This is a genomic window from Micromonospora sp. NPDC051300 (assembly GCF_044455315.1).
Classification (GTDB): domain Bacteria; phylum Actinomycetota; class Actinomycetes; order Mycobacteriales; family Micromonosporaceae; genus Micromonospora; species Micromonospora robiginosa.
On the sequence record NZ_JBITEP010000015.1, the window covers coordinates 4869 to 60997 of the forward strand.

Sequence of the window (56129 nt, forward strand, 5' to 3'; positions counted from 1 at the left end):
CCAGTTGTGGGGGGGGTGTGGTGGTGGGGGGGCGCCCCCGCTGCGGGGGGGGGGGGGGGGGGGGGGGGGGGGGGGGGGGGGGGGGGGGGGGGGGGGGGGGGGGGGGGGCCCCCCCCCCGCGCCGGTTCACGAGGCGTAGACCTCGAACTCGGAGAGCTGGCCGGCCGGCCAGCCGGTGTTGCCGGTGAACGTCAGCCGCACGAAGCGGCGGTCACCGGAGGGCACCGCTATCGACACGCTGTTGCCGGCGGCCGGGTCGAACGTGTAGCCTGCCGCCGACTTGAGCGTGGTGAACGACGAGCCGTCGGTGGATCCGAGCACGGCCACCGTCTGGGTGCGGGTCTGCCAGGCCGCCGACGGCGGCAGCTTGAGCACCACCCGGGCGACCGGGCGGGCGCTGCCCAGGTCGACGGTCACCGACTGCGGGAACGCGTTGTTGGCGCTCTCCCAGTAGGTGGTGGCGTTGCCGTCGACCGTGTTGCCGGCGCCGTAGACGTCGGCGTGGCTGGTCTCCGCGACCGGCCGGCCGGCGGCCAGGTTGCCGGTCGGCGGCGCGGTGGTCGGCGGCGGGGTGGTGGTGGGCGGCGGGGTGGTGGTGGGCGGCGGGGTGGTCGTGCCGCCGCCGTACACCTCCAGCTCGGAGAGCTGGGCCGCCGGCCAGCCGGTGTTGCCGGTGACGGTGACCCGGACGTACCGGCGGGCGCCGGACGGCAGCGCGATCGACACGCTGTTGCCGGACGCCGGGTCGAACACCCGGGCCGCCGACGAGGCGAGCGTGCTGAACGAGGAGCCGTCGGTGGAGCCGAGCACGGACAGCGTCTCGGTACGGCGTTCCCAGCCGGCCGGGAGCTTGAGCACCACCCGGTCGACCGTGCGGGACGCGCCCAGGTCGACGGTCAGCGACTGCGGGAACGCGTTGTTGGCGCTCTCCCAGTAGCTGCCCGCGTTGCCGTCGACCGCGTTGCCGGCCGCGTACGTCTGGTTGACGCTGGTGGCGGTCGCCGGCCGGCCCAGGGCCAGGTTCCCGCCGGTCGGCGGCGGGGTGGTCGGCGGCGCGGTGGTCGGCGGGGCCGTGGTCGGCGGCGCGGTGGTCGGGGGCACGCTTGTGGACGGCGGGCTGGACGGGCCGTTGCCCCACTGCGGCTCCGGCCACGGCCCGCAGTACGGGGTGGCCGTGTACCAGCCGGAGTTGCCGGTGCCCTGGGTGATCTGGAAGCCGCTGCCCACGCAGTTGTGCATCGGGTTGGCCTGGGCGATGTTGGTGGCCCGCACGTTCGTGAAGCTGACCTGGCTGGGCGCCTGCACCTGGAGCGCGTACGTGCCCGCGCCGTCGATCCGGACGTTGGTGAACGAGATGCCGCTGGTCTGCCCCTCGATCCAGTGCAGCGCCGCGTAGGAGCTGTCCAGGATGTCGGTGTCGGTCACGTTGATGGCCGCGCCCTGGATGGGCTCGTTGAGCGCGGAGAACCAGATCGCGCCCACGCCGAACTGCCAGTTGTAGTCGGAGTTGCCGTTGCGGATCAGCGTGTTGCGGGCCACCGTGATGGTGCCCGCGACCGCCGTCGACCCGGTGACGCCCGGATAGCGGTTCGCCACGTGGATGCCGCCGCCGTTGGTCACCGAGTCGGCGGTCACGTTGTCGGCGATGGTGATGTCCCGCCCGCCGTACGTGACCAGGTGGTTCGCCAGCACCGTCACACCGATGGTGTTGTGCGTGAACGAGTTGCCGACGTTCGGCACGCTCTGCGCCCACATGGCCAGCGCGTCGTCGCCGGTGTTGCGGACGAACGTGTTGGTCACCGTCGAGTTGGTGACCCCCCAGTGGAAGTTCACCCCGTCGGCGGTCTGGTCGAGGATGCGGCTGTTGCGGATGGTGAAGTTGTCCATCGGGCCGTCCATCCAGGCGCCGACCTTGGTGTGCTGCAACCAGAGGTTGTCCACCACCGAGTTCGTCATCGCGCCGCCGAGCGCGTTGACCTGGTCGTCGTCGATCCGCTCGCGGATGTCGCCGATGATGGCGAAGTCCCGCAGCGTGACGTTGCGGCTGGGCCCGCCGGCCTCGTGCGAGCGGATCTCACCGGAGTAACCGCCGCCCGGCACGTACTTGCCGTAGATGCCGGCGGCCCGCTTGCGGTCGGTGGGGTGCCGGCCGCCGAGCACCGAGTACCACGGCCCGGCGCCGCGCAGCGTCACGCCGTCGACCACCACGTGGTCCCAGAGCGTGAACGTGCCGGACGGGATCCAGACCGCCTTGCCCTGCGCCTTGCCGGCGTCCACCGCGGCCTGGAACTTCGCGGTGGAGTCGGTCGCGCCGGTCGGGTCCGCGCCGAAGTCGGTGACCACGTCCAGCACGCCGGACGGCTTGCTGATCGGCGCGGCGACCAGCTCGAAGTCGGCCAGGTCGATGGTGAACGTGGGCGACTGCGCGGTCGAGGAGACCTGGAGGCGGATCTTCGTCCCGGCCGGGTAGGTGGTGCCGAACATGGCCCGGGTCTCGTCGTAGAAGTGGTGCGGGTTGGTGTCGCCCGGGTTGTTGTTGAACGGGTAGCCGCCGTAGTACCAGCCGTACCGGGAGGTGACCGGGACGGCCTTGACCAGCGTGCCGTTCGCGCGCAGGTCGATGCTGGCGTCCCGGCCGGTGCCGGCGGCGCTGTCCGGCAGGCTGTAGCGGAACGTGACCGCGTTCGCCGGGGCGGCGAGCGTGAACTCGACGTACTCCCCGACCGCGTCGAGGGTGACCGCCTCCCGGCCGGACGCCTCGGACGGCAGCGTGCCGTAGTGCCGGTCGGGGCCGATCTTCGTGCCGGTGTGCGCGGCCTGCTCCGCCTCCTGCTCGCGGAAGGGCACGGTGGCGCCGCGGCCGGAGATGTCGAACGGGGACAGTCCGGCGGCGTGCGCCGGGGTGGCGGTGGAGGTCAACGCCACGACGGTGAGTGTCGAGGCGGCGAGCGCGGCGGCGACCAGGGCCGCCAGGCCGGTGCTGCGGTGGCGGTGCGGGGTGCTGTGCTCGGCCATGCGGGGTGTGCTCCCTTTCGTCGGTGGCCAGGTCCCCCGTTCGTGGCGGTGCTCCTGTCTCCTTTCCTCCCCAGGTGTTCCGGCGGCGGCCGGGACGGGCCGCCGGTCGTGGTGCGGCGCGGTGACGCCGGCGGCGGGACGGAGCCGCCGGCGCCGCCGCGGTTCAGCGCGATCCGGTACGCAGCCAGACCGCGGTGTCCGGGGGCAGCCGGTCGTCGTCGAGTGGGCCGCTGGCCAGCAGCAGCCGGTCGTGCGCGGGCAGCGGCACGGCCTCGCGGCCGAGGTTGACCAGGCAGGTGAACCCGGGTTCGCGGACGAACGCGAGCACCCCGTCCGACGCGGGCAGCCAGCGCAACGCGCCGTCGCCGAGCGCCGGTTCGGCCCGGCGCGCGGCGAGCGCCGCCCGGTACAGCTCCAGCATCGAGTGCGGGTCGCCGGTCTGGACGCCCACCGTGCGGTCCTTCCAGTCCGCCGGCTGCGGCAGCCACGGCGCGGCGGACGCGCCCTCGGGGCTGAACCCGAACGGCGGGTCGTCGCCCTGCCAGGGCAGCGGCACCCGGCAGCCGTCGCGGCCCGGGTCGACCCGCCCGGAGCGTTCCCACATCGGGTCCTGCCGCAACTCGTACGGGATGTCCTCGACCTCCCAGAGCCCCAGCTCCTCGCCCTGGTAGACGTAGGCCGCGCCGGGCAGCGCGAGACTGAGCAGCGCGGCGGCGCGGGCGCGGCGGGTGCCCAGTTCCAGGTCGGTGGGGATGCCCTCGCGCTTGGCGGCGAAGCTGAACGTGGTGTCCGCCCGGCCGTAGCGGGTGACGTGGCGGGTGACGTCGTGGTTGGACAGCACCCAGGTGGCCGGCGCGCCGACCGGGGCGTGCGCGGCGAGCGTGCCGTCGATGCTCTCCCGCAGCGCCGTGGCGTCCCAGGCGCAGCCGAGGAAGTCGAAGTTGAACGCGGTGTGCAGCTCGTCCGGGCGCAGGTAGTGGGCGAAGCGCTGCCGGTCCGGCAGCCAGACCTCGCCGACCAGCGCCCGCTCGCCCGGGTAGCTGTCGGCGATCCGCCGCCAGGCGCGGTAGACGTCGTGCACGCCGTCCTGGTCGCGGAACGGGTGCGGCCGGTCCGGGTGGACCTCGGGCAGCGTGCCGTCCTTGACCAGCAGGCCGGCCGAGTCGATCCGGATGCCGTCCACGCCCCGGTCGAACCAGAACCGCAGCACGTCCTCGAACTCGGCGCGCACCCGGGGGTGGTCCCAGTTGAAGTCGGGCTGCTGCGGGGCGAACAGGTGCAGGTACCAGTCGCCCGGGGTGCCGTCCGGGTCGGTGGTGCGGGTCCAGGTGGGCCCGCCGAACTCGCCGGTCCAGTCGGTGGGCGGGAGGTCGCCGCCGGGGCCGCGCCCGGCGCGGAACCAGAACAGCTCCCGCTCCGGCGCGTCCGGGCCGCCGGCCAGCGCGGCCCGGAACCACGGGTGCGCGTCCGAGCAGTGGTTGGGCACCACGTCGACGATGGTCCGGATGCCCAGCGCGTGCGCCTCGGTGATCAGCGCCTCGACCTCGGTGAGGGTGCCGAAGACCGGGTCGATGTCGCGGTAGTCGGACACGTCGTAGCCGGCGTCGGCCATCGGCGACGGATACCAGGGGCTGTACCAGATCGCGTCGACGCCGAGCGCGGCGAGGTGGTCCAGGCGGGACCGGATGCCGGCGACGTCGCCGACCCCGTCGCCGTTGCCGTCGGCGAAGCTGCGCGGGTAGACCTGGTAGATCACCGCTGAGCGCCACCACGGGCTGCTGTCGACGATGGACACGGGCACCTGCTTTCTGCGGGTCGGTTGTGATGCGGCGGGCGGCGGCAGCCGTCAACCCTTGAGGCCGCCGGTGGTCAGGCCGGACATGATGTTCCGTTGGAAGATCAGGAACAGCACGACGGTGGGGATCGCGGCGATGACCGAGGCGGCGATCACCACGTTCATCGGGGTGCCGCCGGCGAAGGTGTAGATGCCGACGCTGACCGTGCGCGTCTCGGGTGACGGCATGACCAGCTTCGGCCAGAGGAAGTCCTTCCAGACCGCGGTCACCGCGAAGATCGCGACCACGCCGAGGATCGGGCGGGACATCGGCAGCACGATCGACCAGAGCGTGCGCAGCGGCGACGCGCCGTCCATCACGGCGGCCGACATCAGGTCCTCCGGGATCGAGTCGAAGAACCGCTTGAGCAGGAAGATGTTGAACGCGTTGGCGACCAGCGGGAGCCAGATCGCGAACGGCGAGTCGAGCAGGTTGACGTGCACGATCGGCAGGTCGAGCACGGTCACGTACTGCGGGACGATCAGGACCATCGCCGGGATCATCAAGGTCGCCAGCATCAGGCCGAGGATCAGCTTGCCCAGCACCGGGCGCAGCTTCGACAACGCGTACGCGGCGGCGGTGTCGAACACCAACTGGAACAGCACCGCCCCCATGGCGTAGTAGAACGTGTTGAACAGCAGCTTCGCCAGGGCGAGGTTGGTCCACGCGTCGATGTAGTTCTGCGGCTGGGGATCGCGGGGGAACAGTGACGGCGGCGTCTGGGCGATCTCCTGGCCCGACTTCAGGGCGCCGGTGACCATCCAGTAGAGCGGGCCGAGGAAGACCAGCGTGAACGCCGCCACGACGACGGCGAGCACGGCCCAGTAGAGAACCCGGCCGCGTCCGCGCCGCAGTTGGGCCGGGGAGATGAGGGTACGGGTGGTGGAGTCGACGGCCATGTCCTAGTCCTGCTTCGCGGTCAGTCGCACGTAGACGGCGGAGAACCCGGCCAGCACCACCAGCATGATCACGCCGAGCGCGGCGGCTCCGTTGAGGTCGTTCTGGAAGAACCCGTGCTGATAGATCAGGTACGCCACCGAGGTCGCCGAGTCCTGGGTGCCGGCGCCGTTGGCGAGGATCAGCGGCTCGGTGAACACCTGCATGGTGGCGACGATCTGGAGCATCGCCAGCAGCGCCAGGATCAGCCGGGTCTGCGGGATCGTCACGTGCACGATCCGCCGCCACACCCCGGCGCCGTCGATCTCGGCGGCCTCGTACAGCTCGCCGGGGATGTTCTGCAACGCGGCCAGGTAGATCAGCACGGCGCCGCCCATGTTCATCCAGGTCGACGCCAGCACCATGGCTGGCATCGTCATGGTCGGCGACTGCATCCACTCCGACGTGGGCAGTCCGAGCGCGGTGAGCACCGCGTTGAACAGTCCCGCCTCGCTCGGGTCGTACGCGTAGAACTTGAACAGGAACAGCGCCGACGCCGGCGGCAGCATCACCGGCAGGTAGACCAGCACCCGTAGGTAGCCCTTGGCGTGGCGCAGCTCGTTGAGCAGGATCGCCACGAAGAACGGCACCGCGTAGCCGAGCACGAGCGCGAGGGCGGTGAAGACGAACGTGTTCTTCCAGGCGGTCCAGAAGCTCGGGTCGGCGATGATCCGGGTGTAGTTGTCCCAGCCGACCCAGGTGGTCTCGCCGCGCCGGGTGCGCTGGAAGCTCATCACCACGCCACGGACCATCGGGTACCAGGAGAAGACGGCGAAGCAGGCGACCGCGCCGATGAGGAACGTGTGCCCGGTCAGGTTGTCCCGTACCTTCCGGCCGAGCCCGGCCCGACGCGCGGCGAGCTGCCGCGGCGGCGGTGCGGGACGGCCGGGCCGGCGGGTGGCACCCGGGGCGGTGGTGAGCGCCAAGACGGCTCCTGCGGTAGGGGGTGGGGGCCGGTCGGGGCCGGCCCCCACCCGGTCGGGTCAGCTACCGGCGGCGAGGAGCTGGTTGACCTTGTCCTCGGCGGTCTTGAGCAGGGTGTCGATGTTCGCGTTCGGGTTGGTCAGCACCCCGGACATCGCGGCGTCGAGCACCGCGTAGATGGCCTGGGCGTTGCGCGGCTCCCCCTTGATCGGCACCGGGTTCGCCTCGAAGGCCGTGAAGTTGGTGGTGTCCACGTTGGCGTTGGCCTTGCGCAGCTCCAGCTCCTGCTTCTGCGCGTCGCTGCCGTTGGTGAACAGCAGCGGCTGGGGCAGCCCCACCGGGTAGTTCTGCGGCTTGGCCCGGACGTAGTCGAACTGGCCCTTGCCGGGCGTGAGCTTCTGGTAGGCGATCCACTTCAGACCGGCCTTGACCTGCTCCGGGCTCAGGCCCTTCTTGAAGAAGTAACCCTCGCCGCCGCCGAGCGTCGCCTTGGCCGGCCCGTCCTGGCCGGGCAGCGGGCCCATCGCCCAGTCCTGGTACTTGCCCTGGAACTGGCTGACGATCGCCTGGGTGGCGTCCGGCGCGCCGATGAACATGCCGACCTTGCCGGCCCCGGCGTTGGTGAGCAGGTCACCCCACTGGAGAAGCTGGCGGCTGCCCATGCTGTTGTCGCCGTAGCGCATGTCCTTGAGGTTCTGCAGGACCTGCTTGCCGGTCGGGTTGTTGAAGTCGGCCTTCTTGCCGTCGGCGGACAGCACCTGGCCGCCCTGCGAGTAGAGCAGCGAGGTGAAGTGCCAGCCGCCGGTGTTGCCGGCGCTGTACTCCGAGTACCCGGCGACGCCGCCGCCGAGCGCGGAGATCTTCTTGGCCGCGGTCCGCACCTCCGGCCACGTCTTCGGCGGGTTGGCCGCGTCGAGCCCGGCGCGCTGGAACAGCGCCTTGTTGTAGATCAGGCCCATCGAGTAGTTCTTCACCGGTACGCCGTAGAGCTTGCCGCCGTCGGTGAAGACCTCCTTGAGCGCCGGGTCGACGCTGTCCCAGGTCGGGATGGTGTCCTTGGTGGCGTACTCGGTGATGTCCATCGCCTGGCCGGAGTCCAGCACCTGCTGGAGGTCGGTCATGTAGCCGTAGAAGACGTCGGTGACGGTGCCGCCGGCGAGGCGGGCGGTGAAGTCCGGCGGGTTGTTGCACTGCTCGCCGACGCTGACGCTCTTCACCACGATGTTCGGGTTCTGCCGCTGGAACTCGGCGACGTCGTCGTTCCAGTTCTTCAGCAGTTCCTTCTGCGCGCCGACCGGCTGGCAGTCGACGGTGATGGTGACCTTGCCGCCGGCGTCGGCGGAATCGTCGCTCTTGGTGGAACACGCCGCGAGGCTGAGCCCGAGGCCGGCCGCGAGCGCCGCGGCCGCGACCTTCCGATACTGCGGTACGGACATCTGTCCATCCCTTCGGGAACGGGTGTATCGATGACTTTCACTGATGTGCGGAGACCGCTGGTGGGTGGAGTCAATGTAGCGACGCCGACTCTTCACAGCAAGGTTTCGACCTCGTGACGAAAGAACACGACTTTGCAACGGCTGATCGCGACGCCGCCGCCCTCCGGGCACACAGAAGGGCCGCCGACGCGGAAGCGGTCGGCGGCCCGGTGGAGCGGGAGGGTCAGGTGGCGCGGGGAGCGGGGGCTGTGGAGCCGCGTACCACCAGCTCCGGTTCGAAGAGCAGCTCGTCGCGCAGCACGCCGGCCCCCTCGATCTGGGTGACCAGCAGGTCGACCGCGGCCTGGCCCATCGTCTCGATCGGCTGGCGCACCGTGGTCAGCGGCGGGTCGGTGCAGGTCATGAACGCGGAGTCGTCGAAGCCCACCACCGACACGTCGGCCGGGACCGCGCGACCGAGCCGCCGGGCGGCCCGGATGGTGCCCAGCGCCAGCACGTCGCTGGCACAGACGATGCCTGTCACGCCGCGTTCGAGCAGCTTCGTCGCGGCGACCCGGGCGCCCTCCATGGAGAAGCTGGAGCGCTCCACGTGGCTGCGGTCCTCGCCCCAGCCGGCGGCCCGGACCATGGCGTCCAGCTTGCGCCGCGACGGCACGTGGTCCTCCGGACCGAGCACCATGCCGATCGTCTCATGCCCGAGCGAGCGCAGGTGCCCGTAGGCCTGCTCGACGGCGACCGCGTCGTCGGTGGACACCCGCGGGAAGCCCAGTTCCTCGACGCCGGCGTTGACCAGCACGACGGGCAGGCCCCTGTCGATCAGGCGCCGGTAGTGCTCGTGCGACGCGTCGGCCAGCGCGTACGAGCCGCCGGCGAAGATGACGCCGCTGACCTGATGGTCGAGCAGCATCTCCACGTAGCCGGACTCGGGCACGCCGCCGATGGTGCGGGCACAGAGCGCCGGGGTGAAACCCCGTTGGGCGAGGGAGCCGGTGACCACCTCGGCCAGCGCCGGGAAGATCGGGTTCTGCAGCTCCGGCAGGACCAGGCCGACCAGCCGGGCGCGCTCCCCGCGCAGCTTCGTCGGGCGCTCGTAGCCGAGCACGTCGAGTGCCGTCAGCACCGCCGTGCGGGTCGCCTCGGACACCCCGCCCCGGCCGTTGAGCACCCGGCTCACGGTCGCCTCGCTGACGCCCGCCTTGCGGGCCACCTCGGTCAAGCGCTTCGTCACGGCGGCAATCGTACGTCAGATTCTTGCAAGAAATGAACAGCGGATCGGTCCGGATTCGGTCATACCGGCCCGCCCGCTGCTCGAAAGATCTGGGCATATTGATGCTTGAATGACGACAGAGTTCAGGAATAACATGGCCGCCACCGTCCACTCCCCCGAGAAAGTGGGTGCTCCGATGCAGCGGAGCGTTCCCGGCCCGGCGGGCCGTCCGTCCGTACCGAAACTCCTCGCCGTCGTGGCCACGGCCGCCGCCCTTGTCGTCCCGCCCGGCGCCGCCACGGCGTCGCCCGCACCGGCCGGCCCCGCCGTGCTGACGACGACGCGGGCCGCGCTCGACCCGGCGCTGGTCGCCGGTCGCGGCGCCCGGGTCGACTACCTGGAGCAGGAGGCCGAGCACGCCCGGACCACCGGCACGGTCATCGGCCCCGACCGCTCCGCCTACACCCTGGCCGGCGAGGCGTCCGGCCGGCGCGCCGTGCGCCTGCTCCCCGGGCAGTACGTCGAGTTCACGCTGCCCCGCGCCACGAACGCGCTGACCGTGCGCTACAGCATCCCGGACGCGCCGGGCGGCGGCGGCATCACCGCGCCGCTGCGGGTGGCCGTCGGCCGGGCGCCCGCACGCACCATGACGCTCACCTCGCAGTACGCGTGGCTCTACAACCAGTACCCGTTCACCAACGACCCCGACGCCGACCTGCTGCACCCGGACTGGTGGATCACCGAGTGCTCCTGCGTGCCGGCGGCCACCACGCCCGCGCCGGTGATCGGCAAGCCGTTCCGGCCGCACCACTTCTACGACGAACAGCGGATGCTGCTCGGCCGGACCCACCGGGCCGGCGAGGTCGTCCGGCTGACCGCGCCCGCCGGCACGGCCGCCGCCTGGACCGTGATCGACCTGCTGGACACGCATCTGGTCGCGCCACCCCGGACGGTTCCCCGCGCGGTGAACGTGCTGGCCTTCGGCGCCGACCCGACCGGCCGGCGGGAGTCCGCCGACGCGTTCGACCGGGCCGTCGCCCACGCCCGGCGGGCACACCGCCCGCTCTACCTGCCGCCGGGTACCTACCAGGTCAACCGGCACATCATCGTGGACGACGTGACCATCGCCGGCGCCGGAAGCTGGTACACCGTGGTGAAGGGGCACGAGGTCGCCCTGGACACCCCCGCCCCCGACGGCTCCCGGCACACCGGGGTCGGCTTCTACGGCCGCGACGCGGCCGACGGCGGCAGCCGCGACGTGCACCTCTCCGGCTTCGCGATCGAGGGCGACGTCCGTGAGCGGATCGACACCGACCAGGTCAACGGCGTCGGCGGCGCGCTCAGCCACAGCACGATCGACGGTCTCTACCTGCACCACACGAAGGTCGGCATGTGGTTCGACGGCCCGATGACCGGGCTGCGCGTCACCAACACGGTGATCGCCGACCAGATCGCCGACGGGCTCAACTTCCACACCGGCGTCACGCACTCCTCGGTCACCGACACGGTGGTCCGCAACAGCGGCGACGACGCGCTGGCCATGTGGTCGGAGGGCACCGCGAACGCGTCCAACACGTTCGCGTACAACACGGTGCAGTCACCGGTGCTGGCCAACGGCATCGCGCTCTACGGCGGCGACGACCTGACCGTCGCGCACAACCTGATCGCCGATCCGGTGCGCGAGGGCAGTGCCATCCACCTGGGCGCCCGCTTCGGCGCGGAGCCGTTCGACGGCCGGATCCGGGTCACCGGCAACACCACGGTCCGGGCCGGCACCTACGACCTGAACTGGAACATCGGCCTCGGCGCGATCTGGTTCTACGCGCTGGACCGCAGCATCGACGCGGACATCCAGGTGACCGGCGACGCCTACCTGGACAGCACCTACAACGCGATCATGCTGGTCAGCGACTGGCCGGTGAAGGACAGCGTCCGCATCGACGGCGTCGCCTTCCGCGGCGTCCGGGTGGACGGGACCGGCACGTCGGTGGTCAGCGCGCGGGCCGCCGGCGGGGCGAGCTTCGCCGACGTCGACGCGCGCAACGTGGGCGCGGTCGGAGTGAACAACTGCGGCTCGTTCCACTTCACCCCGGACGGGTCGGAGTTCCGGCTGACCGATCTCGGCGGCAACGACGGCGGTTGGCTGGCCCCGTGGCTGCTGCCCAACACCATCACCTGCGACGACCGGCCGCCAGTGGTGCCGCCGCCCCCGCCCGCCCCCTGGTGACCTGAGGCGCGACCGGGAGTCCGGCCACGCTTGAGCGACCCCACCTCGGGGAGGTGTCGGCACCGATCCCGCCACCTCCCCGAGGTGGCGGGATCGGATCCGCCCTGGTGACGCCACCTCGGACGACAGGACCACGGGCAGATCCGGCTGCGTGCGCCACCTGATCGTGTTCCGTGTCCCCGATCACGCGTCCTGCTTCGGCACCTGCCGGCTCGGACAGCTCCGCCACGCCGGGGCGGGCGATGTCGGTCCGGAGCGGTCCGAGCGGGTGGAACGACGTGACCGCCACCGGCGGTGCCGGTGGCGGTCACGGTGCGAGCAAGGGTGTTTAAGAAGGGGCCCCGCCTATACCGCAGGCGTTAAGAAGGGGCCCTTCCTTACTTCTCAGGCCTCGGTGAGCTGGCCGCGGAGCTTGGTGAGCGCGCGGGCGAGCAGCCGCGACACGTGCATCTGGGAGACGCCGACCCGGGTGGCGATCTCGCTCTGGGTCAGGTTGCCGTAGAAGCGGAGCGTGAGGATCTTCTGCTCCCGCTCGTCGAGGGTGGCCAGCGCCGGGCCCAGCGAGGCGCGCAGGTCGGCCAGCTCGTACTCGTTGTCCTCGATGCCGAGGGTGTCGCCCAGCTCGGTGGCGCTGTCGCCGTCGCCGATCGGGGTGGAGAGCGAGACCGCGTTGTAGGCGCGGGCACCCTCCAGGCCCTCCAGCACCTCTTCCTCGGTGACGTCGAGGTGGGCGGCGATGTCGGCGACGGTGGGCGCCCGGTTGAGCGTCTGGGTCAGCGAGCTGTTCGCCTCGGAGATGCGCAGCCGCAGCTCCTGGAGGCGACGCGGCACCCGGATGTTCCAGGTGCGGTCGCGGAAGTGGCGCTTGATCTCGCCGAGGATGGTCGGGATGGCGAACCCGGCGAAGTCGACGCCGCGCGAGGCGTCGAACCGGTCCACCGCCTTGATCAGACCCAGCGCCGCGGTCTGCGCGAGGTCGCCGGCCGGCTCGCCGCGACCGCTGTAGCGGGCGGCCAGGTGGTTGGCCAGCGGCAGCCACGCCTCGATGACCTGGTTGCGCAGGGCGGCCCGCCGGGGGTGGTCCGCCGGCAGTTCGGCGAGCGCCGCGATCAGCTCGCTGGCACGGTTCTCCTCACCGGTCTGCGGCGCGCGGTGCACCTCGGTGACGGACGGTGCCATGGTCATCGTGGTCATGCTGCCCTTCCTGTCCTCGGAGAACGGGGTGGACTCCCACACCGGTCGTGCCAGCCACACTAGACCAAAGTTCACCGCCAAATCAACCGAACGGCCGATGGATGTTTAACCTCAAACCGGACAAAGTTTCGATCCGGGCCGGAGATCGCGGTCAGCGGGGCATCAGTGGCCGATAGTCGGCGGCGGTGAGCGGCAGCGCCGAGACGCTCCCGTCGGCACGCGGCACCTCCAACGGCTGCCCGTCGCGCCGGAACGCCACGCTGTCCACGTCCGGTCGCTGGGTGAGGCTGCACACGATCTGGCCGAAGGCGAGCACCTCGTCGCTGCGACCGGCCTCCTGCCCGGCCTGCCGCACGTCGACGGTGGCGACGCCGCCGGCAAGCGTCGCCCCGGCCACCACCACGGTGCCCGGCAACGCGGTGGCCAGTCCGCTGCGGCGCTCCGCGCTGTCCGGCCCGGCCAGCAGGTGTTGCAGGTGGGCGTCCACCCCCGGCAGGCCGTCCACCCGGCGGTTGACCACCGCCAGTCCCTCGTCCCGGACGAAACAGAACGGCTCGCCCACCCGCCCGTCCGGGTCCGCGGTCGAGGTGCCCGCGGGCGTCGGGAACCGGCCGGGCGGCTCCCGCACCAACCGTGGCTCGTCGTCGACCGGGACACCGCAGCCGGCCAGCAGGACGGCGGCGAGCAGCGCCGGGACCAGCCGTCGCGCCGTCACCGCACCGCCCCCGGCAGTTCCACCCGAAAGCGCGCGCCCGGGTTCCGGTCCCCCACGGTGGCCGTGCCGCCGTGCGCCGCCGCGTGCTGGGCCACCAGGGCGAGCCCCAGCCCGGTGCCGTCGGTGCCGGCGCGGGCGTGCGCCGCCCGGCCCCTGACGAACCGGTCGAAGATGGCCTCCCGGTCCGCCGCCGGCACGCCCGGACCCTCGTCGTCGATCGCCAGCACGCCCACCCCGTCCACCGCGTCGAGGCGGACGGCGACCGGGCCGCCGCCGTAGCGCTCCGCGTTCTCCAGCAGGTTCAGCAGGATCTGGGCCAACCGACGCCTGTCGACCCACCACTCGTGCGGGACCCCGTCGCCGACCCGCACCAGGCTCTCCGGCAGCGACCGCTCCCGGCAGGCGGCCCGCGCCAGCTCGGCCACGTCGACCGTCTCGCGGTGCGCGGGCTGCTCGGTGCGGGCGAGCTGGATCAGGTCGTCGACCAGGCGCTGGAAGCGGGCCACCTCGTCGGCGACCAGGCCCGCCGCGGTGGCGGTGCGCTCGTCCTGGTGCTCCTTGCGGCGGTTCAGCACGCTGGCGGCCGCCGCAAGCGTCTGCAGCGGGGAGCGCAGCTCGTGGCTGACGTCGGCGGCGAAGCGGCGGTCCCGGTCGATCCGCTGCACCAGCTTGTCCACCATCTCGTTGAACGAGGTGGACAGCCGGGTCAGGTCCGGGTCGGTGGTCGGGTCGAGCCGGGTCGCGAAGTCGCCGGCCGCGATCCGCTCGGCGGCGTCGGCCACCGCGGTGAGCGGTCGCAAGCTGTTGCGGGTGGCGTACCAGCCCAGTGCCGCGCCGGCGCCGGCCACCATGATCGCGACCGCGGTGAGCGCCAGCCCGACCACCTGGAACGTGTCCTCCGCCTCGCGCAGCGAGGTCAGCTCGTAGTAGCCCAGTTCGCCCGGGAGCGGCACCCCGACCAGCAGCGTCGGCTGCCCGTCGAGGCGGATCCGCTGCACGGCGGGCTGCCCCTCGGCGACCACCCGTTGCAGCTCCACCGGCACCGAGCTGGCGCCCACGTCGGCGGTGCGGGCGTACCAGCCGGTGCGCAGGTGCAGCAGCGGGCGCCGGGCGCTGCCGGTGTCCAGCGAGCGCAGCACGGCCACCACGTCCGGGGTGCCGGTGTCCAGGCCGGAACGGACCACGGCGGCGTCGTAGTAGGCGGCCCGGACGGCGGCGCGCTCACGCTCGTCGAGCAGCGAGCGGCGGGTCAGGTCGTACGAGAAGAGGGCCATCAGCGCGGCCAGCAGGAGCGCACCGACGGCGAACGCGGCGGTGACCCTGGCCCGCAGTCCCGGTCGGCTCATCGTTGCAGCTTGTAACCGAGGCCACGCAGGGTGACCAGGTGGCGGGGGTTGGCCGGGTCCGACTCGATCTTCTGCCGCAGCCGGCCCACGTGCACGTCGACCAGCCGCTCGTCGCCGGTCTCGTACCCCCACACCCGGCTCAGCAACTGCTGGCGGGACAGCACCCGGCCGGCGTGCTCGGCCAGCTCGCACAGCAGGCGGAACTCGGTGCGGGTCACCGGCACCGGTTCGCCCGAGCGCCGGACCTCGCCGGCCTCGGCGCTGATCTCCAGGTCGCCGAAGAACTGGGCGGGCGCGGGGCCGGCCACGGTGCGTACCCGTCGGCGCAGGGCCCGCAACCGGGCGGACAGCTCCTTGATCGCCACCGGCTTGACCACGTAGTCGTCGGCGCCGGCCTCCAGCGCGGCGACGATGTCGTGGGTGTCGTCGCGGGCGCTGATCACGACCACCGGGACGTCGTCGTCGCGGCGGAGCTGGCGGATGCAGTCGAAACCGTTCATTCCGGGCAGCATCAGGTCGACAAGCACGTAGTCGGCCGGGCTCTCCCGCTGCCGACGCAGCCCCTCCTCCGCGGTCGCCGCCCCGGCGGCGTCGTACCCCTCCTCCTCCAGGGCGAGCTGCAGCGCGAGCCGGATGCGGTCGTCGTCCTCGATCACCAGTACGGCCGTCATATGGGCATCATGACCGGCGCAGCACGGGTCGCCCAATCGCGTCGGCCGCTCACGGTTTTTGTCATCGAACCGTCATCCAACCGTCCGGTGACCTCCAAGGTCGGCGCAGAGAGTGGGAAGCGCCCCGGCCCCCGTCACGGAAGCGATCCGATGCCCCGCACCCTGCCGTCCTCCCCGCCGGACTCCACCGTGCCGCACGTGCGGGTGGAGATCACCGACGAGCTGGACCTCGCCGGGCTGTCCGAGGTCGCGCACGTGCTCGACCAGGTCCTCGCGCTGCGACCCCGCGAGGTGACGATCGACCTCGCCGAGTGCCGCCACGTGGACGCCGCCGCGATCGCCCTGCTGCTGGACGTGCACCGCCGGCTGAGCCGACGGGACGCGGCTCTCGTCCTCAGCAATCCCCACCCCCGGATCCGGCGCATCCTCACCACCGCCGGGGTGGACGCCTCCGTCCCCATCGTCGACTCGCCCCGACCGGCCGCGCGCGGCCGGGCCCGGGTCACGACCGACCGGCGCTGAGGAGGCGTGGTGACCATCGGCACACTCCTCGGGGCCCTCGTCGTCGGGCTCGCGATCGGCGGCGTCGGTCGCCTGGTGATCCCGGGGCGCTCGGCCGCCCCGGTCTGGCTGACCCTCGCGCTCGGGGTGGCCGCCGCCCTGCTCGGCGCGATCGTGACCGGACTGGTCGACCACCGGCCGGGGCGCTCACCGCTGCTGCCGCTGCTGGTGCAGTCCGGCTTCGCCGCCGTGGCGGTGATCCTGGCCGTGCTCGCCGCGGGGCGGTCGACGGCGGACCCGCGGGCGCCCCGCGACCGGGGTGCCCGGCGGAAGGAGGAGGTGTGACTGTCGTACCGGCGGAACACCTGATGATGCTCATCTGCGACGGCTGCGGCGACAGCGTCACCGGCCCCGGCACCACGCTGCCGGACGCCGAGGTGGTGTGGACGCTCGTGTTCGAGCACGACTGGGTCGGCTCGCCGTTCGCCTCCGGGCCGCACCACTGCCCCCGGTGCAGCGTCCGCGCGGCGGTCGCCGACGACGGCCTGGGCATGGACGACCTGGAGCAGGTCGGCGGCCCGCGGGCCGCGCCCGAGGACGCCTCCGCCGAGGCGGTACGGCAGGCGCTGGCCGACCGGTCGGTCCGGGACGACCGGGTGCTCGTCGACCTCGCCGGCCTGGAGGTGATCGACTCCGCCGGCCTCGGCCTGCTGGTCCGCGCGCACCAGGACGCACGACGCGACGGCAGGCGGCTCTGCCTGGTGGCGCCGTCCCGGTTCGTGCTCACCGTGCTGCACACCATGCGGCTCGACGGCGCCTTCGGCGTCGTCGACGACCGCGCCCCGACGTCGGGCGCCGCGCCCGGCGGTCGGTCCTGACCGACCAAGAAGGAGCCTCCGCCGTGATGATGCCCTGGCCGTACCCCGAGTTCCCGTACACCGGCGGGCCGGAGCCCGACGACGCGGACGTGCGGCTCTCGTCACTCGTCGCCCAGCGGCTGAGCGCCGACTGGACCACCCGGCGGCAGCAGATCACGGTGACCGTGCAGAACCGGGTGGTGATCCTGGCCGGGCTGGTGGCCGACCCGGAGACCCGGCGGGTCGCCGCCGAGCTGGCCTGGGACGTGCCGGGTGTGTTCGACGTGTGCAACGCGCTGCGGCTCTACGGCGGTCGCCGCACCCGGCGCTGACCTGGCCGGCGGCGGTTGCACGTATCGGCGTCCACCTCTACCCTCTGCGTGGGAGCGCTCCCCAGGGCGCCGCGTCGGGCTTTCCGGGCAGGTTCACGACGGGCACCGTCCGATCACCCCCTCCAGATGGGACCTTCCCACATGTTCTTGATCCCCCGTCCGTCCCGGCGGCACCTGCTCGTCGGCGGCGCGGTCGGCTCGCTCGCCCTGGCGGCGACCGCCGTCCTGCCGGTGACGAACGCGATGGCGGCGACCGGCTGCGCCGTCACCTACACCACCAACTCCTGGCAGGGCGGCTTCACCGCCAACCTGACAGTCAAGAACCTCGGCGACCCGGTGAGCAACTGGACGCTGGGCTTCACCTTCCCGGACGGCGGCCAGCGCGTGGTCCAGGGCTGGTCGGCCACCTGGCAGCAGAGCGGCTCCGCGGTGACCGGCCGCAGCCTCGACTACAACGGGTCGCTCGGCACCGGCGCCAGCACCACCGTCGGCTTCAACGGGTCGTGGACCGGGTCGAACCCGAGCCCGACCTCGTTCACGCTCAACGGCACGGTCTGCACCGGCGGCACCGGCACCCCGCCGCCGAGCACGCCCCCGCCCACCACCCCGCCGCCGACGACGCCGCCGCCGACCGGCACCACGCCGGTCGCGATCAACGGGCAGCTACGGGTCTGCGGGGTCAACCTCTGCAACCAGTACGGCCGCCCGATCCAGTTGCGCGGCATGAGCACCCACGGGTTGCAGTGGTTCGCCAACTGCTACACCGACACCTCGCTCGGCGCGCTTGCCGACGACTGGCGGGCCGACCTGCTGCGCATCTCGATGTACGTGCAGGAGAAGGGCTACGAGACCAACCCGACCGCGTTCACCAACCAGGTGAACACGCTCGTCGACAAGGCCGAGGCCCGCGGCATGTACGCGCTGATCGACTTCCACACGCTCACCCCCGGCGACCCGATGTACAACCTGGACCGGGCGAAGACGTTCTTCGCCGCCGTGGCGGCGCGCAACGCGGCCAAGAAGAACGTGATCTACGAGATCACCAACGAGCCCAACGGGGTGAGCTGGTCGACCATCCGCAGCTACGCCGAGCAGGTCATCCCGGTGATCCGGGCCGCCGACCCGGACGCCGTGGTCATCGTCGGCACCCGGGGCTGGTCCTCGCTGGGCGTCTCCGAGGGCGGCAACTCCGACGAGATCGTCAACAACCCGGTCCGGGCGGACAACATCATGTACACGTTCCACTTCTACGCCGCGTCGCACAAGGACAACTACCGCAACGAGGTGCAGCGGGCCGCCTCCCGGCTGCCGCTGTTCGTCACCGAGTTCGGCACGGTCACCTACACCGGTGACGGCGCGGTCGACGTGGCCAGCAGCAACGCCTGGCTCGACCTGCTCGACCGGCTGAAGATCAGCTACGCCAACTGGACGTTCTCCGACGCGGCCGAGGGCAGCGCGGCGCTGCGGCCGGGCACCTGCGCGGCCGGCACCTTCACCGGCCCGTCGGTGCTCACCGAGTCCGGCGCGTACATGCGGGACCGGATCCGCACGCCGGACACCTTCCCCACCTCCTGACCGGGCGGGGGGGGGGGGCCCCCCCCCCCCCGGGGGGGCGCCCCCCCCCCCCCCCCCCCGCGGCGGGGGGGGGGGGGGGGCGCCCCCCCCCCCCCCCCCCCCCGGGCCCCCCCCCCCGGCCCCGCCGGGGGGCCGGGGCGCCGCCCCCCCCCCCCGCCCGCCCCCCCCCCGGCCCCGCCCCCGCTCAGGACGCGATCAGGCCGGAGTGCCGCCACAGCGCCCGGCCCGGGCCGGCGATCAGCCCGAGGCCGTCCAGGTGCTCGGCGATCCGCTGGGCGGACCAGCGCAGGGTGGCCTGCCAGTGCGGATTACTGCGGGCCGCGGCCAGGCCGACCGCCGGGGCGATGCCGACCGCCGCGTACGCCCGCGGGTTGACCAGCCGCCGGCTGATCGAGTGCGCGGCCCGCCCGATCACCAGGCGCGCGTAGGACAGCGCGACCGGCCCGGCGGCCTCGACCTGGCGGGCCAGCTCGTCGCGGGCGAAGCGGACGTGCCGGGCCTCCTCCACCACGTGGATGCGGGACACCATGCGGATCAGCGGCTGCACCGTCTCGTCGGCCATCGCCTCACGCTGGAACGAGTCGAGGATCTCCTCGGCGATCAGGATGGACGCGTACATCTGCGGGCCGGTGGCGGTCGCCTTCAGCCAGCGCCCGAGCAGGTGGTCGACCGGGTCGGCGCGGTAGACCGGGCACCCCAACGCCTCGATCAGGCGACCGAACATGATGGAGTGCCGGCACTCGTCGGCGACCTCGGTGAGCGCGTACTGGGCGTGCCGGCTGGTCGGGTCCGCGTCGTAGTAGTGCCGGATCAACATCTGCATCAGAATCGTCTCGAACCACAGCCCGGCGCTCGCCGCGCCGGCCACCTCGTGCTTGGTCAGCTCGATGCGCTGGTCCTCGGTCATCGCCGCCCAGAGCGACGTGCCGTAGAGGCTGCTGCGCCGGGGCGGCATCCAGTAGGCGCCCGGCACCGGCGGCGCCGACCAGTCGAGGTCGACGAGCGGCTCGTAGCTGGTCCGCACCGAGGCGGTGAGGAGGCGGTCGGCGGCCGCCTCGCGGGGGAATCCGGCAGGCGTCCGCTCCATGACCCCTCCAGTTGACGTAACTTCCGGTAACTGTTACGAGTGGTAGCATGCGACGCACCTCCACCGATGTCAATGGCCCCGAGGACCCGCCCGAGCCGCGGCGCACCGGCCGTCGCGACCGCTGGGCCGGCCATCGCGAGCACCGCCGACAGGAGCTGATCGGCGCCGCCGTGCAGGCGCTGCTTCGACACGGCCCGGCCGTCGACATGGACCAGGTCGCGGCCACGGCCGGGGTGAGCAAACCGGTGCTCTACCGCTACTTCGCCGACAAGGCGCAACTCTGGCTGGCGGTCAGCGAGGTGGTCGCGGCCCGCGTGGTGGACGCCATCGCGCCCGCCGTGGCGCAGGTCCGCGAGGAGCGGGCGCTCGTCGAGGCGACCATCGACGCCTACCTGAGCGTGATCGAGTCCGAGCCCTCGCTCTACCGCTTCCTCGTGCACGAGGCCGGTCACCCCGGCATCCAGCAGGTGGTCACCGGCACCAGCCGGCAGGTCGCCACCGGGCTGGCCCGGGTGATCGGCGACCGGCTGCGGTCGCTCGGCCTCGACGCCGGCCCGGCCGAGCCGTGGGCGTGCGGGCTGGTGGGTTTCGTGCAGGCGGTCGGCGACTGGTGGGCCACGCACGGCCAGCCGAACCGCCGGGAGGCGCTCACCGACTACCTGACCACGCTGCTGTGGAGCGGCATCGAGGGGGTCCGGCGCGGCGCCGACCTGCCGCCGGAGCTGACCCGCGCGCACGAACGGATCGAGCGGTGAGCTGGCAGGGCCCGGCCGAGGTGGCCGGCACGCCGGTGCGGCTGCACGCCGTCGGCCGGTGGGAGCCGGTCGACGGCCGCTACCACTGGGCCGGACGGATCGAGCCGGATCCCCGGGTGGCGCGGTTGCTGCGCGCCGGCCGCCGCGACGTCGAGGTGCGCATCGGCGACCGGGTTGCCCGCGCCCGGCTCACCGAGGTCGACCCGTGGGGCGGCGTACGGATCACCGGCGTCGGCCCCCCGCCCTGGGTGTAAGGAGGGGCCCCTTGTTAACAGACGGGTGTTAACAAGGGGCCCCTCCTTACACTTGGATCATGATCGCCACCGTGCTGCTAGTGTTCGGGCGGGGGGTGGTGGGCGACGACGGCGGCTACCGGCTCACCGCCGAGAGCGCCGCCCGCACCCGCGCCGCCGTCACCTACGTCCGCGCGCACGCGACCGAGTTCCGGGCCGCGACCGACCCACGCGTGGTGTTCACCGGCGGCTGGCCGCACGGCCCGGCCGGCGCCCCGGACCCGCCCGCCGAGTACCGGGAGGGCGAGCTGATGCGTGCCCTCGCCCGCGACGCCGGCCTCGACGCGTACGCCCGGCTGGACGCCGAGAACCGCTCCCGCACCACGTTGCAGAACCTCGCGCTGACCGTCCAGGACGGACTGCTCGGCGGCGCCCGGTTCACCCCGGCGCACCCGCTCGGCCTGGTGTCCCACCCGTGGCACCTGCCCCGGATCCGGCTGCTCGCCGGGCGCGTCCTCGGGCTGCGCGGCGCGGCGCTGCTGGACGTGCCGGTGACCGGTCCGGAGCCGGTGCCGGCCCGGCGGGAGCGGGCGGCCCGGGTCGCCTGCCGGCTCGGCTACCTGGGGCTGCGTACCCCGGAGGCGCTGTTGCGGCGCGAGCGCGGGCTGACCCGCGCCGCGCACCGGGTGGAGCGCCTGCTCGGTCGGGGGTTCGCCGCCCGGCACCCGGGGTAGAACGGCCGTCGATCGACCCGGCGGGCCGTGCCGGCGGGCGAGCGAATCCCGGGAGGTTCCGTGATCGTGCTGGTGCCGGTGTTCCGGCCGGGTGACAAGCTGCCACCGCTCGTCACCGACCTCGCCGCCGCGCTGCCCGGCGCGTCAGTGCTCGTCGTCGACGACGGCAGCGGCCCGTCCGCCGCCGCGGTGCTGGACGCGGCCCGCGCCCGGGGCGCGACAGTGCTGCGCCGCCGGGTCAACCGGGGCAAGGGCGTGGTGCTGCGCACCGGCTTCCGGTACGCCACGACGCATCGCCCCGGCGACGGCGTGGTCTGTGTGGACGCCGACGGCCAGCACGAGGTGTCCGACGTGGTCCGGGTGGCCGAGCGGATGCGGGACAGCGGCGCCCAGGCGCTGGGCGTGCGCCGCTTCGACGGTGAGGTGCCGGCGCGCAGCCGGTTCGGCAACGCGGCGACCCGGGCGGCGTTCCGGCTGGCCACCGGCCGCGACGTGCGGGACACCCAGACCGGCCTGCGCGCCTACCCGGCCGGGCTGCTGGGCTGGCTCGCCACGATCCCCGGCGACCGGTTCGAGTACGAGATGAACGTGCTGCTGGAGTCGGCCCGGGCCGGGTTGCCGATCGAGCAGGTCGACATCGCCACCCGCTACCACGCCGGCAACTCGGGGTCACACTTCTCGGCGCTTACCGACTCGGTGCGGATCTACCGGCCGCTGGTCGGCTACGCCGCCGCCCGGGTGTTCTCCCCCGGGCGGCGGCGGGCCGGGTCAGGGATAGCTGACCACGTTGACCGGGACGGTGGCGGTGCCCTGCGCGGTGGCGCCGGTGTCGTTGATGACGTGGGTGATCGACCCGTTGCCGCCCAGTGACACGGTCAGCAGGTCGTGGAACCGCACACCGGAGCGGGTCGGCGCCTCGAAGGCGTGGTAGGCGGCGATGGTCGGGTCCACGTTGAAGTAGCAGTAGCTGCCCATCCCCCAGCCCTCGAACGAGGTGACGCTGTCGGCGACCTTGAACGCCGCGTACCCGACCCGTGAGCCGTTGGTCCAGGCGGCCGCGTTCGGCGGGTCGTACGGCAGTTCGTTCTGGAAGAAGATGGTCCTTCCGTTCTCGCCGTTCCAGATCACCTCGTGTTTCTGGTAGTGCTCGACGAAGAGGCCGAGCGCGGTGACGTTGTCGCCGTTGACGATCAGGCCGGTGTCGGCGGTGTTCACGGTCCAGCCGATGCCGGTGCCGTGGTCGCCGCGCCAGGCCCAGATGTGGTCGATCAGCGCGTCGTCCTGATTGACCACCAGGCTGGTGGTGGCCTTGCCGGCGTGCGCGCCGCCGATGCGGAAGAACACGTCCTGGATCGAGGTGGGGTCGGCGGTGTGGCGCGCGGCCGAGCCGGCCGGGCCGACCTGGAGCAGCACCGGCGAGTTCACCGCGCCGGCGTCGAACAGCAGCCCGGCCAGGCGGACGCCGTCGACGTCGGCGACGGTCATCGGCACCACGCCGTTCTGCGGCACCAGCGTCGGGTAGCCGATGCCGAGCACCACCGTGCCGGCCCGGTTGACCGCGATGGTCTGGTCGACGGCGTACACGCCGGGGGTGAACAGCAGGTTCAGGCCCTGGGCCAGGGCGGCGTTGATGGTGGCGGCCGAGTCGCCGGGCTTGGCGACGTAGAACTGGCTCAGCGGGATCGAGGTGCCCGCCGTCGCGCCGGCCAGCCAGGACGCCCCGCTGGCGTTGGTCCGGGTGGACGGCACGAACACCTGGTAGGCGCCGGCGGCGTCGAGGTAGAGGTAGGGCACGTCCCGGCTGACCGGGGTCTGCGCCAGCGTGGTGTACGGCGGGTTGGGGAAGCTGGTGGCGGGCGCGCCGACCACCCCGGAGTTGGTCATGTTCCACACCGCGTTGAGGTATCCGCCCACGTTGCTGTCCCGGGTGTACCACTGCTGCTGCGAGTACGGCTGGACGACGCCTGTCACCCGGCTGTCCGCGATGTAGCCGCCGCTGGCCCAGCCGTAGCCGTTCGGGGCCAGGTTGAGGTCGCCCTGGATGTCCATCCGGCGGAACGGCGCGGCCTGCGACACCGCCCAGCGGGTGAACCCGGCGGACGGGTAGACACGCATGTTCGACGCCGAGCGCCAGAAGTTCTGGGTGGCGTTGCCGTTGAACCAGCCGGCGTCCACCGTGACGTCGCCGTGGATCCGCACGTCGCCGGGGTTCCGGCCGAGCCCCATGATGGAGGTGTAGAAGCCGATCTGCGCGTTGATGCCGGAGTAGTCGCCCGGCTTGAACATCAGCGCGTACCGCTGGGTGCCGAACTGGTTGGACTCCTGGGTGCGGAAGACGGTGTCGAGCTGGCCCTGGATGGTGGCGGCGGACATGGACGGGTCGAAGGTGAGCACGTTGGGCCCGAGCGACCCGCCGCCCGGGATCGTGCCGCCGCCTGCGGTGTTGACCGCGACCTCCCACAGTGAGTAGCCGTAGCCGGTGGCCCGCGCGGTGCCGTACACCCGCAGGTAGCGGCCGGAACCGGTGACCGTCACCGTGTCGGTGCCGCCGTCGCCGGTGGTGGTGCCGTACACGGTGGTCCAGGTGGCGCCGTCGGTCGAGGTCTGGATCTGGTACGCCCGCGCGTACGCGGCCTCCCAGCTCAGCACCACCCGGCACACGGTGCGCACGCTGCCCAGGTCGATCCGAAGCCACTGCGGGTCGGCGGCGGCGCTTGCCCAGCGGGTGCCCGGGTCGCCGTCGACAGCGGCGGAGGCTGGGGTGCCGGCGTTCTCGGTGGACGAGGCGGTGGCCGGCCGGCCCTGCGCCGCGTTGGTCGCGGTGTCGCAGCCGCTGCCGCCGCCGGTCGTGCCGTATACCTGGAACTCCCAGAGCGAGTAGCCGTACGCGGTGGCCCGCGCGGTGCCGTACACCCGCACGTAGCGGCCGGTGCCGCTGACCGTCAGGTCGTCGGTGCCGCCGTCGCCGCTGGTGGTGCTGAACACGGTGGTCCAGGTGGCGCCGTCGGTCGAGGTCTGCACCTGGTACGCCCGGGCGTACGCGCCCTCCCAGGCGAGGCTGACCCGGGAGACGGTGGCGGTGGCGCCGAGGTCGACCTGGATCCACTGGGGATCGGCGAACGCGCTCGACCAGCGGGTGCCGGCGTTGCCGTCGGTGGCGTTCGACGCCGGGGTGCCGGCGTTCTCGGTGGAGGAGGCGGTGGTGGGCCGGCCCTGGGACAGCAGCGGGTCGGCGGCCCGGGCGGGTCCGGGCGGGGCGACCAGCGCGACGGTGGCGAGCAGGGCGGTGAGCGCGGCGAGCAGCGGCCGGGGTCGTCGGGACGGGAGAGGTGACATGGGCATCTCCGGGACGGGTGGAGTGCGGGTGGGGTGTGGAGCGTCTGGACCATCCCCGCACGCAGTGGCGCATGTCAATTCCCGAGAGCCCCTGGGGATCCTTTTTTCGCGCCTTGTGAAAAGTCCGGAACTAAGCGTCCGCGCCGGCGCGGTGACGCACCTCGGCCACCATCTCGTCGACCGAGCCGGCCGGGTCGGTGATCGGGAACTGCACCGCCCGCACCACGCCCGACGGGTCGACCAGCAGGGTGAGCCGCTTGAACCGGACCGCCCCGCCGGCGCGGAAGGTCGGCAGCAGCAGACCGGCGGCGAGCCGGGCGTCCTCGTCGGCGAGCAGCGGGTACGGCAGCCGGGCGTGCGCGGCGAACGCGGCCAACTGGTCGGGTCGCTGGGTGCTGACGCCGCGCACCTCCGCCCCGGCGGCCTGGAACGACGCGTACCGGTCGGCGTACGTGCGGGACTCCAGCGTGCACCCGACCGCGCCCGGGATGTCCGCCCAGTCGGGCGGCAGGCCGGGCGCGCCGGGCGCGAAGGCGCCCGGAAACAGGTAGAGCACGGTCCAGCGGCCGGGCACGGCCGGCGGCTCGGTCACGCCGTCGTGCCGGGTCAGCGCCAGGCGGGGCAGCCGCCGGCCGACCAGCCGGTGCGCGCGGCGCGCCTCGGCCGAGCCGGCGCCCGCGGTCCCGGTCAGCGCGCCGTCGCCCATCACGTGCCGGGTGCCCCAGTCCTGGAGCGCGACGAGCACCGGCAGCAGACCCTCGCCCTTGGCGGTCAGCAGGTAGTCGTGGCGTGGCGGGTGCCGCGAGTAGGGCTCGCGCCGGAGCACACCCTGGGCCACCAGGCCGCCGAGCCGCTCGGTGAGCGCGCGGCGGCTCACCCCCAGCTCGCGCTGCACGGCGTCGAAGCGGGTCGTGCCGCCGGCGATCTCACGGACGATCAGCATCGCCCACCAGTCACCGAGCACGCCCAGCGCCTGCGCGATGCCGCAATCCGCGTCCCCGAGTTCGGCCCGCTTCACGTACCACCCCCACGACGACTATAGTCCGTTCCAGATTGGAACTCACTGGCTCGGATCGGGGGTTGACGGCATGTCCGTCGAACAGCGGGCCGGGGTGTTCTGGCGCTGGTGGGCCGCGGGCACCACCAGCTACCTGGGATCGGCGGTCGGCGCGGTGGCGCTGCCGCTCACCGCGCTGACCGTGCTGGACGCCACGGCGTTCGAGATGGGACTGGTCGCCGCCGCCGGCTACGTCGCCTGGTTGGTGATCGGCCTGCCGGCCGGCGTGGTCGTACAGCGGCTCCCGCTGCGCGGCGCGCAGGTCGGCGCGGACCTGGCTCGGGCCGTGGCGGTGGCGTCGGTGCCGCTCGCCTGGTGGTGGGACCGGCTCACCGTGGCGCACCTCGTCGTCGTGGCGCTCGTGGTCAGCTTCGCCGACGTGCTCTTCGACGTCGCCAACGCCACGTTCCTGCCCACCGTGGTCCCCCGCGCCGACCTGCACGCGCGCAACAGCCTCACCTCCGCCACCCACGCCGCCACCCAGCTCGGCGGCCCGTCCCTGGGCGGCGTGGCGGTACAGGCCCTCGGCGCCGTGCCCGCCCTCCTGGTCGACGCGGTCAGCTACCTCGTCTCGGCGACGCTGCTCCGCTCACTGCCGGCCCGACGCGCCGACGCGCCCGACCGGTGGCCCCCGGTGCGGTCGATGATCGCCGAGGGCTGGCGGTACGTCACCCGACACCCGCTGCTGGGACCGACCATGTGGACCGCCACCGCGGTGAACTTCGTCTGCGGCGCCCAACTCGCCGTCTATCCGCTCTACCTGGTCCGCGAGCTGCACGCGCCGCCCGCGCTGGTCGGCGTCCTGCTCGCGGTCGAGGGCGTCGGGTCGCTCGTCGGCGCGGCGCTGACCCCGTGGATCACCGGCCGATGGGGCACGGCGCGCTCGCTGGTGGTCGCGTGCGGGGTGGCGGTCGGTGGCGCCGCCCTGGTACCGGTCGGCGAGGGCGTTCCCGCCTACCTGGCCTTCGCCGCCGGCAACGTGCTCTTCGCCGGCGGTGTGGTGGTGCTCAGCGTGACCACCCGCACCTACCGGCAGACCGCCAGCCCGCCCGACCTGCTCTCCCGCGTGATGGCCACGGTCCGCTTCGTCTCGTGGGGCGCCATCCCGGTCGGTGGGCTGCTCGCCGGCGCACTCGCCGGTCCCGCCGGCGGACGGGCCACCCTGTTCTGCTTCGCCGCGGCCACCGCGCTGGCCCCGCTGACCCTGCTGCTCTCCCCGATCCGACGTCTGCGCGACCTGACCGACCTCCGCGTCGACGCGCCGCCCGCCCCGGAACCGGTCGCCGCACCCTGAGCGGTCAGTCCGGCAGCACCGCCGCCGCCACCCGGCGGACCCGGTCGGGGTGGGTCAGCACGTCGACGTTGTCCACGTACTGGTCCACCGCGCCGACCGGCGGCCGGTCGCGCAGCACCGGATCGGTGATCGCCGCGCGCAGCGCCGCGACGAACCGTCCGGCGTCGAGCACCAGGAACGGTCGGTGGTGGAACGGCCGCGCCGTCGGGTCCACGGACGCGGCCAGCCCCGAGTCGTTCGTCCAGCCGGCCACCGTCTCCAGCGCCCGCACCAGGCCGGCCTGCCGGGCCGCCCAGTCACCGCCGCCGAGCGCCACGGCCAGCGCGTCCACCACCGGCCCGGCCGCCGGCAGGCCGGCGAAGACCGAACCCAACCACTTCGGGTACGGCGGCCAGCGGCGGTGCAGCAGCAGGCCGAGGCGCATCAGGTCGCCGGCCAGCTCGGCGGTGACCACCCGGCTGCCCACCTCGTCGCCGACCTCGGCGCAGCGACCGGCCAGGTGCTCGGCCTGCGACACCCGCTGCCAGCACGCCGCCAGCACGTGCCGCCACACGTCGTCCGGGTACCACGCCAGCCGGGCCCGCACGTCGGCGAGCGCGCCGTTCAGCCCGTCGTGGAACACCGCGCCACCGGTCAGCTCCGCCAGCCGCTGCGTCGGCGTCGCCAGCCAGTCCGCCGTCGACAGGCCGGCACGCGGGTCGACGCCCAGCCGGTCCCGCAGCCACGACCCCAGCTCGTCGACGCGTACCCCGTGCCGGTCGCCGTCCGCCGCGACCACGCCGAGCCGGACCGCCGGACCGCCGGCGAACCGGGCCGGCCAGCCGAGGAAATCCGCCGGCAGCTCCGCGTCGAGCACGGCCCGCACCGCCGGGGCCCGCGCCGCGTCCGCCACGAAGACCTGGGTACGCGGCCCCCAGTCGTGGTCGGTGGAGCGGGGCGTGTCCAGCCCGAGCAGCTCGGAGCCGCCGTCGAGCAGCCCGGCGGAGTACGGCAGGCCGGGCAGCCGGCGGGCCAGCAGCGGGGCCACCACCTCGTCGTGGAACCGGCGGGCCAGCACCAGGCCGGGTACGAACGTCACCCCGCCAGTGTGCCCACCCGCCGTCCCCCATCTCGTCCCAGGGGTGTGCCAGGCTGGTCGGCGTGGCACACCGACCCCCGATCCTGCTGATCGACTCCCCCAGCCTCTACTTCCGCGCCTACTTCGGCATCCCGGAGTCGGCCGCGAGGACCGACGACGGTCAGCCGGTCAACGCGGTGCGCGGCTTCCTCGACATGCTCGCCCAGTTGGTGCGCACCCGGCGGCCGGACCGGATGATCTGCGCGATGGACCACGACTGGCGGCCGGCGTGGCGGGTGGAGCTGCTGCCGTCGTACAAGGCGCACCGGGTCGCGCCGGAGGGCGGCGAGGTCGTGCCGGACACGCTCTCCCCGCAGGTCCCGATGATCCTGGAGGTCCTCGACGCGCTCGGCATCCCGGTGGTCGGCGCCACCGGCTACGAGGCCGACGACGTGCTCGGCACGCTCTCGGTGACCCAGCCCGGCCCGGTCGAGGTGGTCTCCGGCGACCGCGACCTGTTCCAGCTCGTCGACGACGCCCACCCGACCCGCCTGCTCTACGTCGGCCGGGGCGTCGCCAAGCTGGACGACTGCGACGACGCGGCGGTCCGGGCCCGCTACGGCGTCCCCGCCGACCGCTACGCCGACTTCGCCGCGCTGCGCGGCGACCCGAGCGACGGCCTGCCCGGCGTGCCCGGCGTGGGCGAGAAGACCGCGGCGCGGCTGATCGACCGCTACGGCGGGCTCGACGGCATCCTGGCCGCGCTGGACGACCCCGGCTCCGGCTTCGCGCCCGGGCTGCGCGGCAAGCTCGACGGCGCCCGCGACTACCTGGCCGTGGCGCCGAAGGTGGTCCGGGTCGCCACCGACGTCCCGCTGCCCGAGCTGGACGCGACGCTGCCGACGTCCCCCGCCGACCCGGACCGGTTGCTGGAGCTGGCGCAGCGCTGGAACCTGGCCGGCTCCTGCCGTCGCCTGGTGGACGCCCTGGCCACCCCGCACCCCTGACCTCGTCCGCTCTCCCCCGGCCGGCGGCCACTTTGTGACGCAGATCACTCTCCTTGCTCGTGCTCAGCCCTGGCGCGCTGGGGTGCGCGGCCTCGCAAGTAGGCACTCACCCACCCTGAGGCCCCCGGGGGGCGCCCGGACGAGCACACACGTACTCCCCCCAAGCAGGCGGCCTCGCCGAGGGCAGAGACGTCCTGTCGGCATGATCCACAGTAGATTTCGAGGGGATCGCCGGAGGCTCGGACCGTGGCTACGGTGGCTCGCATGCCAACTCTGATATCGCCCACCACCAGCCTGTATGCCGCCTTCCAGGACTGCCGCGAAGACTGGGGACCCGGTCTGCACGAGGACGGCTTCGGCATCGGCCCCGAGGACGACCTAGACTCGCCCGACGGCTTCGCCGACTGGGTGCGGCGGTGTGTCCGACTCGACCACGGGGCCGGGGCGCCATGCCCCGACGAGCGGCACGCCTCCTGCCGGTGGATCGTCGAGGACGGGCAGGTGCTCGGGGGCATCGCGATGCGGCACTGGCAGGACGACGACCTGGGCCAGATCGGCTACGGCGTACGTCCCTCCGCGCGCCGCCGCGGCCTGGCGAGCTGGGCCCTGGGCGAGATGCTCCGCGAGGCCCGCACCGTGCTGGGCCTGCACCGGGTGCTCATTCCCTGCCTGGAGGACAACGTCGCCTCGGCGCGCACCATCGAGAGCCAGGGCGGTGTGTCCCAGGGAATCCTCGACACCGGGCACGTCCGGGTGCGCCGCTACTGGATCACGCTCAGCCGCTGACCTGCCCACCAGCCGTCGGAGGCCACCGATCCGGGTAGCCGGCAGGCCCAGGATTCATCCGGACCGGGGCGGATCAGCGGCGGGGGTCGGTCTTGCGGCGGGACGGGAACTGGGCGCCGGGCTGGGCCAGCGTCGAGCGGGCGCGCAGGCCGACCGGGTCCGGCGCGGGCTGCTCCGGCACGGAACGGGCGCGCAGGCCCACCGGGTCCGGCGCCGGCTCGGCCTCGGCCGGCGGGGCCGCGCCGTCGAGTCGGGCGGCCACGTAGGCGGCCCCGGCCCGGTCGTCGTCGGAGGGCGCGGCGAGCAGCGCGTAGACCAGGCCGACCACGCCGAACACCACGGCCAGCACGATCGGCACCAGCAGTCCGCTGACCTCGGTGCCGCTGGCCCCGCCGCGGGTCTCGTGCAGGTGCACCGACAGCGCGCTCATGCCGGTGAAGTGCATGCCGTTCACGGCGACGCCCATGACCAGCGCGGAGGCGATGATCGCCAGCCCGCGCCGGACGGTCATCGCCAGCCAGAGCGCCACCGTGGCGGCGACCAGCGCGATGACGACGGAGAGCGCCACCCGCAGCGGGTCGTAGCCGAGCGAACCGTCCAGCCGCATCGCCGCCATGCCGGTGTAGTGCATGGCGGCCACGCCGGCGCCGGTGAAGAAGCCGCCGGCGAGCAGCCGGACCGCGCCGAGCCGGCCGGTGCCCACGATGGCCAGGCCGACGCCGACGGCACCGACCGCGATGACCGTGCTGGCCGCGGTGAGGGGCACGTCGTAGCGGATGCGGGTGCCGCTGACGGCGAAGCCGAGCATGGCCATGAAGTGCATCGCCCAGATGGCGGTGCCGCCCAGCGCCCACGCCGCGAGCAGACCCCACCAGGCCCGCTGGCCGGCGCCGGTGGCGGTCCGGATCCGGCCGGCGCAGACCAGGCCGAGCGCCGAGCCCAGCACGGACAGCGCGTAACTGAGCGCGGGTGTGATCCACCCGTACTCGAAGTGGTTGATCTCGCCCACGGTGACCTTCCCCCGATTCGCTACCAACGCGTAACCGACGCGCACGGGCAATGATCCGGCAGGGTCTGAGCAGGCACGACACCACCCCCCGAGGTTTCGGGGGGTGGTGTCGTGATGACGCAGCGATGCGTCGGTTTCCGGTCCGAGGTGACCGAAAGTGATCGTCAGGCCGAGGCGTGGTAGGCCAGTACGCCCCGGTTCACGGCCGAGATCGCCTGCCGGGCGGTGGACCGCAGCTCGGTCGAGGCGCCGCCGGAGTCGGCGATCTGGCCCAGCAGGTCGACCACCTGCCGCGCCCACCGGACGAAGTCGCCGGCCGGCATCTCGCCGTCGATCTGGTGGCCGCTGGCGAGCACCTTGGCCAGCGCCTCGCCGCGCGCCCAGCGGTAGATCGGCCAGGCGAAGCCGAGATCCGGCTCGCGGGTCACCGTCAGGCCACGCGCCGCCTCGTCCGCCTCGATGTCGCCCCACAGCTTGAGCGTCTCGTCGACCGCGTCACCGACCGCGCCGCGCGGCAGCGACGCGCGCTCGTCGAGGTCGCGCCGCGCCTCGAAGACCACCACCGACACGGCTGCGGCCAGTTCGGCCGGGGAGAGCCCGTCCCACACCCGGCGGCGCAGGCACTCGGCGACCAGCAGGTCGGCCTCGGTCCAGATCCGGGCCAGCATCCGGCCCGCGTCGGTGACCTCGCCGTCCGGCGCGAGGTAGCCGCGCGCGGTCAACAACGCGACGATCCGGTCGAAGGTACGCGCCAGCGAGCCGGTCCGCCCGCTGACCCGTTGGCGCAGTTCCTCGGTGTCGCGTTCCAGCCGGCGGCTCCGCTCCGCCCACCGGGCGTGCTCCTCCCGGTCCGGGCAGGCGTGGCAGGGGTGCGCGCGCAACTCGACCCGGAGCTGGCTGAGCCGGTGGTCCTCCCCCACCGCCTGGCGGGAACGCCCGCCCCGCCGGCCGCCGTGCCGGTCCAGGCCGGTGCCGCTGACCGCGGCGGCCAGGTCACGCCGGGCCGCCGGCGAGCGGTGGTTGAAGTGCTTCGGCACCCGGATGCGGGTGAGCACCTCGGCCGGGGTGGTGAAGTCGCCCGGGCTGACCCGTCCGGCCCACCGGTCCTGGGTGAGCACCAGCGGGCGGGGCTCGCCGAACCCGCCGGTGGCCGGGTCGAGCACCACGGCCAGGCCGGCCCGCCGCCCCGACGGCACCCGGATCACGTCGCCGACCCGCAGCCGCTCCAGCGACTCCACGGCCGCCGCCTTGCGCTGGGTCTGCCCCTGCCGGGCGATGGCCCGCTCCCGGTCGGCGATCGCCACCCGCAGCGCGAAGTACTCGTCGAAGTCGCCCTGGTGGCAGGCGGCCTCCGCGCCGTACGCCTCGATCGTCTCGGTGTTGCGCTGCACCTGCCGGGCCAGGCCGACCACCGACCGGTCGGCCTGGAACTGCGCGAAGGAGGACTCCAGCAGCGCCCGGGCCGGCTCCGCGCCGACGCTGCCGACGAGGTTGACCGCCATGTTGTAGGACGGCCGGAAGCTGGAGCGCAGCGGATAGGTGCGGGTGGAGGCGAGGCCGGCGACATGCCGGGGGTCGGTCTCCGGCGACCAGACCACCACCGCGTGGCCCTCGACGTCGATGCCCCGCCGGCCGGCCCGACCGGTGAGCTGGGTGTATTCGCCCGGGGTCAGGTCGACGTGGGCCTCGCCGTTGAACTTGACCAGCCGCTCCAGGACCACGCAGCGGGCCGGCATGTTGATGCCCAGGGCCAGCGTCTCGGTGGCGAACACCGCCTTGACCAGGCCGCGGACGAACAGCTCCTCGACGACCTCCTTAAACGCCGGCAGCATGCCGGCGTGGTGGGCGGCGAGCCCGCGCTCCAGGCCGTCGAGCCACTCCCAGTAGCCCAGCACGGTCAGGTCCTCGCCGGGGATCGCGGTGATCCTCGACTCGACCACCGACCGGATCTCGGCGCGCTCCTCCGCCGAGGTCAGGCGCAGCCCGGCGGCCAGGCACTGCTGGACGGCGGCCTGGCAGCCGGCCCGGCTGAAGATGAACAGGATCGCCGGGAGCAGCCCCTCCCGGTCGAGCCGGTCGACGATGTCCGGGCGCATCGGGCCGCGCCAGCGGGGGCCGCGCCGCCCGCCGCCGGGGCCGGAGCTGCGCCCCTCGCCCAGTTCCAGCCGGCGCACCGTGTCCCGGGTGTAGCGCAGCAGCTCGGGATGCACGTCGTGCTTGCGGGCCGCGTCGGCGTCGTGGAACAGGTCGAACATCCGCTTGCCGACCAGCATGTGCTGCCAGAGCGGCACCGGCCGGTGCTCGGAGACCACCACGGTGGTCTCACCGCGCACGGTGACCAGCCAGTCGGCGAACTCCTCGGCGTTGGAGACGGTGGCCGACAGCGAGACCAGGGTGACCGACTCCGGCAGGTGGATGATCACCTCTTCCCAGACCCCGCCGCGGAACCGGTCGGCCAGGTAGTGGACCTCGTCCATCACCACGTAGGCCAGGCCCTCCAGGGTGGCCGAGCCGGCGTAGAGCATGTTGCGCAGCACCTCGGTGGTCATCACCACCACCGGCGCGTCGCCGTTGATGGCGTTGTCGCCGGTGAGCAGGCCGACCTGCTCGGCGCCGTAGCGGTCGACCAGGTCGTGGTACTTCTGGTTGGACAGCGCCTTGATCGGAGTGGTGTAGAAGCACTTGCGCCGCACGGCCGGCCCGTCGCCGCCGGGCGCCTCGCGCAGCGCCAGGTGCACCGCGAACTCGCCCACCACGGTCTTGCCGGCGCCGGTCGGCGCGCAGACCAGCACCCCGCTGCCCCGTTCCAGGGCCTCGCACGCCTCGCGCTGGAAGTCGTCGAGGTCGAACCCGAGATCGCGGGAGAATTCGTCCAGGGCCGGGAAGGCGGAGGCCTGCGCGGCCCGGCGGCGCGCCGCGGCGTACCGCTCGGCGGGGCTCGACATGCATCCAAGATTAATCGGTACCGCCGACGACCACCGGTCAAGGCCATCCGGCAGGGCGGTCGGAGCGGTCGGTAGGGTGCACGACGTGCCGGACCGTACCGAACTGCCCCACGCCTCGAGCGGCGCCGACGACGCCGTCCGCCCGAGCCCCTCCCGCCGGCCCGTGGAGGCGGTGCTCTTCGACTTCCACGGCACCCTCGCGCAGGTGGAGGCGCCACTGGCCTGGGTGCTCGCCGCCGCGTCCGCCTGCGGGGTCGAGCTGGACCGGATCCGGGCCACCTCGCTCGCCGACCGCCTGCTCACCGCCGGCCGGGCGGGCGGACCGGTGCCGGCGCGGGTCCCGCCCCGGCTGGCCGAGCTGTGGGCCGACCGCGACCTCTACCCGCACGCCCACCGGGGCGCCTACACCGCGCTGGCCGAGACCGTCGACGCCGGCATCGACGGGTTCGCCGACGCGCTCTACGAGCGGGTGCTCGTCCCCGAGGGCTGGCTGCCCTACCCGGACGCCGCCCCGGTGCTCGGCGCGCTGCGCACCCGCGGGGTCAAGGTGGCGGTGGTCAGCAACATCGGCTTCGACCTGCGCCCGCTCCTCGCCGCCTGGGGACTCGACGGGCTGGTCGACGCGTACGCGCTGTCGTACGAGGTGGGGCGCTGCAAGCCGGACCCGGGCATCTTCCTGCGCGCCTGCGGGATGCTCGGCGTCGACCCGGAGCACACCCTGATGGTGGGCGACACCCCGGCCGACGCCGGCGCGGTGGCGGCCGGCTGCGGCGTGCTGGTGCTGCCGGCCGCCGACCCGGGCCGGCCGAACGGGCTGGGCGCGGTGCTCGACCTGGCCGGCGTCGGCTGACCCGACCCCCGGTTAAGGTCAGGGGCGTGAGCGCAGACCGCCCCTTTCCGCCGCCCGCGCCGGGCCGGCTCGGCGGGGTCGCGCTGGTGCTCGGCGGGGCGCTGTCGGTGCAGTTCGGTTCCGCGCTGGCCGCGCTGCTGTTCCCGCGCACCGGGGTGGCCGGGGCGGTCACCCTGCGGCTGACCCTCGGCGCGCTGCTGATGCTCGTGGTGTGCCGACCCCGGGTGCGCGGGCACGGGCGGGCCGACTGGACCGCCGTGGTGGCGTTCGGGCTGGCCCTGGCCGGCATGAACTCGATCTTCTATCAGGCGATCGAGCGGATCCCGCTCGGCCCGGCCGTCACGCTGGAGGTGCTCGGCCCGCTGGCGCTGTCGGTGGTCGGCGCGCGCCGGGCGGCGGCCTGGTGCTGGGCCGGGCTGGCGCTGGCCGGGGTGGCCCTGCTCGGGCAGGGCGGGTTCGACCGGCTCGATCCGCTCGGCGCCGCCCTCGCCCTGCTGGCGGGCGCCATGTGGGCGGCGTACATCGTCTGCTCGGCCCGGGTCGGCGCGCGGTTCCCCCGGGCCGACGGGCTGGCCCTGGCCCTGGCGGTGGCCGCGCTGGTCACCCTGCCGGTCGGGCTGCTCGACGCCGGCGGCCGGCTCGCCGACCCGGCGGTGCTGGGGCTCGGCGCCGCGCTGGCGCTGCTCGCCTCCGTGCTGCCCTACAGCCTGGAGCTGGCGGCCCTGCGGCGGCTGCCCACCGCGACCTTCGCGGTGCTGATGAGCCTCGGGCCGGCGATCGCCGCGCTGGCCGGCTGGTCGGTGCTCGGCCAGGCGCTGCACCCGGTCGAGGTGCTCGCCATCGTGCTGGTGGTGGCCGCGAGCGTCGGCGCGGTCCGCGCCGCCGCGCCGCCGTCGGCCGCGACCCCGCCGGTGGTCAGCGCAGCAACCGCAGCGCCGCCGGCACCGCGGTGACGGTCACCGGCAGGTCGGCGGCGCGCTCGCCGTCGGCGTACGTGGTGATGCCCTCGGCGGCCAGCTCCACGGTCCGGGCCCGGTAGGCGCGCACCAGCGGGTGGGTCACGTGGGTGCCCCGGTAGATGCGCGGCTTCACCCGCATCAGCGTGCGCCTGTCGAAGCGGCCACCCACCACCACGTCCAGCAGCCCGTCGGCCGGGTCGGCGTCCGGGCAGATCCGCATGCCGCCGCCGTAGCTGGCCGCGTTGCCGACCGCGACGAGCACCGCGTCCACCTCCTGCGGCACCCCGTCGAGGGTGAGCCGGTAGCGGCGCGGCCGCAGCCGGGCCAGCTCCACCAGGATCGCCAGGTCGTACCGGCGGGGGCCGCGCGGCCAGCGCATCCGGTTGGCCCGCTCGTTGACGATCGCGTCGAACCCGGCGGCGAGCACCGCGCCGTACCACCTGTCGACGCCGTCCGGACCGGACATCCGGGCCAGGTCGACCGGGCGGCTGCGGCCGGCGGCCAGCGCCGCGCCGATCACGTCGACGGCCGCGCGGGGGTCGGCCGGGAACCCGGTCTCCACCGCGAAGTCGTTGCCGGTGCCCGCCGGCACCGGACCGAACGGCACGGCCGTGCCGGCCACCGCCTGCATGGCGCGGTGCACGGTGCCGTCGCCGCCGACCGCGACAAGCGCCCCGGCGCCGCCGGCCACCGCGGCGTGGCACGCCGCCTCCGCCTCCTGCGGGGTACGCGCGCGCAGCAGCTCGACCGGACGGCCGGCGCGACCGAGGCGGGCCAGGATCTCCGGCAGCAGGCCACGGTGGCGTCCCCGGCCGGCGGTCGGGTTCGCGAGCACGGCGACGGGGCCGGGCGGGACATGATCGTGCGCGGTCACGGCGAGCACCGTACGGCACGGGGCGCGCCGCCCACCAGGGGCGACGCGCACACGTCGACGGCGCCCGGCACGGGTGCCGGGCGCCGTCGGGGGGCAGCGGGTCAGGGCAGGTCGATCGGGCGCAGCACCCGGTCCACCGCGTGGGCGATCTGCTTGTTGCCCTTGTTGATGTCGTAGCGGACCACCCGCGCGTCGCGGTCGTTGGTGTCCGCGTCGACCAGGCGCACCTGCCGGCCGTACCAGCAGCGCTTCACGTCGACCTCGACGGTGGCGCCGAGCGCGGTGGACAGCTCCGCGCCGTCGGCCTTCAGCGCCGCCTTGCGGTCGATCGTCGCGCCGGGCACCACGTGGTAGAGCAGCACGTCCTCGACGGTGTCCACCCCGAGACCGGCGACCGCGTCGAACGCCGCCTTCTCGCCCGGCAGCTGCCGCGCGTGGGTGATGTCGCGGACCAGCTCGCGGAACGCGTAGTCGTTCGGCACGAACGCGGTCAGCGCGACCGTGCCGTCGGTGAGCACCTTCACCGGCGAGTCCGGCTTGGCCTGGAGCACCGTCAGGACCGCCTTGGTGAGCACGTCGAAGTCCCGCGCGTTGCGGTCGAAGCCACTCTTGTCCGCGGTGAGCACGGCGGCCAGCGACCGGGTGCCGGGCTGCTTCGCGCCGGCCTGGGCGGGAACGGCGACGGCGGTGGTGGCGACCGCCGCGGCGGTGGCGCCCACGGCCAGCCGGGCGGCGAGACGAGCGATGTTCATCGGGGAGCCTTTCGTCGAGCGAACGGGTCCGTGACTGTCGTCACGACCCATGCTTCGCCCGGACCGTCCCCGATGGATGCACCGGATCTCAGAACGTCACGCGCACCTTCAGCGCGCTGCGGTCGTCCATCGCCCGGTAGCCGTCCGGCACCCCGTCCAGCGACACCGACCTGTCGAACACCGGGGACGGGTCGATGGTGCCGGCCAGCACGTCGGCCAGCAGCTCGGGCAGGTACGCCCGGGCCGGCGCGACCCCGCCGGCGACGGCCACGTTGCGGTTGAACATCTGCCCGATGTCGACGCCGGCGCTGCCGCCGTGCGGCACCCCGACGTAGCCGACCGCGCCGCCGTCGCGGGCGATCGAGATCGCGGTACGCATCGACTCCTCGGTGCCGACCGCCTCCAGCACCGCGTGCGCGCCATGGCCGCCGGTCAGCTCGCGGACCGCCTCGACCGCCTCCTCGCCGCGCTGCGCCACCACGTCGGTGGCCCCGAAGCGGCGGGCGATGTCGGTGCGGGCGGTGTGCCGGCCCAGCGCCACGATCCGCTCCGCGCCCAGCCGGCGGGCGGCCAGCACGCCGCACAACCCGACCGCGCCGTCGCCCACCACGGCCACCGTCGAGCCGGGCCGCACCCGGGCCGCCAGCGCCGCGTGGTGCCCGGTGGCCATCACGTCCGACAGCGCCAGCAGCGCGGTCAGCAGCCGGTCGTCGCCGGCGGCCTCGGCCGGCAGCCGCACCAGCGTGCCGTCGGCGTACGGCACGCGTACCGCCTCGCCCTGCCCGCCGTCGGAGCCCGGAGTGCCCCAGAAACCGCCGTTCGGGCAGGAGGTGTGCAGGCCCTCGCGGCAGAACTCGCACGTGCCGTCGGACCAGACGAACGGCGCGACCACCAGGTCACCGACGCGCACCGAGGTCACCGCGGCGCCGACCTCCCCGACCACGCCGAGGAACTCGTGCCCGATGCGCTGCCCGGGCTGACGCTGCGCCACCCCCCGGTAGGCCCACAGGTCGCTGCCGCAGATGCAGGCCAGCACCGTCCGCACCACGGCGTCGCCGGCCTCGCGGACGACGGCGTCGGGCACCTCCTCGACGCGGACGTCGTTCGGGCCGTGGATGACTGTGGCGCGCATCGGTGCTCCTGGGGTGGCGGCTGGTGGGAGGCTCGCGCGAACACTAGCCCCGCGCCGGGCCGCCGGCGCCCGACCGCCCCGCCCCGGGTGGTGCGGCTCACCCGCTCAGCGCACCACCAGGCGCTTGCTCACCGGGGCGACCCCGTCGCCCTTCACCTTGAGCGTCCAGGTGCCGGCGGCGCCAAGCGTCACCACCGTCTCGGCGGTGCCGTTCGGCTCGGCCTTCAACTCGGCCATCCGCTTGCCGTCGGGGTTGAGCACGTACAGCGTGCGGGCCCCGGCGGTCTTGTTCGTCACCTTGAGCGAGAGCTTCTCACCGGGCTCGGCGATCAACCCGTCGGCGCCGGTGAGCGTGTCACCGGTCAGCTCGACGGCGACCGCCCGGTCGTACGCGGTCTCGGCCGCGGCGCTGGCGACGTTGCCGTCGTCGGAGACGGTGATCCGGGTCCGCACCCCGTCGCCCTGCCGGCCGGGCTTGCAGGCCACCTCGTAGGAGCCGGTGGCCAGCGTGGCGCGCAGGTCGCCGGTGCGCCCCGCCGGCACGTCGGCCACCTCGGCGACGACCTTGGTGAAGCCGTCGCCCTCCCGGCCGTAGACGTAGACGCCGGTGGCCTGCTGCCCCCGGTTGGTCACCGCGAAGGTGACCGTGCCGGGGGTGAACAGCGTGGTGGTGACCTCGCAGCTGGTGTCGGTGGCGGTCACCGGAACCTGCTCGCCCTTCGGCGCGGGCTCGTCGTCACCGCAGGCGGTGAGCGCGGTGGCGGCGCAGAGGACGGTCAGGACGGCGGCGGTACGGCTTTTCATCGGGCGCTCCGGAACGGAGGTCAGCGCGCTGACCGGTACGGGGGTGGGGACTTCGCGAAGTCAGCAGAGTCTAAGCGGGCGCGGCGTCCCGGCAAGGCCCCAGGGCGGCTCGAATGTCCGGCTCCGGTGCGACGATGATGGCGGCATGCGACTGGTCTCCCTGCTCCCCTCCGCCACCGAGATCGTCTACGCCCTGGGGCTCGGCGACGACCTGGTCGGGGTGACGTTCGAGTGCGAGGTGCCGGCGGCGCACCGGGCCGGCGTGACGGTGGTGGTGGGCGGCCGGGACACCCGAGGCATGAGCCCCGGCGAGATCGACGGGTACGTGCGGGAGCGGGTCGCGGCCGGGGCCGACCTCTACACGCTGCACGCCGGCGCGCTGGCCGGGCTGGACCCGGACCTGATCCTCACCCAGGACCTGTGCCGCGTGTGCGCCCTGCCGTCGGGCCGGGTGGCCGACGCCCTGGACCACCTCGGCACCCGGGCGGAGGTGCTGTCGCTTGACCCGTACACCCTGGCCGACGTGCTGGGCACGATCCGCGCGGTGGGCGCGGCGGCCCGGGTGCCGGAGCGCGCGGAGGCGCTTGTGGACGGCCTGCGGGCCCGGCTGGCGGCGATCGGCGCGGCGGTGGCCGACCGACCGCGGCGGCGGGTGGCCGTCGTGGAGTGGGTGGACCCGCCGTTCGGCGCCGGGCACTGGATCCCGGATCTCGTGGACGTCGCCGGCGGCACGCCGGTGGCCACCCACCCCGGGGCCCGGTCCACGCCGACGACCTGGGCGGACCTGCGCGCCACCGACCCGGAGGTGGTGCTCGTCGCGCCGTGCGGCTTCCACCTGGACGGCGCCGCCGAGCAGGCGGGCACGGTGGCCGGGCACTTCCCCGGCGCCGAGGTCTGGGCGCTGGACGCGGACGCGCTCATCGTGCGCGCCGGCCCGCGCCTGGTCGACGGCGCGGAGGCGGTCGCCGCCATCCTGCACCCGGACGCGCTCCCGCCCGTCTCCCCCACCGCCGCCCGCCGCACCGCCTGACCTCGAGGTCGAGGCAGAAGCGGAACGCCGCCCTCGCGGGTGCGGGGGCGGCGTCCGGGTGGAGCGGGGGCGGCGGGTCAGGTCATGTCGTCGTAGCGGCGTTCGATCGGGGCGGGAGCGGTGATCGGGGCCGGGGCCTCGACCGGAGCGGACGCCTCGATCCGGGCGCCCGTCGGCACCGGCTCGTTCGACAGGTCCAGCGGCGACACCTCGTCGTCGGCGATGCCCGCGTAGACCTCCCGGCCCCGCCCGCGCCGCCGGTCGTTGAGGAACGCCACCCCGACCGCGCCGAAGTAGAGCGCGGAGAGGCAGATCGCCAGCGCCGTCATGCCGAACGGGTCCGGCGTCGGCGTGACCACCGCGGAGAACGCGAAGAACACGAAGATCGCCACCCGCCACCAGCTCAGCAGCCGCTTGGCGCTGGCCAGGCCGACGAAGTTGAGCATCAGCACGATCAGCGGGAACTCGAACGCCACCCCGAACAGCAGGATCAGATTCGTGATGAATCCGAAGTAGCGGGTGATGTCGAGCGTGGTGGTCACGTCGCCGCCGCCGGAGACGTCGAGCAGGAACTCCAGGCCCTTGGAGGTGACGAAGTAGGCCAGCACCGCCCCGCCGGCGAACAGCGGCGCCGCCAGGGCGGTGAAGAAGTAGGCGTAGCGCCGCTCGTGCCGGTGCAGGCCCGGCGCGATGAACGCCCAGAGCTGGTAGAGCCAGATCGGCGCGGCGATGATCAGGCCGACCCAGAGGGAGACCTTCATCTGCAACAGGAACAGGTCGGCGGGGCCGAGCTGGACGAAGTTGCAGTCGCCGTTGATCAACCGTGCCTTGGGCAGGTCGCAGTAGGGCTTCTGCAACAGGCGCATCACCGGCGCGGAGAGCCAGACGCCGAAGCCGAAGCCGACCAGGATCGCCAGCGACGCCCGGAACAGGCGGTTCCGCAGCTCGCGGATGTGCTCGATGAGCGTCATCGAGCCGTCGGACGCGCGCGCGAACGTGCTCGGCCCGCGCTTCTTCAACCCGAAGGCCACGGTGGTGGGGGCCCTTCCGGCTCAGTTCTCGCGGACGCGGTGCACCGGGTCGACCGGCGGGGCGACCGGCTGCTGCGGCTGCGGGGCGTACTGCTGCTGCTGGGGCTGCGCGAACTGCTGCTGGCCCGGCGCGTACTGCGGGTGGCCCTGGACCGGCTGCTGGGGCGGGAGCGGCTGGTAGCCGGCCTGCGCGTCGGCCTTCTCGGCCAGGTCACGGTCGTCGTCGTGCAGGCTCTTGGTCTCGGCCTTGATGATCCGCAGCGAGCGGCCCAGCGAGCGGGCCGCGTCGGGGAGCCGCTTCGCGCCGAAGAGCAGGATCAGCACGACCACGAGTACGGCGATGTGCCACGGCTTGAGGGCACCCATGGGAAGCTCCAGTCGCTCTGTGTCGGTGTGTGGTGGGTCGCCGCCCATCGTACGTGCGTCGCAGCGGCTTGCCACCCCCGCCGGGTCTGCTGGTGCCGGCCCGGTCGGTGAAGTCTCGACCAACCCGAAGTGTCCCGTCAACCACCCGTCACGCAGCATTCGGGTGGGAAACGACCCACGTCGATCACTCCCCGCGCTTGGCCTTGATCAACGTGACGCGCTGCTGCGCGACGGCCGCCCGCTCCTGCAACGTCTCGGCCCGCGCCTGCAACTCCTCGGCGGCCGCGCGCAACGACTCCGCCTCGGTCGCCCGGCGCTGCAACGCCACCGCCGACCGGCGCAGCCGGGGCAGCCGCGCCACCACCGGACGGACCGCGAGGGCCAGCACGACCAGCGCGAACAGCACGACCCCGAGCACGATCCAGATCACCACGGCGGTCAGCCTAGCCGGTGACGCCGGTCGCCGCCGGATCGGCGGTGCCGGTGGGGACCGCGTACGCGTCGAGCGCGGCGACCGCCTGGGCGCGGACCTGCTCGGCCAGCTCGGCCGGGGCCACCACCGTCGCCTCCGGGCCCAGCCCCAGCACGAACCGGCGGGCCCAGCCCAGGTCGGTGACCCGCAGCGACACCAGCCACTGCTCGCCGTCGGCCTCGACCCGCTCGCACGGATAGTATTCGGTGATCCACCGCTCGCCCCGGCCGATCCGCAGCGTGATCAGCGGCAGGTCGGCCGAGGGCCGGAACACCCCGTCGCTCAGGTCGTGCGGGCGGGCCTGCGGCGGCACCACGGCCCGCTCCGGCAGCTCGGTGACCGCGTCGATCCGGTCGGCGCGGAACAGCCGGACCGCCTCCGCCCGGCGGCACCACGCCTCCACGTACGCCCGGCCGCCCACCATCAGCATCCGCAGCGGGTCGATGGTGCGTTCGGTGGTCTCGTCCCGGGCCGGCGTGTAGTAGGTGATCCGCAGCGCCCGGCCCCGCTCGACCGCGGCGCGCAACTCCCGGACCCGGGCGGTGTCGCCCGGCAGCCGCACCTCGACCGGCGCGCCGGCCAGGTCACCGGCCGCGCTCTCGATCTTGGCGAGGGCCCGCTCCACCGCCTCCCGGTTGGCCACCCCCGGCGTCTCGGCGAGCATCCGCAACGCCACCACCAGGGCCAGCGCCTCGTCCGGGGTGAGTCGCAGCGGCCGGTCGATGCCGGCGTCGTAGGTGATGGTCACCCGGTCGCCGTCGAACGCCATGTCGATCAGGTCACCCGGGCCGTAGCCGGGCAGCCCGCACACCCAGAGCAGCTCCAGGTCCTCCCGCAACTGCCGCTCGGTCACCCCCAGGTCGTGCGCCGCCTCGGCGATCTCGATGCCCGGTCGGGCCAGCAGGTAGGGCACCAGGTTGAGCAGCCGGGCCAACCGGTCGGCCGAGGCGCGACCGCCGCGGGTCGCCGGCCGGGTCACCGGGCACCCCCGGTGACCGCCAGCTCGTCGTGCCGGGCGGCGACCTCCTTCAACCGCTGGATGACCGCCTCCCGCACCTCCGGCGGCTCCAGCACCCGCACCTCCGGGCCGTACCCGACGATCTGGCCGGCCAGGAAGTCCGCGTCGGCGTACGGCAGCACCAGCCGGTCGCCGTCCGGCCCGGCGTGGCTCTCCACCGCCCAGCGGCGCAGCCCCGCGGCGCGCCCCGGCGCCACCAGCACGCTCGCCCGACCGGTGCGCTCCACCGGCCCCGACCAGCGGGCCACGTGGCTGATCAGGTCCACCCCGGCGGGCGGCTGGTAGGCGCCCGGCTCGCCGGTCGCCCGCACCGTGCCCACCACCCGGGAGAGCCGGAAGCAGCGGGTCGCCGCCCGGTCCAGGTCGTGACCGACCACATACCACCGGCCGCGCCAGCAGACCACGCCCCACGGCTGCACCCGGCGGCGCGTCGGCGCGTCCCGGTCCGGCACCCGGTAGTCGAAGGTGACCTCCCGCCGGTCGCGCGCCGCGGCGGTCAGCGGCGCGAACGCCGGGTCGACCGTGACCATCGGCTCCAGACCCAGCGTGGCCTGCGGATCCACGTCGATGCCGGCGGCGCGCAGCTTCGCCAGCCCGGACGACGCGGCGGCGGCCAGGCCGGCGTGCTGCCACAGCCGCGCCGCGATGCCCACCGCGGCGGCCTCGTCCGGCTCCAGCGGGATGTCGGGCAGCGCGTACTCCCGGTGCGCGATCCGGTAGCCCGGCTCGGCGTCGAAGACGCTCGCCGTCCCGGTCTCCAACGGCACGCCCAGCTCCCGCAGCTCGGCCTTGTCCCGCTCGAACTTGCGCTGGAACGCCTCGTGGTCCTTGGCGTCGTCCGGATCGTGCTCGTAGCCGGGCACGGTCGCGGCGATCTGGGCCGCGGTCAGGAAACGCCGCGTGGACAGCAGGCAGATCACCAGGTTGACCAGGCGTTCGGTACGGGTCCGGGACACGTACCGAACGCTAGCAGCCCGCACGTCCGACGCGGGCACCCGCGCGGGCGCGGCGCGGCCCCGGCTCGACGCGCGGGCCCCCGGGACCGGTCATAGGGTGGGCGAATGGCGGAAGCGGAAGTCAAGACCGAGAGCGTCGGCACCGTCGTGGTGGCCGGCGCGGCGAACCTCGCCATCGCGATCGCCAAGCTGGTCGCCGGCCTGATCTCCGGCTCCGCGGCGATGCTCTCCGAGGCCGCCCACTCGGTCGCCGACACCACCACCGAGGTGCTGCTCTACCTGGCGCTGCGCCGGGGCGCGCGGCCCGCCGACACCCGCCACCCGTTCGGGTACGGCAAGGAGAGCTACGTCTGGGCGTTCCTCGCCGCGCTGTTCACGTTCGTCGCCGGTGCCGGCTTCGCCATCACCCACGGCGTCACCACCATTCTCGTGCACGAGCACACAGGCAACTACCTGACCGCGTACGTCGTGCTGGCCGTCTCGTTCGCCATCGAGTCGGTGTCGCTGGCCCGGGCCGTACGACAGGTGCGCGGCGAGTCGAAGCGCTGGCGCACCACGCCCCGCCGCTACCTGCGGATCACCGCCGACACCACGGTCAAGGCGGTCTTCCTGGAGGACAGCGCCGCGCTGATCGGCCTGCTGCTCGCCGCCGCCGGGCTCACCCTGTCGCACCTCACCGGCGACGAGGTCTACGACGGCGTCGCCTCGATCCTCATCGGCGTGCTGCTGCTGGTGGTCGCCGCCGTCCTCGCCCGCAGCAACATCTCCCTGCTGGTCGGCCGCGCCGTCTCCGAGCGGGTGCACCGCCGGATCGAGCGGGAGCTGGCGCAGCTCCCCACCGTCGACCGGATCGACACGCTGATGACCATGGTCCTCGGCCCGGACGACATCCTCGTCGCCGCCAAGGTCGACTTCCGCGACGACGCCACCGGCGCCGAGATCGAGGCCGCCGCCGACGAGGCCGAACGGCGGCTCACCGCGGAGTTCCCGGAGATCGCGTACGTCTTCCTCGACCCGACCCGCTCCCGCGGCGCCGGCCGCCGCGCCCGGACCACCCAGGACGAGCCCGGCCGGCCGGTCGACCAGGAGGCCTGACCCGGCCGGCGACCGCCGGGGCGCCGGCCGATAGCGTGCCGGCATGGTGCGATGGCGGTCCGGCACGGTCACGACGGTACGGCGACGGTGGGCCGGCGCGGTCGAACTCGACGTCGAGCTGCCCGACGGCGCCCGGATGCGGGCCCTGGCCTACCCGGCGCTCGTCGGCGACCCCGAGCCGGGCGACCGCGTCCTGCTCAACGCCGGCGCCCTGCTGATGGGCCTCGGCACCGGCGGGTACGCGCTCGTCGTCGCGCTGCCCGACCGGCTCCCCGCCGACCCGCCGCAGGCCGGCGACACCCGCGACGCCGGGCACCTGGTCAAGGCCCGCTACACCCCGCTGCAGCCGATCCTGCTCGGCGTCGACGAGGAAGCCTCCCCGCACCACGCCCGGCTCGCCGACGCCGAGACCATCGACGGGATGCCGGTGGTCACCGCCGACCTGCACTCCGCCCTGCCCGCGATCCTGGCCGGCGTGCACGCCGACGCCCCCGGCGCCCGGGTGGCCTACCTGCTCACCGACGGCGGGGCGCTGCCCGCCTGGTTCTCCCGCACCCTGGCCGGACTCGCCGGCCACCTCGCCGGCACCGTCACCGTGGGGCAGGCGTTCGGCGGTGACCTGGAGGCCACCACCCTGCACAGCGGCCTGCTCGCCGCCCGGCACGTGCTCCACGCCGACCTGGCGATCGTCGCCCAGGGGCCGGGCAACCTCGGCACCGGCACCCGCTGGGGTTTCTCCGGCGTCGCCGTCGGCGAGGCCGTCAACGCCGTCGCCACGCTCGGCGGGCGCCCGGTCGGCTCGCTACGCGTCTCCGACGCCGACCCCCGGCCCCGGCACCGCGGCGTCTCGCACCACAGCCTCACCGCGTACGGCCGGGTGGCGTTGGCCCCCGCGGAGCTGGTCGTGCCGGACGGCCTCGACCCGGAACTCGCCGCCGCCGTGGCGACGGCGCTGGCGCCCCTCGCCGACCGGCACCGGATCGTCACCGCGCCCACCGACGGCCTCGACGCGGCGCTGCGCGCCAGCCCGGTCGGACTGTCGACGATGGGCCGTGGCCTCGACGCCGACCACGCCTACTTCCTGACCGCCGCCGCCGCCGGCCGGCACGCCGCCGGCCTGCTCGGCTGAGCCGGGCGCCGGATCAGCCGAACCAGAGGATCAAGCCGATCCAGGCGACCACGATCACGACCAGCGCGACCGCCATCGCCCAGGTGGGGATCCGGTGGTCACCGCGACGGTTGCGCTCGATCTCGGCGCGGATCTTCTCCCGCCGCCTGTCGATCCAGTTGAGCTTCTCGGCGCCGCCGTCCCGCGCGCGGCCGGAGGTCTGGCCGCGCTCGCGGCCCTGCGGTTCGGAAGTGTCCATGGCGACGCCAGCGTACCGGTGCCCGGGCGGCCGGCGTCGGGCACCGGCCGCCCACCGGCCTCACATGCTCGCGATCAGCCGTTCCACCCGCTCGTCGTACGCCCGGAACGGGTCCTTGCAGAGCACCGTGCGCTGCGCCTGGTCGTTCAACTTCAGGTGCACCCAGTCGACGGTGAAGTCACGCCGCTTCTCCTGGGCGTGCCGGATGAACTCGCCCCGCAGCCGCGCCCGGGTGGTCTGCGGCGGCGTCTCCTTCGCCTCGAAGATCTCCGGGTCGTTGGCCACCCGGTCGACCTCGCCCCGACGCTCCAGCAGCCCGTAGAGGCCCCGGCCACGCCGCAGGTCGTGGTAGGCCAGATCCATCTGCGCCACCCGCGGATGCGACAACGGCAGGTCGTGCTTGCGCTGGTAGCGCTCGATCAACTTCAGCTTGCTCACCCAGTCGATCTCCCGCGCCACCGGGTCCAGGTCACCGGTCTCCACCGCGCGCAACACCCGCGCCCACAGGTCCACCACCCGCTTGGCGGTCTGGTCACCGCCCCGGCGCTCCACGAACTCCGTCGCCTTGGCCAGGTATTCCTGCTGGATCTCCAGCGCCGACACCTCCTTGCCGGAGGACAGGCGGACCTTGCGCCGGCCGGTGATGTCGTGCGACACCTCGCGGATCGCCCGGATCGGGTTCTCCAACGTGAGGTCCCGCATCACCACACCGGCCTCGATCATCCGCAGCACGATGTCGGCGGTGCCGACCTTCAGCAGCGTGGTGACCTCGTTCATGTTGGAGTCACCGACGATCACGTGCAGCCGGCGGTAGCGTTCCGCGTCCGCGTGCGGCTCGTCGCGGGTGTTGATGATCGGCCGGCTGCGGGTGGTCGCCGAGGAGACGCCCTCCCAGATGTGCTCCGCGCGCTGCGACAGGCAGTAGACCGCGCCGCGCGGCGTCTGCAACACCTTGCCCGCGCCGCAGATCAACTGTCGGGTCACCAGGAACGGGATCAGCACGTCCGCCAGGCGGCCGAACTCGCCGTGCCGGGACACCAGGTAGTTCTCGTGACAGCCGTACGAGTTGCCGGCCGAGTCGGTGTTGTTCTTGAACAGATAGATCTCGCCCGCGATGCCCTCGTCGTGCAGCCGCTTCTCCGCGTCGACGAGCAGCCCCTCCAGGATCCGCTCACCGGCCCTGTCGTGGGCCACCAGGTCGGTCACCGAGTCGCACTCCGGAGTGGCGTACTCCGGGTGCGAACCGACGTCCAGATAGAGGCGGGCGCCGTTGCGGAGGAACACGTTGCTCGACCGGCCCCACGACACCACCCGCCGGAACAGGTACCGCGCGACCTCGTCGGGGGACAGACGGCGTTGCCCGCGATAGGTGCAGGTGACGCCGTACTCGGTTTCGAGGCCGAAGATTCGCCGCTCCATGATGAGACACTAGCCGCCCGGAGCCCCCGATGGGCAGCGCGCGGCGTCACCGTCCTGCGGCGACCCAGCCCCGGACAGCATCGAACCCCGCCACCTCGCGACGTGACGGGGTCCGACGACACCGCCTCACTCGCCCGGCGTGTCCTCCGGGTTGCCCTCCAGGTCGGCGGAGCCGGCCGAGGTGGTCGGCTTCTTCGCCTCCTCGGTCGGCACGGTCGGGGTCTTCGCCCGCCCCGGCGCCGGCGCGACGTCGCCCTCCGAATTGCCGTCGAGCAGCGCGGACAGCGCCGCCCCGGTGATCCGGCGGAACGTCCGGCCCACCCGGCCCCGGTCCAGGACCGCCACCTCCAACTGGTTCGCGGCGATCGTGCGGGCCGCGCCACCTTCACCGCCGACGCTGCTCAGCGCCTTCATCGCGGCGCGCACCGCCTCGGACAGCGACATCTCCGGCCGGTGCTCGTTCTTCAGCACCCCGGCGATCGCCTCCGACTGCCCGCCCATCGCCATCCGGCCCGGCTCGTCGTTGACCGAGCCGTCGTAGGTCACCCGGTAGAGCGAGTCGTCCTCCGCCGAGGCGCCCACCTCGGCCACGCAGATCTCCACCTCGAACGGCTTCGACTGCTCGGTGAAGATGGCGCCCAGCGTCTGCGCGTACGCGTTCGCCAGGGCCAGGCCGTTGACGTCACGCCGGTCGTAGCTCAGGCCGTTCAGGTCGGCCATCCGCACGCCCGCGCGGCGCAGGTTCTCGAACTCGTTGTAGCGGCCGACGGCGGCGAAGCCGATCCGGTCGTAGATCTCGCTGACCTTGTGCAGCGTGCTGGACAGGTTCTCGGCGACGAAGAGCACGCCGCCGGCATAGCTCAGGACCACCGCGCTGCGGCCCCGGGCGATGCCCTTGCGGGCCAGCTCGGAGCGGTCGCGCATGATCTGCTCGGGCGAGGCGTAGAACTGCATGGCCACGGCGGCGGTTCTCCTTCGTGCCTGTGGTGCGGGACTGCTGACTCGGTGGGGTGGGAGCGGGGTCAGCCGCCCGGGTTCTCCATCCGGCCGGACACCACGCCCTCCGCGATCGTCGCCGTCTCGGCGTCGGTCAGCCGGTGGGTGCCGTCGGCCGTCGCGGTCATCACGACCGGGTAGATCCGCCGGGTCAGGTCGGGACCGCCGGTGGCGGTGTCGTCGTCCGCCGCGTCGTAGAGCGCCTCGACGGCCAGTCGCGTCGCGTCGTCGATCGACAGGCCGGCCCGGAAACGCTTCTTCAGCGCCGACTTGGCGAACAGCGAACCGGAGCCGATCGCGTCGTAGCCGGTCTCCTCGTAGGGACCACCGGTGACGTCGAAGCTGAAGATCCGGCCGGCCCGGGCCGGGTCGCTCGCGGCCAGGTCGAAGCCGGCGAACAGCGGCACCACCGCCAGGCCCTGCATGGCCGCGCCCAGGTTACCCCGGATCATCGACGCCAGCCGGTTGGCCTTGCCGTCGAGCGAGAGCATCGCGCCCTCGATCTTCTCGTAGTGCTCCAGCTCCACCTGGAACAGTCGCATCAGCTCGATGCCGATGCCCGCCGTGCCCGCGATGCCGACCAGCGAGTAGGCGTCGGCCGGGTGCACCTTCTCGATGTCGCGCTGGGCGATCAGGTTGCCCATGGTGGCCCGCCGGTCGCCGGCCATGACCACGCCGCCCGCGGCGGAGATGGCCACGATCGTGGTGGCGTGCGGCGCCAGGTCGGCGGCCATGCCGGGCGGCAGCGGCCGACGGCCGGGCAGCATCTCGGGGGCCGCCTTGCTCAGGAACGTGGTGAAGGAGGACGTCCCCGCGTTGGTGAACACATCTGGAAGACGCCCGGATGGATCAAAACCCGCTGCCACGTGGTTCCTCTCAGGTATGTGATCGCCCCGGCCAGGGTGTCGAGGTCGTCCTTGGACTGGCCGAGACCGCCGTTGCAGTTGAAGCAGAGTATCCCGCGCACCCATCCGGTGCGATGATCGTGGTCCAGATGTTCCGGATCGGGACGCCGACAGATCGCGCACCGACCGCCCTGCTCGGCCAGCAGCTCCTGGAACTCCTTCTCACCGACCCCGTAGCGGCGACGCAGGTGGTACTCCCGGCTGCCGCCGTAGAGACGCAGCCTCGTCTCCTTGGTTTTCTCGTTACGGCACGGCTTGCAGTACCGGCCGTAGCCTCCTCGGCCCGATCGGTTGCGCGGAAAGTCGTCCAACCTCTTCGTCTCGCCGCACGTCGGGCAACGACGGTGGCCGTCCGGGACCGTCGGAAGCTCGCGCACCTCTCGTCCGTGCTTCTCCTTCAGGCGCTTGGCATAGCTCGCCTTCGAGCGGAGGTTGAAGCACGGTTTGCAGTAGCTGCCGCGCCCATCGGGCCGTCTGCTGCTGACACAGAACTCGTCGAGCGGCTTCCACTCGTCACAGTCACGACAACGACGGCGGCCATCCCGGTCGTCGAGCTTCTTGGCCATGTCCGTTTTGCCCGGCTATGCACTATTGGCCCCCTTTCTGAACGTAGCCCCTCACAAATTCTTCCGCGTTCTCCTCCAGGACGGAGTCGATCTCGTCGAGCAGGTCGTCGACGTCCTCGGTGATCTCGGCGTGCCGCTCGGCCACCTCGGGATTGGCCTGAGCGGTGACCTCCTCGACCTCCTCGTGGGACTTGCCGGACTGGGTCTGCCCACCCTCTTGTGCCGCCATGGTGGTGCCTCCTCCACGATCGCCTGCGATCAACTTACCTCGCACGGACGACGAAAGGCCCGTCGCGCGCCGGGTTCCGGCACTCGACGGGCCTTCCGGCATCCTGGTCAGCCGCCGGTGAGCATCTCCAGCAGGTCCTTGGCGCTCTCGCACCTGTCGAAGAGCTTGCCGACGTGCACCTTGGTGCCCCGCTCGGGCTCCATCATCGGCACCCGGACCAGCGACTCGCGGCCCACGTCGAAGATGACCGAGTCCCAGCTCGCGGCGACCACCTCGGAGGCATAGCGGTCCAGGCAGCGGCCGCGGAAGTAGGCCCGGGTGTCCTCCGGCGGCTCGGTCATCGCGGCGCGGGTCTGCTCGTCGGTCAGCAGCGTCTTCATCGAGCCGCGCTGGACCAGCCGGTGGTAGAGGCCCTTCTCCGGCCGCACGTCGGAATACTGCAGGTCGACCAGTTGCAGCTTGTGCGAACCCCAGCCGAGCTTCTCCCGCTCCCGGTAGCCCTCCAGCAGCCGCAGCTTGGCCACCCAGTCCAGCTCGTCGGCGCACTCGAAGGCGTCGCGGCCGAGCCGGTCCAGCACGCTCTCCCAGCGGTCCAGCACGTCGGCGGTCTGCGCGTCCACGTCCTGGCCGTAGCGGTCGTCCACGAAGGAACGGACCCGGTCGAGGTAGGCCCACTGCACGTCTAGCGCGGTCAGACGGCGACCGTCGCGCATCCGCATGAGGTGCTTCAGCGACGGGTCGTGGCTCACCGCGCGCAGCTCGGCGACCGGGTCGGCGATGCCCAGGTCCGCGCCGAGCGCCTTCTCCTCGATCATGGCGAGGATCAGCGAGGTGGTGCCCACCTTGAGGAAGGTGGAGATTTCGGAGAGGTTGGCGTCACCGATGATGACGTGCAGCCGGCGGTACTTGTCGGCGTCCGCGTGCGGCTCGTCGCGGGTGTTGATGATGGGCCGCTTGAGCGTGGTCTCCAGCCCGACCTCGACCTCGAAGAAGTCGGCGCGCTGGGAGATCTGGAAGCCGCTCTGGCCGCCGTCCTGGCCGATGCCGACGCGGCCGGCGCCGCAGACGATCTGCCGCGTGACGAAGAACGGCGTCAGGTACGCCACGATGTCGGCGAACGGCGTCTGCCGGCGCATCAGGTAGTTCTCGTGGGAGCCGTAGCTGGCGCCCTTGTTGTCGGTGTTGTTCTTGTAGAGGTGGATGGGATGGGTGCCCGGGATGGTGGCGGCCCGGCGGGCGGCCTCGGCCATCACCCGCTCCCCCGCCTTGTCCCAGCGCACCACGTCCAGCGGCGTGGTCACCTCGGGGGTGGAGTATTCGGGGTGGGCGTGGTCGACGTAGAGCCGGGCGCCGTTGGTGAGTATCACGTTGGCGAGCCCGAGGTCCTCGTCGGCGAGCGCCTCGGCCGGGTCGTAGGCCGCCCCGGAGTAGGTGAATCCGCGGGCGTCGCGCAGCGGCGACTCCTCCTCGTAGTCCCAGCGTGCCCGCCCGCCCCGGTTGAGTTCGGGTCGTGCTCCGTAGGCGTTGACCACCTGCGACGAGGTGACCATCGGGTTGGCTCCGGCCTGGCCGGGCACGGAGATGCCGTACTCGACCTCGGTGCCCATGATCCGTCTGACGCTCATCGACCTGCCCGCTCCGCTCGCCGTCGAGTTCCCCGTCACGTCGAGCGTAGTCGGCGCGTGGACGGTAGGTGGTGTGCCGGGCCCGGGGCGGCCCGGCCGGAGCGGGGTTCCGCCCCGGCCGGCCGGGTGTCGCGGGTCAGAAGAAGCGGTACATCTCGGCCGCCGCCGGCTCGGTCTCCGACGCCTTCGGGGCGGTGATGGTGACCGGCTCGCCGAAGCTGTGCATCTTCATCTCGTTGTCGACCTTCCCGGCGGCCGTGTCGAACGTGTACGTGAGCAGGGTGAGCCGGCCCGCGTCGTCGAGCGTGGCCTCGAACGGCACCGACTTGGTCCTGAGCACCTTGAACGCGTTCCGCAGCGTCCCCCGCTCGCTCTCGCTGGAGGCGGCCGCGACGGCCTTGTCGGGGTCGGCGACACCGGTGTAGCGGCCGTCGCCGGCCGGCTCGGCGGAGACCACCCCGCCGAGGATGCCGGCCTGCGCCCGGATGTCGAGGCCCTGGGCGAGCTGGCCGTCGGGGCGCAGCCGCTTGCGGTCTAGCTTGAGCCAGCGCTTGCTCTCGGACTTGTCCTGCTGGACGTAAACGGCGTCGGCGGTGACGACCATGCTGACCGGCTCGGGGGTGGCCATGTCCAGCGTCATGCCGCCGGTGGCGGGGTCGAGCGCGGAGCGCATGGTGATGGTCTGGTTGCCCGCCTTGATGGTGACGTCCATCTTGACGGACTTCTCCAGGCTGCGCTGGAAGCCCTGCCGGATCGCGGCGGGCGCCTCGGCGGCGGTGGGCGTGGAGGCGGACGCCGAGGCCGACGGCGGGGCGGCCGGGTCGGATGCGGGGTCGGTGGAGGTGCCGCAGGCGGCGAGCAGGACCGTCAGAGACACGGCCAGGGCCGGGACAAGTGATCTACGCACGGGTGCAGACCCTAGCGGGCGGGGTCGGTCCGCGTCGCCCCGGAAACGACCGACCGGGACGGCGCCTGCGTGGCGCCGCCCCGGTGGGGTCGGTCTCAGAGGTACTGGCCGGTGTTGCTGGCGGTCTCGATGGACCGGCCGGCCTCGGTGCCCTTGCCGCCGGAGACGAGCGTGCGGATGTAGACGATCCGTTCGCCCTTCTTGCCGGAGATGCGCGCCCAGTCGTCGGGGTTGGTGGTGTTGGGCAGGTCCTCGTTCTCGCGGAACTCGTCGACGCACGCGTCGAGCAGGTGCTGCAGGCGTAGCCCCTTGCGCCCGGAGGTGAGGAACTCCTTGATGGCCATCTTCTTGCCCCGGTCGACGATGTTCTGGATCATCGCGCCGGAGTTGAAGTCCTTGAAGTAGAGGACTTCCTTGTCGCCGTTGGCGTAGGTGACCTCGAGGAAGCGGTTCTCCTCGGTCTCCGAGTACATCCGGAGGACCACGGCGTCGATCATGGCGGCCACGGTGGCCCGCGTGTCGCTGCCGTGTTCGGCCAGGTCGTCGGCGTGCAGCGGCAGGTCGGCGAGGACGTACTTGGAGAAGATGTCCTTGGCCGCCTCGGCGTCCGGCCGCTCGATCTTGATCTTCACGTCGAGCCGGCCCGGGCGCAGGATCGCCGGGTCGATCATGTCTTCCCGGTTGGAGGCGCCGATGACGATGACGTTCTCCAGGCCCTCCACGCCGTCGATCTCGCTGAGCAACTGCGGGACGATGGTGTTCTCCACGTCGGAGGAGACGCCGGAGCCACGGGTACGGAAGATCGAGTCCATCTCGTCGAAGAACACGATCACCGGGGTGCCCTCGCCGGCCTTCTCCCGGGCTCGCTGGAAGATCAGCCGGATGTGCCGCTCGGTCTCGCCGACGTACTTGTTGAGCAGCTCGGGGCCCTTGATGTTGAGGAAGAAGCTGGTGTGCTTCTCCTCACCGCGACGCTCGGCGATCTTCTTGGCCAGGGAGTTGGCCACCGCCTTGGCGATGAGCGTCTTGCCGCAGCCGGGCGGACCGTAGAGCAGGATGCCCTTCGGCGGCCGGAGCTGGTGCTCGCGGAACAGGTCGGCGTGCAGGAACGGCAGTTCCACCGCGTCGCGGATCTGCTCGATCTGCGACTGGAGGCCACCGATGTCCTCGTAGTCGACGTCGGGCACCTCCTCCAGGACCAGTTCCTCGACCTCGCTCTTCGGGATCCGCTCGTACGCGTACGCCGAGCGGGGCTCGATCATGAGCGAGTCGCCGGCCCGGATCGTGCTGCCGATCAGGGTCTCGGCGAGGTGCACGATCCGCTCCTCGTCCGAGTGAGACACCACGAGCGCCCGGTCACCCGGAGCGCCGTCGGGACCCACCAGGATCTCCTTGAGCATCACCACCTCGCCGACCCGCTCGTAGCCGAACGCGTCGACGATGTTGAGCGCGTCGTTGAGCAGGACCTCCTGGCCCCGACGCAGCTCGTCGACCTCCAGCGAGGGCGAGACGGCGACCCGGAGCTTGCGCCCGCCGGTGAACACGTCCACCGTGCCGTCGTCGTGCCTCGCCAGGAAGACGCCGTAGCCGCTCGGCGGCTGCGCGAGTCGGTCGATCTCCTCCTTGAGCGTCACGATCTGCGCGCGAGCCTCCTTGAGGGTGCTCACGAGCCGCTCGTTGTTCTCGTTCAGCCGGGCCAACTGCGCCTGGGTGGCGGCCAGCCGCTCTTCGAGCTGCCGGACGTGTCGGGGGCTTTCGGTCAACTTGCGTCGCACCAGAGCGAGTTCCTCTTGCAGGAACGCGACCTGCGTGGAGAGATCGTGGGCTTCCTTCTCCCACCGTGCGGCGCGCGAGTCCGCGTCGTCGCTGCGTGCCACGTCCCACCTCCCCGGGGGGCTTGAACGTTCTGAGCTAACACTAGCCGCTATGAGCCCGATTCGGTCCTCCGCAACGCGCTCGTCACCGAAGCTTGATCGCCAAGGGCTGGTCGACGGGTGGGTACGGGCGTTCGGGTACCGTCGGAGTCCGGGACGGGAGAACATGGGGGGTGCTTCGTGACCGACGTCGCGACCGACCAGTTGCAGGTCTGGGTGGACCAGGATCTCTGCACGGGTGACGGGCTCTGCGTGCAGTACGCGCCGGAGGTCTTCGAGTTCGACGTCGACGGCCTGGCGTACGTCAAGGGCGCCGACGGTGAGCTGCGGCTGGCCCCGGGCGCCCGGGTGGACGTGCCGGAGCACCTGCGCCTCGAGGTGATCGACTCGGCGAAGGAGTGCCCGGGCGAGTGCATCCACGTGGTGCGGGGCCGCGACGGCGTCGAGGTGGCCGGCCCGGAGGCCGACGACTGAGAGCGGCGCGGCGGGCCGGGGCGCATCCCCGGCCCGCCCTCGTCTCAGAGCATGGGACGGCCGACGACCGAGGCGACCAGCCGGGCGAACTCCTCCAGCCGGGTGATCTGCCCGGCGCCGCCGTCGTCGAGCGTCTTGCCGAAGCGCAGCGCGTCGTGCCGGGGCGTGCCCACCGCCTCGTCGCTCGGCGGTGCCTCGTCCAGCGAGCTGAGCAGCAGGTAGACGTCGATGCTGTCGACCCGGACCGTGCCGTCGTCGGCGCGGGTGAGCCGGCGCCGGCAGCCGACCTCGGTGACCGTGGAGACCGGCACCACGCGCAGCGACGAGGTCATCGCGCCCGGTGGCCCCTCCCCCGGC

General features: G+C 73.2%; 54 protein-coding genes (1 of these 54 only partly in view). 19 read left to right on the forward strand and 35 right to left on the reverse strand.

Features of this window, described 5'->3' with window-relative positions; genetic code table 11:
• Nucleotides 1-126 precede the first annotated feature (126 nt).
• From ACIA5A_RS17970 to ACIA5A_RS17995, 6 genes are all read right to left on the reverse strand, one after another.
• Entirely contained in the window at nucleotides 127-3015 is a 2889-nt protein-coding gene (locus ACIA5A_RS17970; protein ID WP_396763113.1) for a discoidin domain-containing protein, read from the reverse strand.
• A gap of 163 nt (nucleotides 3016-3178) precedes the next feature.
• The gene (locus ACIA5A_RS17975; RefSeq protein WP_396763477.1) at nucleotides 3179-4804 is read right to left on the reverse strand and encodes an alpha-amylase family glycosyl hydrolase; all 1626 of its coding nucleotides are present in this window, start codon (nucleotides 4802-4804) and stop codon (nucleotides 3179-3181) included.
• A gap of 57 nt (nucleotides 4805-4861) precedes the next feature.
• Nucleotides 4862-5749: a carbohydrate ABC transporter permease gene (locus ACIA5A_RS17980; RefSeq protein WP_396763116.1), complete on the reverse strand. Its 888-nt coding sequence runs from the start codon at nucleotides 5747-5749 to the stop codon at nucleotides 4862-4864.
• Nucleotides 5750-5752: 3 nt separating this feature from the next.
• Nucleotides 5753-6712, reverse strand: coding sequence for a carbohydrate ABC transporter permease (locus ACIA5A_RS17985; RefSeq protein ID WP_396763119.1), 960 nt, complete (start codon nucleotides 6710-6712; stop codon nucleotides 5753-5755).
• Nucleotides 6713-6769: 57 nt separating this feature from the next.
• Entirely contained in the window at nucleotides 6770-8146 is a 1377-nt protein-coding gene (locus ACIA5A_RS17990; protein ID WP_396763122.1) for an ABC transporter substrate-binding protein, read from the reverse strand.
• Nucleotides 8147-8369: 223 nt separating this feature from the next.
• On the reverse strand, nucleotides 8370-9374 hold the full coding sequence (locus tag ACIA5A_RS17995; RefSeq protein ID WP_396763125.1) for a LacI family DNA-binding transcriptional regulator: 1005 nt from the start codon (nucleotides 9372-9374) through the stop codon (nucleotides 8370-8372).
• Between the two features lie 175 nt (nucleotides 9375-9549).
• On the opposite strand from ACIA5A_RS17995, the gene ACIA5A_RS18000 reads away from it, so the two are divergent.
• Nucleotides 9550-11580, forward strand: coding sequence for a glycosyl hydrolase family 28-related protein (locus ACIA5A_RS18000; protein WP_396763128.1), 2031 nt, complete (start codon nucleotides 9550-9552; stop codon nucleotides 11578-11580).
• Nucleotides 11581-11964: 384 nt separating this feature from the next.
• Here ACIA5A_RS18000 and ACIA5A_RS18005 read toward each other — a convergent pair whose 3' ends face one another.
• From ACIA5A_RS18005 to ACIA5A_RS18020, 4 genes are all read right to left on the reverse strand, one after another.
• The gene (locus ACIA5A_RS18005) at nucleotides 11965-12774 is read right to left on the reverse strand and encodes a SigB/SigF/SigG family RNA polymerase sigma factor (protein ID WP_396763131.1); all 810 of its coding nucleotides are present in this window, start codon (nucleotides 12772-12774) and stop codon (nucleotides 11965-11967) included.
• Between the two features lie 151 nt (nucleotides 12775-12925).
• Nucleotides 12926-13489, reverse strand: a complete 564-nt coding sequence (locus ACIA5A_RS18010) for a GerMN domain-containing protein (protein WP_396763134.1) — start codon at nucleotides 13487-13489, stop codon at nucleotides 12926-12928.
• On the reverse strand, nucleotides 13486-14835 hold the full coding sequence (locus ACIA5A_RS18015; RefSeq protein WP_396763137.1) for an ATP-binding protein: 1350 nt from the start codon (nucleotides 14833-14835) through the stop codon (nucleotides 13486-13488). Before ACIA5A_RS18015 ends, ACIA5A_RS18010 begins: the two co-directional genes overlap by 4 nt.
• Nucleotides 14832-15506, reverse strand: a complete 675-nt coding sequence (locus tag ACIA5A_RS18020) for a response regulator transcription factor (RefSeq protein ID WP_396763140.1) — start codon at nucleotides 15504-15506, stop codon at nucleotides 14832-14834. The genes ACIA5A_RS18015 and ACIA5A_RS18020 overlap by 4 nt, the downstream gene beginning before the upstream one ends.
• Before the next feature lie 150 nt (nucleotides 15507-15656).
• Between ACIA5A_RS18020 and ACIA5A_RS18025 the strand changes: the two genes are divergently transcribed.
• From ACIA5A_RS18025 to ACIA5A_RS18045, 5 genes are all read left to right on the forward strand, one after another.
• Nucleotides 15657-16028, forward strand: a complete 372-nt coding sequence (locus tag ACIA5A_RS18025) for an STAS domain-containing protein (protein ID WP_396763143.1) — start codon at nucleotides 15657-15659, stop codon at nucleotides 16026-16028.
• A gap of 9 nt (nucleotides 16029-16037) precedes the next feature.
• On the forward strand, nucleotides 16038-16352 hold the full coding sequence (locus ACIA5A_RS18030; RefSeq protein ID WP_396763146.1) for a hypothetical protein: 315 nt from the start codon (nucleotides 16038-16040) through the stop codon (nucleotides 16350-16352).
• Nucleotides 16349-16885: an STAS domain-containing protein gene (locus ACIA5A_RS18035; protein WP_396763148.1), complete on the forward strand. Its 537-nt coding sequence runs from the start codon at nucleotides 16349-16351 to the stop codon at nucleotides 16883-16885. Before ACIA5A_RS18030 ends, ACIA5A_RS18035 begins: the two co-directional genes overlap by 4 nt.
• A gap of 23 nt (nucleotides 16886-16908) precedes the next feature.
• On the forward strand, nucleotides 16909-17196 hold the full coding sequence (locus tag ACIA5A_RS18040) for a BON domain-containing protein (RefSeq protein WP_396763150.1): 288 nt from the start codon (nucleotides 16909-16911) through the stop codon (nucleotides 17194-17196).
• A gap of 141 nt (nucleotides 17197-17337) precedes the next feature.
• Nucleotides 17338-18771, forward strand: a complete 1434-nt coding sequence (locus ACIA5A_RS18045; protein WP_396763152.1) for a cellulase family glycosylhydrolase — start codon at nucleotides 17338-17340, stop codon at nucleotides 18769-18771.
• Between the two features lie 184 nt (nucleotides 18772-18955).
• Here ACIA5A_RS18045 and ACIA5A_RS18050 read toward each other — a convergent pair whose 3' ends face one another.
• Complete coding sequence (locus ACIA5A_RS18050) at nucleotides 18956-19858, reverse strand: diiron oxygenase (RefSeq protein ID WP_396763155.1); 903 nt, start codon at nucleotides 19856-19858, stop codon at nucleotides 18956-18958.
• Nucleotides 19859-19905: 47 nt separating this feature from the next.
• Between ACIA5A_RS18050 and ACIA5A_RS18055 the strand changes: the two genes are divergently transcribed.
• From ACIA5A_RS18055 to ACIA5A_RS18070, 4 genes are read left to right on the forward strand one after another with little or no spacing between them, the layout of a single operon-like run.
• The gene (locus ACIA5A_RS18055; RefSeq protein ID WP_396763158.1) at nucleotides 19906-20613 is read left to right on the forward strand and encodes a TetR family transcriptional regulator; all 708 of its coding nucleotides are present in this window, start codon (nucleotides 19906-19908) and stop codon (nucleotides 20611-20613) included.
• Complete coding sequence (locus ACIA5A_RS18060) at nucleotides 20610-20867, forward strand: DUF4873 domain-containing protein (protein ID WP_396763161.1); 258 nt, start codon at nucleotides 20610-20612, stop codon at nucleotides 20865-20867. Before ACIA5A_RS18055 ends, ACIA5A_RS18060 begins: the two co-directional genes overlap by 4 nt.
• Nucleotides 20868-20926: 59 nt before the next feature.
• Nucleotides 20927-21580 (forward strand): YdcF family protein, encoded by a 654-nt coding sequence (locus ACIA5A_RS18065; protein WP_396763164.1) that lies wholly within the window; start codon nucleotides 20927-20929, stop codon nucleotides 21578-21580.
• A gap of 60 nt (nucleotides 21581-21640) precedes the next feature.
• Nucleotides 21641-22450: a glycosyltransferase family 2 protein gene (locus ACIA5A_RS18070; RefSeq protein WP_396763166.1), complete on the forward strand. Its 810-nt coding sequence runs from the start codon at nucleotides 21641-21643 to the stop codon at nucleotides 22448-22450.
• Here the strand turns inward: ACIA5A_RS18070 and ACIA5A_RS18075 are convergent.
• Nucleotides 22349-24916, reverse strand: coding sequence for a discoidin domain-containing protein (locus ACIA5A_RS18075; protein ID WP_396763169.1), 2568 nt, complete (start codon nucleotides 24914-24916; stop codon nucleotides 22349-22351). The genes ACIA5A_RS18070 and ACIA5A_RS18075 overlap by 102 nt on opposite strands.
• A gap of 130 nt (nucleotides 24917-25046) precedes the next feature.
• Entirely contained in the window at nucleotides 25047-25934 is an 888-nt protein-coding gene (locus ACIA5A_RS18080) for a winged helix-turn-helix transcriptional regulator (RefSeq protein ID WP_396763172.1), read from the reverse strand.
• Between the two features lie 70 nt (nucleotides 25935-26004).
• Here ACIA5A_RS18080 and ACIA5A_RS18085 point away from each other — a divergent pair, with 70 nt between their 5' ends.
• Nucleotides 26005-27267 carry an MFS transporter gene (locus ACIA5A_RS18085; protein WP_396763175.1) on the forward strand — a complete coding sequence of 421 codons (1263 nt, stop codon included), beginning with the start codon at nucleotides 26005-26007 and terminating at the stop codon, nucleotides 27265-27267.
• Nucleotides 27268-27271: 4 nt separating this feature from the next.
• On the opposite strand, the gene ACIA5A_RS18090 is transcribed toward ACIA5A_RS18085, so the two are convergent.
• Nucleotides 27272-28345 (reverse strand): DUF4037 domain-containing protein, encoded by a 1074-nt coding sequence (locus tag ACIA5A_RS18090; RefSeq protein ID WP_396763178.1) that lies wholly within the window; start codon nucleotides 28343-28345, stop codon nucleotides 27272-27274.
• A 62-nt stretch (nucleotides 28346-28407) separates the two neighbouring features.
• Here ACIA5A_RS18090 and ACIA5A_RS18095 point away from each other — a divergent pair, with 62 nt between their 5' ends.
• Both ACIA5A_RS18095 and ACIA5A_RS18100 read left to right on the forward strand, forming a co-directional pair.
• Nucleotides 28408-29331, forward strand: coding sequence for a 5'-3' exonuclease H3TH domain-containing protein (locus ACIA5A_RS18095; RefSeq protein ID WP_396763180.1), 924 nt, complete (start codon nucleotides 28408-28410; stop codon nucleotides 29329-29331).
• A gap of 264 nt (nucleotides 29332-29595) precedes the next feature.
• A complete protein-coding gene (locus ACIA5A_RS18100) occupies nucleotides 29596-30117 on the forward strand; it encodes a GNAT family N-acetyltransferase (RefSeq protein ID WP_396763183.1) in 522 nt (173 codons plus the stop codon).
• 73 nt (nucleotides 30118-30190) lie between these two features.
• Here ACIA5A_RS18100 and ACIA5A_RS18105 read toward each other — a convergent pair whose 3' ends face one another.
• Nucleotides 30191-31126, reverse strand: coding sequence for an MHYT domain-containing protein (locus ACIA5A_RS18105; RefSeq protein WP_396763186.1), 936 nt, complete (start codon nucleotides 31124-31126; stop codon nucleotides 30191-30193).
• Nucleotides 31127-31290: 164 nt separating this feature from the next.
• Nucleotides 31291-34071, reverse strand: coding sequence for a DEAD/DEAH box helicase (locus ACIA5A_RS18110; protein WP_396763189.1), 2781 nt, complete (start codon nucleotides 34069-34071; stop codon nucleotides 31291-31293).
• A gap of 85 nt (nucleotides 34072-34156) precedes the next feature.
• On the opposite strand from ACIA5A_RS18110, the gene ACIA5A_RS18115 reads away from it, so the two are divergent.
• Together ACIA5A_RS18115 and ACIA5A_RS18120 are read left to right on the forward strand one after the other, a co-directional pair.
• The gene (locus tag ACIA5A_RS18115; protein WP_396763192.1) at nucleotides 34157-34921 is read left to right on the forward strand and encodes an HAD family hydrolase; all 765 of its coding nucleotides are present in this window, start codon (nucleotides 34157-34159) and stop codon (nucleotides 34919-34921) included.
• 26 nt (nucleotides 34922-34947) lie between these two features.
• Nucleotides 34948-35874: an EamA family transporter gene (locus tag ACIA5A_RS18120; protein WP_396763194.1), complete on the forward strand. Its 927-nt coding sequence runs from the start codon at nucleotides 34948-34950 to the stop codon at nucleotides 35872-35874.
• Here ACIA5A_RS18120 and ACIA5A_RS18125 read toward each other — a convergent pair.
• From ACIA5A_RS18125 to ACIA5A_RS18140, 4 genes are all read right to left on the reverse strand, one after another.
• Nucleotides 35837-36763, reverse strand: a complete 927-nt coding sequence (locus ACIA5A_RS18125) for a diacylglycerol kinase (RefSeq protein ID WP_396763197.1) — start codon at nucleotides 36761-36763, stop codon at nucleotides 35837-35839. The two genes, ACIA5A_RS18120 and ACIA5A_RS18125, sit on opposite strands and share 38 nt — an antisense overlap.
• Nucleotides 36764-36855: 92 nt before the next feature.
• Nucleotides 36856-37506 carry a fasciclin domain-containing protein gene (locus tag ACIA5A_RS18130; RefSeq protein WP_396763199.1) on the reverse strand — a complete coding sequence of 217 codons (651 nt, stop codon included), beginning with the start codon at nucleotides 37504-37506 and terminating at the stop codon, nucleotides 36856-36858.
• A gap of 88 nt (nucleotides 37507-37594) precedes the next feature.
• Complete coding sequence (locus ACIA5A_RS18135) at nucleotides 37595-38638, reverse strand: zinc-dependent alcohol dehydrogenase family protein (protein WP_396763202.1); 1044 nt, start codon at nucleotides 38636-38638, stop codon at nucleotides 37595-37597.
• A 105-nt stretch (nucleotides 38639-38743) separates the two neighbouring features.
• Nucleotides 38744-39442, reverse strand: a complete 699-nt coding sequence (locus ACIA5A_RS18140; RefSeq protein WP_181568159.1) for a hypothetical protein — start codon at nucleotides 39440-39442, stop codon at nucleotides 38744-38746.
• A gap of 145 nt (nucleotides 39443-39587) precedes the next feature.
• Between ACIA5A_RS18140 and ACIA5A_RS18145 the strand changes: the two genes are divergently transcribed.
• The gene (locus ACIA5A_RS18145; protein WP_396763205.1) at nucleotides 39588-40472 is read left to right on the forward strand and encodes an ABC transporter substrate-binding protein; all 885 of its coding nucleotides are present in this window, start codon (nucleotides 39588-39590) and stop codon (nucleotides 40470-40472) included.
• 77 nt (nucleotides 40473-40549) lie between these two features.
• Here ACIA5A_RS18145 and tatC read toward each other — a convergent pair whose 3' ends face one another.
• The 5 genes from tatC to ACIA5A_RS18170 form a co-directional block, all read right to left on the reverse strand.
• Nucleotides 40550-41503, reverse strand: a complete 954-nt coding sequence (gene tatC / locus ACIA5A_RS18150) for a twin-arginine translocase subunit TatC (protein ID WP_396763208.1) — start codon at nucleotides 41501-41503, stop codon at nucleotides 40550-40552.
• 21 nt (nucleotides 41504-41524) lie between these two features.
• Nucleotides 41525-41869, reverse strand: coding sequence for a Sec-independent protein translocase subunit TatA (tatA, locus tag ACIA5A_RS18155; RefSeq protein ID WP_396763211.1), 345 nt, complete (start codon nucleotides 41867-41869; stop codon nucleotides 41525-41527).
• A 184-nt stretch (nucleotides 41870-42053) separates the two neighbouring features.
• A complete protein-coding gene (locus tag ACIA5A_RS18160) occupies nucleotides 42054-42302 on the reverse strand; it encodes a hypothetical protein (protein ID WP_396763213.1) in 249 nt (82 codons plus the stop codon).
• A gap of 10 nt (nucleotides 42303-42312) precedes the next feature.
• Nucleotides 42313-43320, reverse strand: a complete 1008-nt coding sequence (locus tag ACIA5A_RS18165; RefSeq protein WP_396763216.1) for a helix-turn-helix transcriptional regulator — start codon at nucleotides 43318-43320, stop codon at nucleotides 42313-42315.
• Nucleotides 43317-44315, reverse strand: a complete 999-nt coding sequence (locus ACIA5A_RS18170; protein WP_396763218.1) for a helix-turn-helix transcriptional regulator — start codon at nucleotides 44313-44315, stop codon at nucleotides 43317-43319. The genes ACIA5A_RS18165 and ACIA5A_RS18170 overlap by 4 nt, the downstream gene beginning before the upstream one ends.
• Nucleotides 44316-44420: 105 nt before the next feature.
• Between ACIA5A_RS18170 and ACIA5A_RS18175 the strand changes: the two genes are divergently transcribed.
• Both ACIA5A_RS18175 and ACIA5A_RS18180 read left to right on the forward strand, forming a co-directional pair.
• The gene (locus ACIA5A_RS18175; protein WP_396763220.1) at nucleotides 44421-45410 is read left to right on the forward strand and encodes a cation diffusion facilitator family transporter; all 990 of its coding nucleotides are present in this window, start codon (nucleotides 44421-44423) and stop codon (nucleotides 45408-45410) included.
• A 43-nt stretch (nucleotides 45411-45453) separates the two neighbouring features.
• Nucleotides 45454-46539 carry a DUF3866 family protein gene (locus tag ACIA5A_RS18180; protein WP_396763222.1) on the forward strand — a complete coding sequence of 362 codons (1086 nt, stop codon included), beginning with the start codon at nucleotides 45454-45456 and terminating at the stop codon, nucleotides 46537-46539.
• Between the two features lie 13 nt (nucleotides 46540-46552).
• On the opposite strand, the gene ACIA5A_RS18185 is transcribed toward ACIA5A_RS18180, so the two are convergent.
• The 9 genes from ACIA5A_RS18185 to arc form a co-directional block, all read right to left on the reverse strand.
• Nucleotides 46553-46777, reverse strand: a complete 225-nt coding sequence (locus ACIA5A_RS18185) for a hypothetical protein (RefSeq protein ID WP_396763225.1) — start codon at nucleotides 46775-46777, stop codon at nucleotides 46553-46555.
• Between the two features lie 60 nt (nucleotides 46778-46837).
• The gene (pafA, locus tag ACIA5A_RS18190) at nucleotides 46838-48196 is read right to left on the reverse strand and encodes a Pup--protein ligase (protein ID WP_181568150.1); all 1359 of its coding nucleotides are present in this window, start codon (nucleotides 48194-48196) and stop codon (nucleotides 46838-46840) included.
• Nucleotides 48197-48322: 126 nt separating this feature from the next.
• Nucleotides 48323-49156: a proteasome subunit alpha gene (prcA, locus tag ACIA5A_RS18195; RefSeq protein WP_396763229.1), complete on the reverse strand. Its 834-nt coding sequence runs from the start codon at nucleotides 49154-49156 to the stop codon at nucleotides 48323-48325.
• Nucleotides 49157-49218: 62 nt separating this feature from the next.
• Nucleotides 49219-50058, reverse strand: coding sequence for a proteasome subunit beta (gene prcB, locus ACIA5A_RS18200; protein WP_396763232.1), 840 nt, complete (start codon nucleotides 50056-50058; stop codon nucleotides 49219-49221).
• A complete protein-coding gene (locus ACIA5A_RS18205) occupies nucleotides 49977-50663 on the reverse strand; it encodes an endonuclease VII domain-containing protein (RefSeq protein ID WP_396763234.1) in 687 nt (228 codons plus the stop codon). Before ACIA5A_RS18205 ends, prcB begins: the two co-directional genes overlap by 82 nt.
• Nucleotides 50664-50685: 22 nt before the next feature.
• Nucleotides 50686-50892 carry a ubiquitin-like protein Pup gene (locus tag ACIA5A_RS18210; RefSeq protein ID WP_181568146.1) on the reverse strand — a complete coding sequence of 69 codons (207 nt, stop codon included), beginning with the start codon at nucleotides 50890-50892 and terminating at the stop codon, nucleotides 50686-50688.
• A gap of 107 nt (nucleotides 50893-50999) precedes the next feature.
• Nucleotides 51000-52517, reverse strand: a complete 1518-nt coding sequence (gene dop / locus ACIA5A_RS18215; RefSeq protein WP_396763238.1) for a depupylase/deamidase Dop — start codon at nucleotides 52515-52517, stop codon at nucleotides 51000-51002.
• A 136-nt stretch (nucleotides 52518-52653) separates the two neighbouring features.
• A complete protein-coding gene (locus ACIA5A_RS18220) occupies nucleotides 52654-53424 on the reverse strand; it encodes a hypothetical protein (RefSeq protein WP_396763241.1) in 771 nt (256 codons plus the stop codon).
• Between the two features lie 95 nt (nucleotides 53425-53519).
• A complete protein-coding gene (arc, locus tag ACIA5A_RS18225) occupies nucleotides 53520-55301 on the reverse strand; it encodes a proteasome ATPase (RefSeq protein ID WP_396763244.1) in 1782 nt (593 codons plus the stop codon).
• Between the two features lie 177 nt (nucleotides 55302-55478).
• On the opposite strand from arc, the gene ACIA5A_RS18230 reads away from it, so the two are divergent.
• Entirely contained in the window at nucleotides 55479-55772 is a 294-nt protein-coding gene (locus ACIA5A_RS18230; RefSeq protein WP_396763247.1) for a ferredoxin, read from the forward strand.
• 44 nt (nucleotides 55773-55816) lie between these two features.
• Here the strand turns inward: ACIA5A_RS18230 and ACIA5A_RS18235 are convergent, their stop codons facing one another.
• Nucleotides 55817-56129 carry the 3' portion of a hypothetical protein gene (locus ACIA5A_RS18235; protein ID WP_181568142.1) on the reverse strand. The gene runs 260 nt beyond the window's last position, so the window shows 313 of its 573 coding nt (coding positions 261-573); the start codon falls outside the window, past its right edge; its stop codon occupies nucleotides 55817-55819.

Coding starts and splice junctions, on each gene's coding strand:
- ACIA5A_RS17970 (WP_396763113.1), bottom strand. CDS start 3,015: ATGGCCGAGCACAGCACCCCGCACCGCCACCGCAGCACCGGCCTGGCG.
- ACIA5A_RS17980 (WP_396763116.1), bottom strand. CDS start 5,749: ATGGCCGTCGACTCCACCACCCGTACCCTCATCTCCCCGGCCCAACTG.
- ACIA5A_RS17990 (WP_396763122.1), bottom strand. CDS start 8,146: ATGTCCGTACCGCAGTATCGGAAGGTCGCGGCCGCGGCGCTCGCGGCC.
- ACIA5A_RS18000 (WP_396763128.1), top strand. CDS start 9,550: ATGCAGCGGAGCGTTCCCGGCCCGGCGGGCCGTCCGTCCGTACCGAAA.
- ACIA5A_RS18005 (WP_396763131.1), bottom strand. CDS start 12,774: ATGACCACGATGACCATGGCACCGTCCGTCACCGAGGTGCACCGCGCG.
- ACIA5A_RS18015 (WP_396763137.1), bottom strand. CDS start 14,835: ATGAGCCGACCGGGACTGCGGGCCAGGGTCACCGCCGCGTTCGCCGTC.
- ACIA5A_RS18020 (WP_396763140.1), bottom strand. CDS start 15,506: ATGACGGCCGTACTGGTGATCGAGGACGACGACCGCATCCGGCTCGCG.
- ACIA5A_RS18025 (WP_396763143.1), top strand. CDS start 15,657: ATGCCCCGCACCCTGCCGTCCTCCCCGCCGGACTCCACCGTGCCGCAC.
- ACIA5A_RS18045 (WP_396763152.1), top strand. CDS start 17,338: ATGTTCTTGATCCCCCGTCCGTCCCGGCGGCACCTGCTCGTCGGCGGC.
- ACIA5A_RS18050 (WP_396763155.1), bottom strand. CDS start 19,858: ATGGAGCGGACGCCTGCCGGATTCCCCCGCGAGGCGGCCGCCGACCGC.
- ACIA5A_RS18055 (WP_396763158.1), top strand. CDS start 19,906: ATGCGACGCACCTCCACCGATGTCAATGGCCCCGAGGACCCGCCCGAG.
- ACIA5A_RS18065 (WP_396763164.1), top strand. CDS start 20,927: ATGATCGCCACCGTGCTGCTAGTGTTCGGGCGGGGGGTGGTGGGCGAC.
- ACIA5A_RS18075 (WP_396763169.1), bottom strand. CDS start 24,916: ATGTCACCTCTCCCGTCCCGACGACCCCGGCCGCTGCTCGCCGCGCTC.
- ACIA5A_RS18085 (WP_396763175.1), top strand. CDS start 26,005: ATGTCCGTCGAACAGCGGGCCGGGGTGTTCTGGCGCTGGTGGGCCGCG.
- ACIA5A_RS18100 (WP_396763183.1), top strand. CDS start 29,596: ATGCCAACTCTGATATCGCCCACCACCAGCCTGTATGCCGCCTTCCAG.
- ACIA5A_RS18110 (WP_396763189.1), bottom strand. CDS start 34,071: ATGTCGAGCCCCGCCGAGCGGTACGCCGCGGCGCGCCGCCGGGCCGCG.
- ACIA5A_RS18130 (WP_396763199.1), bottom strand. CDS start 37,506: ATGAACATCGCTCGTCTCGCCGCCCGGCTGGCCGTGGGCGCCACCGCC.
- ACIA5A_RS18135 (WP_396763202.1), bottom strand. CDS start 38,638: ATGCGCGCCACAGTCATCCACGGCCCGAACGACGTCCGCGTCGAGGAG.
- ACIA5A_RS18140 (WP_181568159.1), bottom strand. CDS start 39,442: ATGAAAAGCCGTACCGCCGCCGTCCTGACCGTCCTCTGCGCCGCCACC.
- ACIA5A_RS18145 (WP_396763205.1), top strand. CDS start 39,588: ATGCGACTGGTCTCCCTGCTCCCCTCCGCCACCGAGATCGTCTACGCC.
- tatA (WP_396763211.1), bottom strand. CDS start 41,869: ATGGGTGCCCTCAAGCCGTGGCACATCGCCGTACTCGTGGTCGTGCTG.
- ACIA5A_RS18175 (WP_396763220.1), top strand. CDS start 44,421: ATGGCGGAAGCGGAAGTCAAGACCGAGAGCGTCGGCACCGTCGTGGTG.
- ACIA5A_RS18180 (WP_396763222.1), top strand. CDS start 45,454: ATGGTGCGATGGCGGTCCGGCACGGTCACGACGGTACGGCGACGGTGG.
- ACIA5A_RS18185 (WP_396763225.1), bottom strand. CDS start 46,777: ATGGACACTTCCGAACCGCAGGGCCGCGAGCGCGGCCAGACCTCCGGC.
- pafA (WP_181568150.1), bottom strand. CDS start 48,196: ATGGAGCGGCGAATCTTCGGCCTCGAAACCGAGTACGGCGTCACCTGC.
- ACIA5A_RS18205 (WP_396763234.1), bottom strand. CDS start 50,663: ATGGCCAAGAAGCTCGACGACCGGGATGGCCGCCGTCGTTGTCGTGAC.
- ACIA5A_RS18210 (WP_181568146.1), bottom strand. CDS start 50,892: ATGGCGGCACAAGAGGGTGGGCAGACCCAGTCCGGCAAGTCCCACGAG.
- dop (WP_396763238.1), bottom strand. CDS start 52,517: ATGAGCGTCAGACGGATCATGGGCACCGAGGTCGAGTACGGCATCTCC.